Origin of the sequence: Nocardia sp. NPDC087230 (genome assembly GCF_044744725.1) — a bacterium.
GTDB lineage: Bacteria > Actinomycetota > Actinomycetes > Mycobacteriales > Mycobacteriaceae > Nocardia > Nocardia canadensis.
Genome location: NZ_JBIUYV010000005.1, coordinates 283,003 through 339,540 on the forward strand (window position 1 = coordinate 283,003; position 56,538 = coordinate 339,540).

At 69.8% G+C, this 56,538-nt stretch carries 54 protein-coding genes (2 of these 54 cut by a window edge); 19 read left to right on the plus strand and 35 right to left on the minus strand.

Translation table 11 applies throughout. From position 1 onward, the window contains the following. Both ACIO52_RS19525 and ACIO52_RS19530 read right to left on the minus strand, forming a co-directional pair. Positions 1–963, minus strand: the 5' portion of a protein-coding gene (locus tag ACIO52_RS19525; RefSeq protein ID WP_218720307.1) for an NAD(P)/FAD-dependent oxidoreductase. Its footprint begins 486 nt before the window's first position; 963 of the gene's 1,449 nt are visible here — the first part of the coding sequence; the start codon lies at positions 961–963; the stop codon falls past the left edge of the window. Beyond that, positions 960–1,760 (minus strand): alpha/beta fold hydrolase, encoded by an 801-nt coding sequence (locus ACIO52_RS19530; protein WP_218720309.1) that lies wholly within the window; start codon positions 1,758–1,760, stop codon positions 960–962. Before ACIO52_RS19530 ends, ACIO52_RS19525 begins: the two co-directional genes overlap by 4 nt. A 142-nt stretch (positions 1,761–1,902) precedes the next feature. On the opposite strand from ACIO52_RS19530, the gene ACIO52_RS19535 reads away from it, so the two are divergent. Next, positions 1,903–2,562, plus strand: a complete 660-nt coding sequence (locus ACIO52_RS19535) for a TetR/AcrR family transcriptional regulator (protein WP_218720310.1) — start codon at positions 1,903–1,905, stop codon at positions 2,560–2,562. A gap of 13 nt (positions 2,563–2,575) precedes the next feature. On the opposite strand, the gene ACIO52_RS19540 is transcribed toward ACIO52_RS19535, so the two are convergent. The 3 genes from ACIO52_RS19540 to ACIO52_RS19550 are packed head-to-tail and all read right to left on the minus strand — an operon-like array spanning position 2,576 to position 4,801. After that, entirely contained in the window at positions 2,576–3,214 is a 639-nt protein-coding gene (locus ACIO52_RS19540) for a TetR/AcrR family transcriptional regulator (protein WP_218720312.1), read from the minus strand. Positions 3,215–3,242: 28 nt separating this feature from the next. Continuing rightward, on the minus strand, positions 3,243–4,331 hold the full coding sequence (locus ACIO52_RS19545; RefSeq protein WP_218720313.1) for an NAD(P)-dependent alcohol dehydrogenase: 1,089 nt from the start codon (positions 4,329–4,331) through the stop codon (positions 3,243–3,245). After that, on the minus strand, positions 4,331–4,801 hold the full coding sequence (locus ACIO52_RS19550; protein ID WP_218720315.1) for a DUF4334 domain-containing protein: 471 nt from the start codon (positions 4,799–4,801) through the stop codon (positions 4,331–4,333). The genes ACIO52_RS19545 and ACIO52_RS19550 overlap by 1 nt, the downstream gene beginning before the upstream one ends. 94 nt (positions 4,802–4,895) lie before the next feature. Between ACIO52_RS19550 and ACIO52_RS19555 the strand changes: the two genes are divergently transcribed. The 3 genes from ACIO52_RS19555 to ACIO52_RS19565 are packed head-to-tail and all read left to right on the plus strand — an operon-like array spanning position 4,896 to position 6,713. Further along, positions 4,896–5,459, plus strand: a complete 564-nt coding sequence (locus ACIO52_RS19555; protein WP_218720317.1) for a TetR/AcrR family transcriptional regulator — start codon at positions 4,896–4,898, stop codon at positions 5,457–5,459. Positions 5,460–5,481: 22 nt separating this feature from the next. Then, positions 5,482–6,060: a VanZ family protein gene (locus ACIO52_RS19560; protein WP_218720318.1), complete on the plus strand. Its 579-nt coding sequence runs from the start codon at positions 5,482–5,484 to the stop codon at positions 6,058–6,060. A 44-nt stretch (positions 6,061–6,104) separates the two neighbouring features. Beyond that, positions 6,105–6,713 (plus strand): GDSL-type esterase/lipase family protein, encoded by a 609-nt coding sequence (locus ACIO52_RS19565; RefSeq protein ID WP_218720320.1) that lies wholly within the window; start codon positions 6,105–6,107, stop codon positions 6,711–6,713. 2 nt (positions 6,714–6,715) lie between these two features. Here the strand turns inward: ACIO52_RS19565 and ACIO52_RS19570 are convergent, their stop codons facing one another. Next, positions 6,716–7,387: a TetR/AcrR family transcriptional regulator gene (locus tag ACIO52_RS19570; protein WP_218720322.1), complete on the minus strand. Its 672-nt coding sequence runs from the start codon at positions 7,385–7,387 to the stop codon at positions 6,716–6,718. A 120-nt stretch (positions 7,388–7,507) separates the two neighbouring features. On the opposite strand from ACIO52_RS19570, the gene ACIO52_RS19575 reads away from it, so the two are divergent. Further along, positions 7,508–8,431, plus strand: coding sequence for an oxygenase MpaB family protein (locus ACIO52_RS19575; protein WP_402645550.1), 924 nt, complete (start codon positions 7,508–7,510; stop codon positions 8,429–8,431). 13 nt (positions 8,432–8,444) lie between these two features. Here the strand turns inward: ACIO52_RS19575 and ACIO52_RS19580 are convergent, their stop codons facing one another. Beyond that, a complete protein-coding gene (locus ACIO52_RS19580) occupies positions 8,445–9,083 on the minus strand; it encodes a TetR/AcrR family transcriptional regulator (protein ID WP_218720326.1) in 639 nt (212 codons plus the stop codon). Between the two features lie 199 nt (positions 9,084–9,282). On the opposite strand from ACIO52_RS19580, the gene ACIO52_RS19585 reads away from it, so the two are divergent. Beyond that, on the plus strand, positions 9,283–10,701 hold the full coding sequence (locus ACIO52_RS19585; protein ID WP_402645554.1) for an NAD(P)/FAD-dependent oxidoreductase: 1,419 nt from the start codon (positions 9,283–9,285) through the stop codon (positions 10,699–10,701). Positions 10,702–10,715: 14 nt separating this feature from the next. Here ACIO52_RS19585 and car read toward each other — a convergent pair whose 3' ends face one another. Together car and ACIO52_RS19595 are read right to left on the minus strand one after the other, a co-directional pair. Continuing rightward, the gene (gene car / locus ACIO52_RS19590) at positions 10,716–14,216 is read right to left on the minus strand and encodes a carboxylic acid reductase (RefSeq protein WP_402645557.1); all 3,501 of its coding nucleotides are present in this window, start codon (positions 14,214–14,216) and stop codon (positions 10,716–10,718) included. Then, entirely contained in the window at positions 14,213–15,739 is a 1,527-nt protein-coding gene (locus tag ACIO52_RS19595) for a carboxylesterase/lipase family protein (RefSeq protein WP_402645560.1), read from the minus strand. Before ACIO52_RS19595 ends, car begins: the two co-directional genes overlap by 4 nt. A gap of 80 nt (positions 15,740–15,819) precedes the next feature. Here ACIO52_RS19595 and ACIO52_RS19600 point away from each other — a divergent pair, with 80 nt between their 5' ends. Further along, entirely contained in the window at positions 15,820–16,593 is a 774-nt protein-coding gene (locus ACIO52_RS19600) for a uracil-DNA glycosylase (RefSeq protein ID WP_402645563.1), read from the plus strand. A 255-nt stretch (positions 16,594–16,848) separates the two neighbouring features. Here ACIO52_RS19600 and ACIO52_RS19605 read toward each other — a convergent pair whose 3' ends face one another. The 10 genes from ACIO52_RS19605 to ACIO52_RS19650 form a co-directional block, all read right to left on the minus strand. Continuing rightward, a complete protein-coding gene (locus ACIO52_RS19605) occupies positions 16,849–17,580 on the minus strand; it encodes a hypothetical protein (RefSeq protein ID WP_218720335.1) in 732 nt (243 codons plus the stop codon). A gap of 105 nt (positions 17,581–17,685) precedes the next feature. Further along, on the minus strand, positions 17,686–18,183 hold the full coding sequence (locus ACIO52_RS19610) for an SRPBCC family protein (RefSeq protein WP_402645567.1): 498 nt from the start codon (positions 18,181–18,183) through the stop codon (positions 17,686–17,688). A 39-nt stretch (positions 18,184–18,222) separates the two neighbouring features. Next, positions 18,223–18,915, minus strand: a complete 693-nt coding sequence (locus ACIO52_RS19615) for a TetR/AcrR family transcriptional regulator (RefSeq protein ID WP_402645570.1) — start codon at positions 18,913–18,915, stop codon at positions 18,223–18,225. 5 nt (positions 18,916–18,920) lie between these two features. After that, positions 18,921–21,086 carry a 3-hydroxyacyl-CoA dehydrogenase NAD-binding domain-containing protein gene (locus tag ACIO52_RS19620; RefSeq protein WP_402645573.1) on the minus strand — a complete coding sequence of 722 codons (2,166 nt, stop codon included), beginning with the start codon at positions 21,084–21,086 and terminating at the stop codon, positions 18,921–18,923. A gap of 2 nt (positions 21,087–21,088) precedes the next feature. Then, complete coding sequence (locus tag ACIO52_RS19625; protein WP_218720342.1) at positions 21,089–22,300, minus strand: acetyl-CoA C-acetyltransferase; 1,212 nt, start codon at positions 22,298–22,300, stop codon at positions 21,089–21,091. A gap of 31 nt (positions 22,301–22,331) precedes the next feature. Next, on the minus strand, positions 22,332–23,108 hold the full coding sequence (locus ACIO52_RS19630; RefSeq protein ID WP_218720344.1) for an enoyl-CoA hydratase: 777 nt from the start codon (positions 23,106–23,108) through the stop codon (positions 22,332–22,334). Continuing rightward, entirely contained in the window at positions 23,105–24,001 is an 897-nt protein-coding gene (mmsB, locus tag ACIO52_RS19635; RefSeq protein ID WP_402645577.1) for a 3-hydroxyisobutyrate dehydrogenase, read from the minus strand. The genes ACIO52_RS19630 and mmsB overlap by 4 nt, the downstream gene beginning before the upstream one ends. Further along, complete coding sequence (locus ACIO52_RS19640) at positions 23,998–25,068, minus strand: enoyl-CoA hydratase/isomerase family protein (protein ID WP_316574868.1); 1,071 nt, start codon at positions 25,066–25,068, stop codon at positions 23,998–24,000. Before ACIO52_RS19640 ends, mmsB begins: the two co-directional genes overlap by 4 nt. Beyond that, entirely contained in the window at positions 25,065–26,204 is a 1,140-nt protein-coding gene (locus ACIO52_RS19645; protein WP_218720348.1) for an acyl-CoA dehydrogenase family protein, read from the minus strand. Before ACIO52_RS19645 ends, ACIO52_RS19640 begins: the two co-directional genes overlap by 4 nt. Positions 26,205–26,210: 6 nt before the next feature. After that, the gene (locus ACIO52_RS19650) at positions 26,211–27,710 is read right to left on the minus strand and encodes a CoA-acylating methylmalonate-semialdehyde dehydrogenase (RefSeq protein WP_402645581.1); all 1,500 of its coding nucleotides are present in this window, start codon (positions 27,708–27,710) and stop codon (positions 26,211–26,213) included. Between the two features lie 187 nt (positions 27,711–27,897). Between ACIO52_RS19650 and ACIO52_RS19655 the strand changes: the two genes are divergently transcribed. The 3 genes from ACIO52_RS19655 to ACIO52_RS19665 all read left to right on the plus strand — a co-directional run bounded on the left by ACIO52_RS19655 (position 27,898) and on the right by ACIO52_RS19665 (position 32,383). Then, on the plus strand, positions 27,898–29,055 hold the full coding sequence (locus tag ACIO52_RS19655; protein WP_402645584.1) for an acyl-CoA dehydrogenase family protein: 1,158 nt from the start codon (positions 27,898–27,900) through the stop codon (positions 29,053–29,055). A 70-nt stretch (positions 29,056–29,125) separates the two neighbouring features. Beyond that, on the plus strand, positions 29,126–31,603 hold the full coding sequence (pepN, locus tag ACIO52_RS19660) for an aminopeptidase N (protein ID WP_402645587.1): 2,478 nt from the start codon (positions 29,126–29,128) through the stop codon (positions 31,601–31,603). A gap of 93 nt (positions 31,604–31,696) precedes the next feature. Then, complete coding sequence (locus ACIO52_RS19665; protein ID WP_342800263.1) at positions 31,697–32,383, plus strand: DNA alkylation repair protein; 687 nt, start codon at positions 31,697–31,699, stop codon at positions 32,381–32,383. A gap of 28 nt (positions 32,384–32,411) precedes the next feature. Here the strand turns inward: ACIO52_RS19665 and ACIO52_RS19670 are convergent, their stop codons facing one another. Further along, positions 32,412–33,260, minus strand: a complete 849-nt coding sequence (locus tag ACIO52_RS19670; RefSeq protein ID WP_402645589.1) for a TetR/AcrR family transcriptional regulator — start codon at positions 33,258–33,260, stop codon at positions 32,412–32,414. Between the two features lie 84 nt (positions 33,261–33,344). Here ACIO52_RS19670 and ACIO52_RS19675 point away from each other — a divergent pair, with 84 nt between their 5' ends. Beyond that, complete coding sequence (locus tag ACIO52_RS19675) at positions 33,345–35,012, plus strand: FAD-binding dehydrogenase (protein WP_402645592.1); 1,668 nt, start codon at positions 33,345–33,347, stop codon at positions 35,010–35,012. 62 nt (positions 35,013–35,074) lie between these two features. Here the strand turns inward: ACIO52_RS19675 and ACIO52_RS19680 are convergent, their stop codons facing one another. The 4 genes from ACIO52_RS19680 to ACIO52_RS19695 all read right to left on the minus strand — a co-directional run bounded on the left by ACIO52_RS19680 (position 35,075) and on the right by ACIO52_RS19695 (position 38,546). Beyond that, positions 35,075–35,521 (minus strand): hypothetical protein, encoded by a 447-nt coding sequence (locus ACIO52_RS19680; RefSeq protein WP_218720359.1) that lies wholly within the window; start codon positions 35,519–35,521, stop codon positions 35,075–35,077. Positions 35,522–35,708: 187 nt separating this feature from the next. After that, positions 35,709–36,335, minus strand: a complete 627-nt coding sequence (locus ACIO52_RS19685; RefSeq protein ID WP_218720361.1) for a TetR/AcrR family transcriptional regulator — start codon at positions 36,333–36,335, stop codon at positions 35,709–35,711. 10 nt (positions 36,336–36,345) lie between these two features. Further along, positions 36,346–37,491, minus strand: coding sequence for a saccharopine dehydrogenase family protein (locus ACIO52_RS19690; RefSeq protein ID WP_402645595.1), 1,146 nt, complete (start codon positions 37,489–37,491; stop codon positions 36,346–36,348). 8 nt (positions 37,492–37,499) lie between these two features. Next, complete coding sequence (locus ACIO52_RS19695) at positions 37,500–38,546, minus strand: 2,4-dienoyl-CoA reductase (RefSeq protein ID WP_402645598.1); 1,047 nt, start codon at positions 38,544–38,546, stop codon at positions 37,500–37,502. 73 nt (positions 38,547–38,619) lie between these two features. Between ACIO52_RS19695 and ACIO52_RS19700 the strand changes: the two genes are divergently transcribed. Then, positions 38,620–39,201, plus strand: coding sequence for a TetR/AcrR family transcriptional regulator (locus ACIO52_RS19700; RefSeq protein ID WP_402645601.1), 582 nt, complete (start codon positions 38,620–38,622; stop codon positions 39,199–39,201). 15 nt (positions 39,202–39,216) lie between these two features. Here the strand turns inward: ACIO52_RS19700 and ACIO52_RS19705 are convergent, their stop codons facing one another. Continuing rightward, positions 39,217–40,209, minus strand: a complete 993-nt coding sequence (locus ACIO52_RS19705; RefSeq protein WP_402645604.1) for an NAD(P)H-quinone oxidoreductase — start codon at positions 40,207–40,209, stop codon at positions 39,217–39,219. 117 nt (positions 40,210–40,326) lie between these two features. After that, the gene (locus ACIO52_RS19710) at positions 40,327–41,544 is read right to left on the minus strand and encodes a PucR family transcriptional regulator (RefSeq protein WP_402645607.1); all 1,218 of its coding nucleotides are present in this window, start codon (positions 41,542–41,544) and stop codon (positions 40,327–40,329) included. Positions 41,545–41,677: 133 nt separating this feature from the next. Between ACIO52_RS19710 and ACIO52_RS19715 the strand changes: the two genes are divergently transcribed. Further along, positions 41,678–43,012 (plus strand): YhgE/Pip domain-containing protein, encoded by a 1,335-nt coding sequence (locus ACIO52_RS19715; protein WP_402645610.1) that lies wholly within the window; start codon positions 41,678–41,680, stop codon positions 43,010–43,012. 74 nt (positions 43,013–43,086) lie between these two features. Here the strand turns inward: ACIO52_RS19715 and ACIO52_RS19720 are convergent, their stop codons facing one another. From ACIO52_RS19720 to ACIO52_RS19735, 4 genes are all read right to left on the minus strand, one after another. After that, entirely contained in the window at positions 43,087–44,685 is a 1,599-nt protein-coding gene (locus tag ACIO52_RS19720; RefSeq protein WP_402645613.1) for a succinic semialdehyde dehydrogenase, read from the minus strand. Positions 44,686–44,757: 72 nt separating this feature from the next. Then, a complete protein-coding gene (locus ACIO52_RS19725) occupies positions 44,758–45,711 on the minus strand; it encodes an alpha/beta hydrolase (RefSeq protein ID WP_402645616.1) in 954 nt (317 codons plus the stop codon). A 32-nt stretch (positions 45,712–45,743) separates the two neighbouring features. Further along, positions 45,744–46,670 carry an acetoacetate decarboxylase family protein gene (locus ACIO52_RS19730; RefSeq protein ID WP_402645619.1) on the minus strand — a complete coding sequence of 309 codons (927 nt, stop codon included), beginning with the start codon at positions 46,668–46,670 and terminating at the stop codon, positions 45,744–45,746. A 63-nt stretch (positions 46,671–46,733) separates the two neighbouring features. Then, positions 46,734–47,435, minus strand: coding sequence for a type 1 glutamine amidotransferase domain-containing protein (locus tag ACIO52_RS19735; RefSeq protein WP_402645622.1), 702 nt, complete (start codon positions 47,433–47,435; stop codon positions 46,734–46,736). Positions 47,436–47,649: 214 nt separating this feature from the next. Between ACIO52_RS19735 and ACIO52_RS19740 the strand changes: the two genes are divergently transcribed. From ACIO52_RS19740 to ACIO52_RS19755, 4 genes are all read left to right on the plus strand, one after another. Further along, the gene (locus tag ACIO52_RS19740) at positions 47,650–48,483 is read left to right on the plus strand and encodes a serine aminopeptidase domain-containing protein (RefSeq protein ID WP_402645625.1); all 834 of its coding nucleotides are present in this window, start codon (positions 47,650–47,652) and stop codon (positions 48,481–48,483) included. Between the two features lie 85 nt (positions 48,484–48,568). Continuing rightward, positions 48,569–49,240, plus strand: coding sequence for a HemK2/MTQ2 family protein methyltransferase (locus ACIO52_RS19745; protein ID WP_342800268.1), 672 nt, complete (start codon positions 48,569–48,571; stop codon positions 49,238–49,240). Further along, positions 49,227–49,439: a CDGSH iron-sulfur domain-containing protein gene (locus ACIO52_RS19750; protein ID WP_218720364.1), complete on the plus strand. Its 213-nt coding sequence runs from the start codon at positions 49,227–49,229 to the stop codon at positions 49,437–49,439. The genes ACIO52_RS19745 and ACIO52_RS19750 overlap by 14 nt, the downstream gene beginning before the upstream one ends. Continuing rightward, positions 49,436–50,470 carry an iron-containing redox enzyme family protein gene (locus ACIO52_RS19755; protein ID WP_402645629.1) on the plus strand — a complete coding sequence of 345 codons (1,035 nt, stop codon included), beginning with the start codon at positions 49,436–49,438 and terminating at the stop codon, positions 50,468–50,470. The genes ACIO52_RS19750 and ACIO52_RS19755 overlap by 4 nt, the downstream gene beginning before the upstream one ends. Here ACIO52_RS19755 and ACIO52_RS19760 read toward each other — a convergent pair. The 3 genes from ACIO52_RS19760 to ACIO52_RS19770 all read right to left on the minus strand — a co-directional run bounded on the left by ACIO52_RS19760 (position 50,428) and on the right by ACIO52_RS19770 (position 52,301). After that, entirely contained in the window at positions 50,428–50,841 is a 414-nt protein-coding gene (locus tag ACIO52_RS19760; RefSeq protein ID WP_402645631.1) for an STAS domain-containing protein, read from the minus strand. The two genes, ACIO52_RS19755 and ACIO52_RS19760, sit on opposite strands and share 43 nt — an antisense overlap. 109 nt (positions 50,842–50,950) lie before the next feature. Next, positions 50,951–51,787, minus strand: a complete 837-nt coding sequence (locus ACIO52_RS19765; RefSeq protein WP_255588271.1) for an RNA polymerase sigma factor SigF — start codon at positions 51,785–51,787, stop codon at positions 50,951–50,953. Between the two features lie 76 nt (positions 51,788–51,863). Continuing rightward, positions 51,864–52,301, minus strand: a complete 438-nt coding sequence (locus tag ACIO52_RS19770) for an anti-sigma factor (protein WP_218720369.1) — start codon at positions 52,299–52,301, stop codon at positions 51,864–51,866. A gap of 396 nt (positions 52,302–52,697) precedes the next feature. Between ACIO52_RS19770 and ACIO52_RS19775 the strand changes: the two genes are divergently transcribed. Next, positions 52,698–53,030 (plus strand): plasmid stabilization protein, encoded by a 333-nt coding sequence (locus ACIO52_RS19775; RefSeq protein WP_218720370.1) that lies wholly within the window; start codon positions 52,698–52,700, stop codon positions 53,028–53,030. 9 nt (positions 53,031–53,039) lie between these two features. On the opposite strand, the gene ACIO52_RS19780 is transcribed toward ACIO52_RS19775, so the two are convergent. Together ACIO52_RS19780 and ACIO52_RS19785 are read right to left on the minus strand one after the other, a co-directional pair. Beyond that, entirely contained in the window at positions 53,040–54,641 is a 1,602-nt protein-coding gene (locus tag ACIO52_RS19780; protein WP_308248598.1) for an FAD-binding protein, read from the minus strand. A gap of 93 nt (positions 54,642–54,734) precedes the next feature. Beyond that, entirely contained in the window at positions 54,735–55,337 is a 603-nt protein-coding gene (locus ACIO52_RS19785) for a hypothetical protein (protein WP_402645636.1), read from the minus strand. Between the two features lie 224 nt (positions 55,338–55,561). Between ACIO52_RS19785 and ACIO52_RS19790 the strand changes: the two genes are divergently transcribed. Then, positions 55,562–56,538, plus strand: partial view of an acyl-CoA carboxylase subunit beta gene (locus ACIO52_RS19790; RefSeq protein WP_218720374.1) — the 5' portion only. 568 nt of this gene lie beyond the right edge of the window; the window shows 977 of its 1,545 coding nt (coding positions 1–977); the start codon lies at positions 55,562–55,564; the stop codon falls past the right edge of the window.

The following is a 56,538-nucleotide window of genomic DNA, read 5'->3' on the forward strand; positions in this document are numbered from 1 at the left end:
GGCGGTGCACACCCCGGTCGGGGTGATCCCGGTGATCTTGTCGGTGCTCACCTCGACATTCGGCTGGGTCAGCGCGGGCAGGTAGTTGTCGGAGAACAGCATCCGCTTGCAGCCGATGGGATAGTCGGGCCACACCTGCTCGAACAGGCCCGGTTTGGCCGCGGTCTGCCTGCGCATGTGCCACTTGGAGATCGCCCGGATGGCGGCGGCCAGCGGCTTGGCGTAGACCCAGGCCAGGCTGAGCCCTTCGACCACGCTGTACCAGGTGCCGCGCTCGGCCAGCTCGGTCACCGGCAACTTCTCGAACACCCGGTGGTGCAGGGAACCGAATTCACGGTCCGGGCGCGGGACGATGTAGGGCGCGGTGCGCTGGAACAGGGTCAGCTTCGCCACGCGCGGCTGGATCTCGGGCACGAACTGGACCGCACTGGCCCCCGTGCCGATCACCGCGACGCGCTTGCCCGTCAGATCGATGTCGTGGTTCCACTCCGCGGAGTGGAAAGTGGTGCCCGCGAAGCTTTCCCGGCCCTCGATGGCGGGCAGCGCGGGACGTGAGAGCTGGCCGACCGCGGGCACGACGACATCGACCCGAACCTGTTCGCCCGAGTCCAGGCGCACGGTCCACCGACCCGTCGCGTCGTCGAACTCGGCCCCGGTGACCTCGGTGCCGAAGCGGATGTGGCGGCGCACGTCGTACTTGTCGGCGACGTCACGGATGTAGTCCAGAATCGCCGGTTGCCGCGAGAAGCGGTGCGGCCACCGCGGATTCGGCTCGAAGGAATACGAGTAGAACGGCGAGGGCACATCGCAGGCCGCGCCGGGGTAGGTGTTCTCGCGCCACACGCCGCCGACGTCGTCGGCCTTCTCGAAGACGATGATGTCGTCGAAGCCCCGTTTCTTCAACGCGATCACGGCGGCCAGGCCACCGAATCCGCTGCCGATGACCGCGATCGAAGGTTTCATGGAGCACTCCGGTTGTCGAGGATGGTCCGAACACACAGCTCAGGGGCGTCGCTGAACGGCAGGTGGCCGCAGCCGGGCAGGTCGGTGTGGCGGGCGAACGGCAGTACCGCTCGCGCGCGGGCGCTCTGGGTGCGGTGGGTGAGCACGACATCGCGGGTGCCCCAGGCGATCGTCACCGGGATCGTGGTCAGCGCGCCGGGGTCGTCACCGGTGGCCAGGACATAGGTGGCGAAATCGTCGCGGGCGGCGGCGAAGGCGGTCGCGCCCGCCAGCCCGGCCAGGTCGATTCGCGCGGCGTCGGGCCTCACCTGGGTCGGCTGCCCGAACATCACCGCCAGCAGCGCCGCCCGCCCGGCGCGGTACTCGACCGCCTTGTCCAGGGCCGGACCGGCGACGCGGGCGACCGCGCGCATGGCGGTCAGCGATCCCTGGACCCAGCGCAGGCCGGGACGCCCGTAGAAGCCGACCGGGGAGAACGCGGTGACGGCGGCGGCGACCCCGGTGCGGCCCAGCTCGAGGGCGATGCCGCCGCCCATGGAGCTGCCGACGACGTGCGGGTGCCGGATGTCGTGGTCACCGAGCCACCGCGCCAGCCAGTCGGCGTACCCGCGCGGGCCGGGCAGCACACCGGGCAGTTCCGGCGACGCACCGAATCCCGGCAGGTCGAGCGCGATCACCTCGTGCCGCTCGGCCAGGAGATCGATCACCGGCGCGAAGATCTGCCAGCGGCTGCCGAGACCGTGCACCAGCACGATCGGCGAGCCGGTGCCCCGGCGAATATGAGAGATCTGCGTCATCGCAGCCCTTCACTCAGAAGAAACAGTTACTGCGTACGGTTTCTCGATTGCACCAGGTCACTGGCGCTGCGTCAATAGGCAATCGGGGGAAGATTCGCCCGGCGTTCGCTCATACTTACCGTCAGCGCGTACGATTTGTCGGGTGACCCTGCAACAACCGCGCCGCACCCAGGCCGAACGCCGGGCCTCGACCAGGGCCCTGATCCTCGACTGCACGGCGCAATGCCTGCTCGAACGCGGCTACGCCGCGACCACCGTCAGCGCCGTCCAGGAACGCGCCGGACTGGCCCGCGGCACCGTGCAGCACCACTTCCCCACCCGCGCCGAACTGCTCATCGCGGCCACCACCCGCGTCGTGGATCTGCGGCTCGAGCAGTTCCAGCGCGAAGCCGAACTCCTGCCACCCGGACGCGACCGGCTGCAATCGGTCGTCGACCTGGCCTGGCGCGACCTGAACAGCCCCGCCTTCTTCACCGCGCTGGACCTGTGGGTCGCCGCCCGCACCGACGCCGAGCTCCGCGAACGTCTCGTGCACGAGGAGCGCCGCGTCTTCACCGAGATGCGCAGGCTCTACCTCGAGGTCGTCGGCGAACCGTACGCCGCGGACCCGCGCGCGGAGATCCTCGTCGAATTCACCATCGATCTGCTGACCGGCCTGTCGATGACGGCCATGCTCACCGGCACCCTCGGCGAACGCGAGGCGGTCGTGCGCCGCTGGAAACGCGCCTTGGCCGTGCTCATCGGCCGGCTACCCAGCGACGAACTCCTCGACGGCAGTCCCCTGCCCGCCGTCACCGACTGAGACCGCAATCGGGTCAGCCGATTCCGGCCAGCCCGTTCCAGCACAGCGCGACCGTCGTCTCCACCGCGTCCCGCTTGGGAATCGGCTTGCCCGTGTCCAGCCACTGCCGCGCCGCCAGATGACTGGCGCCGACCACACCGAACGCGCAGGTGAACGCCCGCGCGTCGTCCATCCCGGCCGCACGCAACTCCGCACTCACCAGTACCGCGCACTCACCGAAGGCGTGCCGGGCCCGCCACCGCACGCTCGGCTCGCTGGGCACCGGCGACTCGAAGATCAGCACGTGCCCGTCCGGGTCCTCGTCGACGAAGTCGAAATAGGCCAGCACCGCGCGCCGGACCTTGTCTTCCTGCCCGGTCGCCCCGGCCAGCGCGCTGCGGATCCCGCCGACCATCCGATCCAGATGATGCTGCAGCACCGCCAGATACAGATCGAGCTTGTTCGCGTACAGCGTGTACAGCACGGGCTTGCTCATGCCCGCCCGCAGGCCGATCTGATCCATGCTCGCGCCGTGATAGCCGTGTGCGACGAAGACCTCGCGGGCCGCGTTCAACGCCGCGAGCAGCCGTTCGGCGCGGGCGGCGACGGTCGTCGAATTCGGCGGGGTGTCCTCGTCTTCGGTGCCGAGGATGTCGCTGTGCAGGATCGTCATGTGCGGGACCGTTCGCCGGGTTCGTCGTTCACCATGTCAGCACCGGTTTGACCACGCGCCCGGCCCGCTGGTCGGCGAGCGCGGTGTCGATCTCGGTGTGCGGGTAGCGGCCGATGAGCCGGTCCACCGGGAACCGGCCCTCGGCGTACAGCGAGAGCAGATGCGGCAGGAACGTCGACGGCACGCTGTCGCCCTCGAGGCACCCGCGAATCGTCTTGCCGCGCAACACGATATCGCTGACATCTACCGGCGGCGTCCCCGCGCCGAGCCCGACGGCCACCACGGTCGCCCCGGTGGTCAGCGCGGCGACCGCGTCACCGAGCACCGCGGGCACACCGGTGGTGTCGATCGCGTGGGTAACGCCGCCGCCGGTGAGTTCGCGCAGTCGCGGCACCGTCGGCCCCTCGGCCGGATCCAGCGCGGCCTCGGCACCGAGCGCGAGCGCCGATTCCCGCCGCGCCGCCGAGGTTTCCACGACGACCACCCGCACGCCCGCGACCGTGCGCGCCGCGAGCAACGCCGCCATCCCGACCGCGCCGGCACCGTACACCGCCAGCCAGGCACCCGCGGTGGGCCGCAGCACGTTCAGGACCGCGCCGGCCCCCGTCTGGAAACCACAGCCGAACGGCGCGGCCACAGCCAGATCCAGCGCCGGGTCGACGACGATCGTGTTGTCCTCGGTGGTCAGGGCGTATCCGGCGAAACTCGACTGGCCGAAGAATCCGTCCAGCACCGGGGCACCGTCGAGCAGCACCCGTGGCGCGTCGTGCGCGCGGCGACCGAACTGGTTGAGCGCGACCGAACGCTGACAGTAGGCCGGGCGCCCGTCCACGCAGGCCGAGCACCGACCGCAGTGCCGGAAGGTCAGCACGACATGGTCGCCGGGCCGCACCGTCGCCACCTCGGGCCCGACCGCGGCCACGACACCGGCGCCCTCGTGCCCGAGCAGGATCGGCCGATCCGCCGCGCCCGCGCGCCGAGTCACCAGGTCGGTGTGACAGATGCCCGCCGCGGTGACGCGCACCAGGATTTCCCCGGCGCGCGGCTCGTCGACCTCGATGTCCTCGACCGAGAACGCCGCGGCCGGGTCTCGCGACAGGACCGCCGTGGTGCGCATCAGGACACCCGTTCCAGCAGGAAGTAGAAGTGTTCGCCACGGGACAGCACCAGTTCCGCCCGACCGTTCATGATGCCCATCAGTGTGTTCTCGTCGAGCCACTTGAAATGGTCGAACACCGCGCGGCCGTCGTAGACCATCGTCGCGGTCACCTCGCCGCGGAACTCGATGTTCCACAGGGTCGCCTCGCCCTGTCCCAGTTCGACATCGGAGAACAGGGTGCCGTCCTCGGCGCGACAGATCAGCGGCTTGGCGTCGTCGACCGCGAGGAAGGTCTTGCCGTACCAGCGGCTCGCGGGCAGCGCCCGGCACAGCGGGTGGCCGGTCTGGAAGGCATCGCCGCGCCACTCACCGAGGATGTCGTCGGTGCGGGCCGGGCGTAGCCGGGTCCACAGCGCGTCCAGTTCGGCGGTGGAGACGCCCTCGGTCTGCTCCCGGAGTTGCTGCCAGCGTGGCTTGTCCGCGCCCATGGTGTCCTCGTCTCGCCGATTCCAGAACCATCTGGTTCCGAACGGACCATAGTTCCGAACCAGATGGTTCGGCAAGGGGGGTAGGCTTCCGGCCATGCGTGCGGCAGGCGAGGCAACCAGAGAGCGAATACTCGCTGCCGCGAAGGCGGAGTTCGCCGAATTCGGCATCGCGGGCGCCCGGATCAACCGCATCGCCGACGCCGCCCACGCCAGCAAGGACCGCCTCTACGCCTACTTTCCCGGCAAGAACGAGCTCTACGCGGCCGTCACCGAGCGCTGGACCACCGAAACGGCCGAGGAGACCGCGCTCAGCGCCGACGACGTGCCCGCCTACGTCGGCCGCCTGTTCGACCACTTCGTCGCCCACCCCGACAACGCGCGTCTGCAGGCCTGGTCGGACCTGGAACCCGAAGGCGCCCACATCGGCCCGCTGCTGCGCCGCACCATCGACGCCAAACTCGCCGAACTGCGCCGCGGTCAGCGCGAGGGCCTGCTCACCGACGCAGTGCCGCCGGTGATCCTGCTGCGCATGCTCTCCGACCTGACCCGCACCAACGCGATGCAGGCCCGCTTCGCCGCCGAGCGGGGCGACATCGAGCAACTCTCGACCCGCCGCGCCGCGACCGTCTTCGCCGCCGCCCGCATCGTCGCCCCCTGACGGCGCCACTATCGTGGGGCCGATGGGGAGCGTGTGGACGTCGTGGGGGCATGTCCTGATCGCCTGGACGGTGGCGGTGCCGGTGTTAACGGCCGCTACCGCGCTGCTCGTCACTCGTCGGCTCCACGCGGGGCTGCCGCGTCGCCTCGCGCTGCGGCGGTCGATCGCCGAAGTCGGCATCGTCGGCGCGACGCTGCCGTGGGTGTGGATGATCCTCACGCCCGCCACCGGAACACGGGCGGTGAGCTTGATGCCGCTGCGGGACCTCCTCGACACGCTCGGCGCGGCGCCGGGCACCGCGTTCGTCCAGGTGGGCGCCAATCTGATGGTGTTCCTGCCGCTGGGTTTCCTGCTCCCGCTGCGGTTTCCGCGAATGTCGGGCGTCGCGCGGATGACAGCGGTCGGCGCGGTCGTCTCGACCGCGCTGGAGATCCTGCAGTACATCCTCGATCTGGGGCGGGTGACCTCGGTCGACGACGTCCTGCTCAACGCCGTCGGCGCCGGACTCGGCGCGTGGTCGGCGGCCGTCCACGTCGCGCGCCGGGAATCCGGGGCGTCGCGCAGTGACCGGGTGTTGGTCCGGCTCGGCTGGGCGAGCTGAGGCCGTCGCGCGCGGCGCCCACACGCGCTCGTACTGTCGTCCCGGTGAGCGCAGATCTTCGTATCTTCTTTTTCGGCGATTCCTTCGTCCAGGGGATCGGTGACCCCGAGTACCGCGGCTGGGTGGGGCGCGTCCTCGCGGCCACCGGCGTCGGCACGACCGCGTTCAATCTCGGAATCCGGCGCAACACCTCCGAGGATGTGCTGCGCCGCTGCTGGACCGAGATCGAACCGCGCGGGATGAGCGGGGCCGACCAGCGACTGGTGCTGTCCTTCGGCGCCAACGACGCGATCGAGGAGAACGGCGCGGTCCGAGTCGATCCGGCTCGCAGCCTGGACAATCTCGCCACGATCATCGACGGTGCCCGCCGGCGTGGGATCGCACCGCTGGTCGTGGGTCCGCCGCCGGTGATCGAAGCGGGCGAACCGCATCTGCGCCGCGTCACCACGCTGGCCGAACAGATGTCCGCCCTCTGCCACGCGCGCGACGTGCCGTTCATCGACATCACCGCGGCCGTGGCCGAGGACCCGGTCTGGCGCGCGGAGGTGCTGGCAGGCGACGGTGCGCATCCGGGCAGCGGCGGCTATCGCCGGCTGGCCGACCTCGTGCTCGACGGCGGCTGGCGCGAGTGGATCGCCGTGCCACGCCGCTGACGTCAGCCGGCGGGGGTCGTGCGGGGGCTGCCGGCGAATCTGATCTGCAGTAGCTGGCGGGCGATGACGTCGGTGAGATGTGCCTGGGTGGTGTCGAATTCGCCGCGCATCCACGCCGCGACCAGCTCGAGCGCGCCACTGACCACCGCGTAGGCGGCCATGTCGGAGTCGAGTTCGTCGTCGGCCGACTCCGGGACGAGCTCGCGGCCGACCGCCGCCATGGCGCGGGCGATCGAGTGCTGGGTGGACAGGCGCGCGGCCTGCAGCGCCTCGGTGCTGTGCGCGGTCAGCAGCAGGGCGTGGCGGCGCGGGTCGGCGACCAGGAAGCCCAGCGCGGCGTCGGCGGCGGCGTGGACCTGACTGTCGAGGTCGGGGCCGGCAGTGTGGGTGGCGGTGACCACGACGGCGATGCCCTCGGTCGTGAGGTCGTCGACCAACGCCGACAACAGAGCGTCGCGATCGGCGAACTGCTCGTAGAAGTAGCGGTCGTTCAGGCGGGCCCTGGTACACACCGCGCGCTTGGTGACCGCGGGCGCGCCACCCTCGGCGAGCAGATCCAGCGCCGCCTCGAACAGGGCGGCGCGGCGGCGGGACCGACGCTCGTCGGCTGCCACCCCCGCGTAGGCACGCGGCGCGGCCGTGTTCGCGGAATCCTCACCCATGCTCTTGACCATCCCACCATTCTGGTGCACTCTGACACCACACGAGTTTCTGGAGTCGCGCGACACCAGAATAGCGCCCTAAGTGTCGCCCGGGCCGGTGGTCCACGACACCGGAACAAAGGAGTTCCCCCGATGTCCTGCCCCGTGCCCCATCTCGCGACCACGGCAACGCCCGAGCAGGTCTCCGACGCTGTCGCCCGCTTCGAGCGGGTAGGCGGCTCGGTCCTGTTCAGCCTGTTCGGCGTCGGCCTGTTCGACCAGCCGATGCTGCCGCCCGTCTCCGCCGCACTCGAAGCCACCGGACGGTCCCGCAACCAGCCCTGGGCGCGCGCGGTCCGCACCGCGGCCGCCGACCAGCTGATCTACCACGGCGAGGACACCGACCGCGAGACCGAAGCACAGCGCCTGATGGTCCTGCACCGCGACGTCAAGGGGATCGGACCGGACGGGGAACGGTACTCCGCGCTCAACCCCCAATCATGGAACTGGATCCTCTACTCCACCTTCTTCGTCCAGCGCGGCGCCTACATCGCCCTCACCGGCGCCGAACCGACCCTCGCCGAGAACCAGGCCATCTGGGACCACTACCGGCACAAGACCCTCGGCCTGCACCTGCCCGGCAAGTCGCGACCGATCGAGGACTACACCGAACTCGTCACCCACTACACGCACATGGCAGCCACCGAACTCCGGTCCACGCCCGCCCTCGACGCCGCCGTCGCCTCGGTCCGCCACGCCCCGCGCCCGTACTTCCTGCCCGCGGCCACCGGCCCGCTGTGGCGGTTGAGCTCGCCCGCGCTCGGCCACCTCCTGATGGTGCTCGGCTGCGGCATCATGCATCCCGACGTCCGCGCCCGCATGCCCTACCCCTGGACCCGCCGCCACGAGCGCGAATTCCAGGCGATCACCAAAGCCCTGCGGATCGCCTTCGACCGCCTGCCCGCCTCGGTGACCGACTCCCCCATGGCCCGCAACCGGCGCAAGTACCAGAAACTCGTCACCAAGTACCGCGACGTCGGACTCACCTCCTTCGCCCCCGACGCCGCACTCCGCTGACCGACACCACCGCTCACGGCGCGTCGCCGTAGACCACCAACCAGATGGCTCGCCCGAGCGCCGTGGCCAGCTCCCCGTCATCGACCCCGATGTCACCGGAGCAGGCCACGGCCATCGTGCGCTCGACCATCGAGGTCAAGATCAACGCGGTGGCCCGCGGATCCAGCCGCGCGCTGACCCGGCCCGCCGCACGATCCGCCGCCAACCGCGCCGCCACCAACTCGGTGAACGCGGCGACCCGCGCCCGCCAGAACGCACCCACCTCGCGGTCGTAAGCGGCGACCTCGCTCAAAGCCAACAGCAGATAGCGGTGCGCGCGGACACCGTCGATCATCGCCGCGGCTGCCACCACCACACCGGCCTGCCGATCGGTGTGCTCGGCACTCCACCACCGCTCCGCCGCCGCGAACAAATCGGCGGTCGCCAACTCGCCCAGCCGGACCAACAGCCTGCTCTTGTCCGGAAAATACCGGTAGAACGTCGATCTGGCCGACCCGGACGCCGCGGCGATCCGCTGCACGGCCAGCTCGGTGAACGGCGTGCCGTCGGCCAGCAGATCCTCCACCGCGCGTAACACCCGCGGCTCGAACTCGGTCCGCCGATCGTCGGACGGTTTGCGGGCCGATCGCGGGACACGGGTCAGCGAGGGCATCGGCGGCTCCTCGACTGTTCGGCCGCGAGCGCACATGCGTCGACCATGCGCCCATTGTGCTCCTCCACTCCGCCCAGGGATCGGCAACGGGCGAGCGGGCGCGAATCCGTTGCGTCCGTGTGCTGTTGACAGTGGTCGCCGCCGACCGGATCATCGTCTCGGACACACTGTCCGAGACTCGATGACCGAGGCGGTACCCATGCTCGATTCCCCCGTCACCTCGGCCGAGTCGGCCGACGTCGTCATCGTCGGCGCGCGCTGCGCCGGCTCGGCGACCGCAGTGACGTTGGCGCGAGCCGGCCGCAGAGTCGTCGTCCTGGATTCCGCCGCCCTGCCCTCGGACACCCTGTCCACCCACCTGCTCTGGCCCGCCGGGCTGGCCGAGCTCCAGCGACTGGGCGTACTCACCGAAGTCGAGGCACTCGGCGCCCCGCGACTGACCCAGGCCTACGCCGAAGGCGCCGGATACGGCATCACCTCCACCTTCCCCACCGTCGACGGTATCGACTACGCCATGTGCGTGCGCCGCACCGGCCTCGACGGCGTCCTCGTCCGCGCCGCCGTCGCCGCGGGCGCCGACGTCCGCCAGCGCTGCCGGGTCACCTCGGTGATCTGGGCCGACAATCGCTGCGCCGGCGTCCGATACACCGACCGCTCCGGCGCCGTCGTCGAGATCCGCGCCGCCCTGGTCGTCGGCGCCGACGGCAGACACAGCACCATCGCCCGCGCCGTCGGCGCCGACGACCCGTTCCTCACCGTCCCCAGCGGACGCGACTGCTACTACGCCTACTGGCGCGACACCGACGACACCCCGCGAGACACCGCCGCGCAATGGCGCGCCGGCGCCGATCTCGGCACCGCCTTCCCCTGCGACGACGGCCTGATCCTGAGCCTGGTCCAACCACCCGCCACCCGCGAACGCTCCGGCCCCGGCGAAGCCGAACGCCGCTACACCGAAGCCGTCGAACGCATTCCCGCCCTCGCGGCCCGGCTCAACGGCTGCCACCGCGTCGGACGCGTACGCACCGCCACCGGCATCTCCTCCTACTTCCGCCGATCCACCGGCCCCGGCTGGGCACTGCCCGGCGACGCCGGGCACTTCAAAGACCCGGTGACCGCCCAGGGCATCCGCGACGCCCTGCACTACGGCCGACTACTCGCCGAAACCGTCGCCGACACCCTCGACAACCCCGCCACCCTCGACCGCGCCCTCCGCGACTGGGAACGCCGCCGCATCATCGAATGCCGCGCCATCTTCCACTGGACCAACCGGCTGGCGCGCGGAGAAGCCATGCGCCCCTTGGAGACCGAGCTCTACGGCCGCGCCACCGACGACCCCGAACTGGCCCGGATCACCACCGGCATCTTCTCCCGCACCCGGCCACCGGCGGACCTGCACACTCCCGTCCTGGCGCTGCGGCTGGTCGCCGGCGCGCTGCGCCATCAGCGCAACATACCGGCCGTCCTCGCCGACCTCGCCCGCGAAATCCGGGTGGCCGCACGCAACGCCCTGATCACCCGAACCACGCTGCGCGGCACCCCCTCCCGGTCGACACCGCCCCCGGCTCCCAGCACACCGTTGCTGACGGCGGCCCACGGCGAGTCCCGCCCCGACTGACCACGGGCCGCCGGCTACTCCTCCCCCGGCCCATCCAGCAGATCGAGGCCGACCAGATCACTGACGTACTTGCCGATCAGCGCGCGACCCAGATGCGGGATATCCCGCTCGGTGCCGATCCCCGCCGCGCGCACCGCCGCCCGGAACCCGTCCGCGGGCAGCGCCGACCCGGGCAGCGGGCGCCCAGGACGACGGTGCGCCTGCAACAACGGCAACAACGTGTGCTTGCGCTGCCCCTCCGGCAACGCGCGCAGCGCGGTCTCGAAGCGCGCGAACCAGTCCGCGTAGTCCTCGATCCGATCGATCCGATGCCCCGCCTCGATCAGCCAATCGACGAAACTGTCGAGCGAGATGCCGTCGTCGTGCGGATTGACGACGTCGTAGGTCCGATACCCCGCGACCGCCGCCGCACCCAGCGCAGTGACCGCCGCCGCGACGAAATCGGCGGGCAGCCCGTCGTAGTGCGCGCGCTGCCGCCGCCCCTGAGCGTCGGTCAGATAGAACGACACCGGCGCGAGACCGGTCACCAGCACGCTCAACAGCAGCCGGGTGAACACGTCGGGCACATTGAGCTGACCGCGATAGGTGCTGTGCGCCAGAATCATGTCCGACCGGAACACCGCCACCGGCAGCCCGAACCGATCCGACGCCTCCCGCAACAACACCTCACCCGCCCACTTGCTGTTGCCGTACCCATTGGCATAGCTCGAGTCCAGCCGCCGGACCGGACTCATCACCCGCACATCACCGTCCTCGGCGAAGGACTCCCCCTGCGCCGCCACCGCCACGGTCGACAGATAACTCACCGGCTTCCGGGTCGCCGTCAACGCCAGCCGGATCACCTCCGCCGTACCGACCACATTCGGGCCGAACAACTGCCCATACGGCAGTACATGATTCACCAGCGCCGCCGAGTGCACGATCAGCTCCGCCTCCTCGGCCAGACGCTGCCACGTCGAGGCGGACAGACCGAGATTCGGTTCACCGATATCCCCCGCCAGCACCTCGAGCGCATCGTCGGCGAGCGCGCGGAAATGCTCGCGCAGCACCGGATCGGTGTCGAACGCGGCGTCCAGGCGCGCGCGAGCGGCGGCCGCGTCACCACCGCGCACCACACAGATCACCCGGCCACCCCGCGGGGCCAGCCGTTCCAGCCAGGTCAGCAGGAGAAACCGGCCCAGGTAGCCGTTCGCGCCGGTGATCAGGACCGTAGACGGCGAGACCGCGGCGGGCGGCAGCTGCGGGGCCCGATCCAGCGTCGCCGCGTCCAGGAACTCCGCCAACCTCAGATCGGACGCCCGGATCTCGGTCGCCCCGGCACCGTGCACCGTCTCGGCATCGATCCTGCGGGCACCGAGCGCACGCTCCCGACCGACATAGTCCGCGATCCGGGCCAGATCACTGTCCGGCCCGAGCAACACGTTCACCGGCACCTCGACCTCGAGCAGTTCCCGCAGCAACGTCGAATACGACAGCGCCGCCAGCGAATCCCCACCCAGATCACCGAACCGTGCCTCGGGCCGCAACTGCGCGGCCGAGCACCCCAGCACCGCCCGCGCCGCCCCGGCCACCGTGTCGAACACCGGCAGACCGGGCGCGTCCCGGCGCAACCGCCGCAACTGCGCCTCCTGGTCGCGCGCGACATCGTCGTACAGCGCTTCCAGCCGCTCCCCGTACCGCTGCTTCAGCTTGGGCCGCAACAACTTCCCGACCCCCGACAGCAGGCCGTCGGCGATCGAGAACGGCTCGGTCTCGATCAGGAAGTCGCGCGGGATCTCGTACGGCTCCAGTTCGGCCGCCACCGCCACCCGATGCAACGACGCACTCACCGCCGCCCGCACGTCCCCGGCGGACCCGGCCAGGGCCGCCTCCGTCGGCACCACCACCGCGAGCAGATACGCCCGCTCGCTACTGCCGTACACGAAGATCTGACGCACCAGATCCGCCCCCGCGAACACCGCCTCCAGCCGCGACACCGTCACGAACTCGCCCTGCGACAGCTTCAGCACATTGTTGCGGCGATCCACATACGCCAGCCGGTCCGGCGCCAGCTCGGCGACCACATCACCGGTGCGGCAGAAACCGTCCTCGTCGAACACCTCCGCGGTGACCTCAGGGCGCCGGTAGTAGCCCGAGATCATCGTGGTCGTCTTGAGCAGCAGCTCACCCCGCGGATACGGCTTGTCGGTAGCGAAATAGCCGAGCTCCGGCACATCGACCAGCTTGTAGTCCAGCACCGGCGGGCGCATCACCTTCGTATCGAAGATGACACCGCCCCCGGTCTCGGTCGACCCGTAGCCGTCGTGCAACCGCAACCGCAACACCGACTCCACGAACTCCCGCAGATCCGGCGCGATCGGCGCGCTCCCACACAGCACTGTCATCAACCGGCCACCCAGGAACTGTTCCCGCAGTTCGGTGCGCACCTCCTCGGCCAGCGCCCCCGCGTCGACGCCCGGCCCCGACCGCCGATCCACCTCCTGCCGGAAACGCTGCAGAATCATGTCGCACACTCGCGGCACCAGGAAGATCTCCGTCGGCCGCACCAGCGCGATGTCCTCGAACAGCGTCGACATATCCGGCGCCGCCGCGAAATACGCGGTCCCGCCGCGCGCGAGCACACCGGTCAAGGTCAACCGCGCCGCGATATGGCTCATCGGCAGGAAGTTCACATTCAGCACCGCCACCGGACGGGCAGGCTGCCAGCCCGCCGCCACCAGGCGATGGGTGTACATCGCGCCCTTCGGCGTGCCCGTGCTGCCCGAGGTATAGATCAACATCGCCAGCGGATCCTCGCCCGGGGCAGGCACCGTCAGCGGCGCGGGACCGGCGCGACGACCGCGGGCGATCGCCTCATCGATCGTGTGCAGCGCCACCGTCGACCCCGCCGCGGTCAGCCGGGCGCGGGCGGCGGCCAGTGCGTCGCGGTGATCGTCGTCGTCCGCGTGATGATCGAACACCAGCAGCGAGTCCGGCGCCGTGCCCGCCAGCACCGTCTCGACCGCCGCCGCCAGATGCGCGGTGTCGACGGCGAACACCCGCGGCTCGGTCTCGTCCAGGATCGAACGCAGTTGCGTCAGACCGGCTCCCGACTGCAACGGCACCGCGACCCCACCCAGATGGATCGTCGCCAGATCCAGCACCGTATAGTCGGCACCAGTGAACCCGAGCGTCGCGACGAAATCCCCCGCCCCGACACCCGCGCCGTGCCACGCGGCGGCCAGCGCGCGAGCCCGCTCCCACACCACGCCGTAGGTCACCAGCTCGAATTCCGGCAGCAGACGGCGCGTCACGCGGCCGCCGTCGACGACCGGTTCGGTGCGACGGACACCCAGGGCTGGCCGATCCGAGTACGCGGTCATCACCGTCGAGACGATGTGTGCCAGAGGCAATCCCGGCGTCGTGACCGTCGCATGGACGTCCTCCAGCGGCGTCGCCGCCCGGATCTGCTCGTCCTCGGCGTAGAGCGCCCGGATGCGCTCCGCCAGCCGGCCCGCGTCCAGCTCGACCGTCATGCCCCGTTCCGATCGACCGGACCACCCAGCGCGGAGATCCGGACGTCGCGCCAGGCTTCCCGCCGCGCCGCCTCGGGATCGATCAGCACCCGGGGCGGATGGTCGATGATGCAGGTCGCCCTGCGCTCGGCCGTGTACGGCGACCACGCGGGCAGCGGCGCGCCGGTCCGGGCGAAAGTCAGCCAGTTGTCCTGCATATGATCCTGCACCGCGAGAAAGGCCCGCCGACCGCCCGCGGCCGTCATCGCCCGGCCGACCGGACTGTCGACCCAGCCGAACACCGGCACCAGATCCAGCGCGTGCGTCGCACCGAACCCGGCCAGGCGCACCGCCCGGGGCGCGTAGTCGAACCGGTAGGCGTAGGTCGGCGCATACCGGCTGTGACCTTCCAGTACGGCCAGGGTCGGTCGCAGGAACATGAAGTCACCGCCGATCCGCACCGCGGTCCGCGCGGCCGGGTACCCGGGGTAACTGCGGACCACTCGCTGCTCCGCACCTGGAGCGCAGCGTCCGAACGTGGACGTGAGCTGGGCGGGCGTGTGCGGCACCGACTTCATGAACCGCTGGAACAACGTCGCCTCGTCGCGATTGGTGCCGATGATCAGCGGCACGCGATGCGCACGACCCGCCGCGATCGCATCGATCGGCGCCTCCGGCAGGAACTTCCCGTCGACCACCGGGCTGTAGGGAAAACTGCCCGGACGTTCCCGCAGGGTCCGGTACAGCGCGCGATCGGCCGCCCGGCACAGCTCACTCGCCGGCGCCGTCGCCAGCACCGAGGCCGCGTCGGCGGGATCGGCGCCCAGCCGTTCCAGGCAGCTGCGCGCGAACTCGCGCGCTTCGGCAGGCTCGGATGTCCAATCCGCCGGCGCGCTCTGCGCGATCGCCTGATGGAACAAGCCCGCCGCGGCGGGTGTCGCCAGCAGCGAGATCACCGCGTGCGCACCCGCCGACTCCCCGAAGATGGTCACGTTTGCGGGGTCGCCACCGAACGCGGCGATATTGCGCCGCACCCAGTCGAGCGCGGCGACCTGATCCCGCAGACCCAGGTTCGACTCGAAAGGCCTTTCCGGCGTGGAGAACTCGCTGAAATCGACATAGCCCATCGCGCCGAGCCGGTATGTCACCGACACCACGACCACATCGCCGCGCACCGCCAACCGTGCACCCGAGTACATGCTGGCCGCGCCGATCACATACCCGCCGCCGTGGATGAACACCATCACCGGCCGCGGACTCTCCGACGGCGTCAGCGGGGCGGTCACATTCAGGGTCAGACAGTCCTCCCCCGTCGGCTGCCACGTGCGGGCCCCGGTGCGAGCACCGTTGGGGTGCTGCATGGCCGCGAACCCGTACTCGGTCGCCGAGCGCACCCCCGTCCAGGGTTGCACGGGTTGGGGGGCGCGGAACCGTAGTTCTCCGACGGGCGCGGCCGCATAGGGAAGGGCTCGCCAGCTGACAACTCGACGGCCCGCACGACCGCGCACGACTCCGTCGGCGGTCACGATCTCTGTGGACACCATGCGCCCCACAGTACGTGGTACCAGCGGTACCGCGCAGGTGGTTCGGCCGTCTGCCGAACCCCGCCGACTAGACTGGGCCGATGGCCGGCGACGCCCCGGAAACCGCACCGCTCGCGGCAGTAGATGCCCGGAGCGTCGCCGACCTCGACAGCCTGATCTGCACCTGCCGCGCCTGTCCCCGCCTCGTCGCCTGGCGCGAGGAAGTGGCCCGCGTCAAACGCGCCGCCTACCGCGACGAGGACTACTGGGCCCGCCCCGTCCCCGGCTTCGGCCCCGACGACGCCGAGATCCTCGTCGTCGGCCTGGCGCCTGCCGCCAACGGCGGCAACCGCACCGGCCGCATGTTCACCGGCGACCGCAGCGGCAACGTTCTCTTCGCCGCGCTGCACGCCGTCGGCCTGGCGACCGGTGCGCAGCCGGTCAGCGTGGACGACGGCATCGAACTCCTGAACACGCGCTTGACCGCACCCGTGCACTGCGCACCCCCGGAGAACAAGCCGACCAGCGAGGAACGCCACCGGTGCGCCCCCTTCCTCAGCAGAGAACTGGAACTGCTCGCGCCGACGGTGAAAGTCATCGTCGTCCTGGGCGCCTTCGGCTGGCAGGCGCTGTTCACCGTGCTCACCGGCGGCGGCTGGACCGTCCCCCGCCCACGACCACGCTTCGGCCACGGCGCCGAAGTCACCCTCGCCCATCCGGACGGCCGCACGATCACCATCCTCGGCTGCTACCACGTCAGCCCGCACAACACCTTCACCGGCCGACTCACCCCGGCCATGATCGAAGACGTCTTCCGCACCGCCCAGTTGATCGCCGAGTCCGGACCCACTGCTGACCAACCCCTCCTGTCCTGAGCTTCTTTTGAAAGGGTGCGTGGCATGGTCGGGCGAGATATCCGACAGGGATGACATTCATTGTTAGATGCGCATATCTACGTCTCTTAATGTTCGAAATGGGTTCAGGGAAGCAGGCCAAGACCCGGATCCGGGCGATCGTTCCCGCCCGCGCCGCCGACACTCCCCTCGCCTGCCGTCGGTGGCTCGCACTCGCTCCGCTCCCCCACCGTCTTGTCGACTCACCGGCGACCCCTCCCCCGCCCCCGCATTCGGTCAACCGCGATCGAGCACCGCATGGATCTCCGAGAGAAGCTCCAGAGTGTTCGGATCGTCCGCGCGCTCGAAGGCCGCGACAACGGCACCGAGCGCCGCACCACCGTTGAGCCAGTCGACCAGCTCGCCGTAATCCCCCGACCCCTTGTCCCAGTAGGCATTCGAGGGAACCGTGACATCACCTTTCCTCCGGCAGTGCTGCGAGACGAATTCGTGCAGCCGCTGCACCCCCGCATGGCCCGCAAGTTCACCCCACTCGATCAACCGAGCCGCGACAGTGCCCTGTGCCGACCCGAGCGCACACAGCACAGTGCCGATCGACACCTCCGGCCTGCCATCGGTGAACTGGTCCCGCCACAGCGCATCCATCACCGCGGTGATCGCTTCCGCTTCCGGCCAGCTCTGCCAGCCCGCTCGGCCCAATTTCCCGTAGACCACCTCCAGGTCCGGCATCGCCGCGTCGTGCGTATGCGAGAGCTGCAGGATTCTCCCTGCCAGGTACCGAAAGTCCGTCGCCGAGCCCACCGTCGTCAGAGCGCGGTAGGTGTAGGCGCCCAGATCCGATCCCGTCAGGTCACGGCGCCGACGACGCAGCAGGATCGCGTAGTCGCCGGAATGACGGCAGCACGGACACGCCGCGATCGACGCGGGCGCAGGTACCCGGGCGAACGCCTCGTCGAGGGCCGACAACGCGGTGGCCGGCGACTGTGCCTCGTTTTCCCCGTCGATCACCGCGACGACGTTACGTCGGGCACACGCAGTTTCGCACGAGGAATTCGAAGCCACTCCGGCTGCCGCCCCTCCGTCGGCGAGATGCGGGCAGCCGGAGCAACGAAGTCAGTGCACCTGGGCTTCGACCTTCCCGACGATGCCCCGGGCGATGGACCCCGTGAGGCGGGTCGTGATCGGGCCGGACAGGCGCAGCAGCGGGCGCAGGGCGGGGCCGCCTTCGAGAGCGAAAGTCCAGGTCAGCCTGGTACCGGTGGCGGTGGGGGTGAGCTGGATGTCCTCGGCGAAGCGGCGGAGGCCGGGAATGGAGGCCGCGTCGACGGTGAAGGTCATCCGGCGCTCGTCGTCCCAGCGGTAGAAGCGTTCGGTCAGCGCCGCGGCGCCCGCGAGGGTGACGACCCGGGTGGACCCGACACCGAAGGGCGGCGGGGAGATCCAACGCATCCCGGTGACGGCCGCCGACCACGACACCAGCGCGTCGTCGGCGGTCAGCGCGCGCCAGACGGCGCTGGGCGGCGCCGCGAGGTCGACCACGTGCACGTAGCGGTCGGTGGCCGTCGCGAGGAAGGTGTCATCGGATTCGTGCAGGGCAAAGGACGGTGACATAGCTGTTCGATCCGTTCAGTCGGTGGCGACGGTGATCGCTCACGCCGATCGCTTGTCGTAGTGGGTGTTCGCCCGGTCGAGCCTGCGCTCGTACCCGGCCAATCCGGTCCAGCACAGGGCGGCGGCGACCTCGACGGCGTCCTGTTTGGGTATCGGCCTGCCCGCGTCGAGCCAGTGGCGGGCAGCCAGATGGCTGGAGCCCACCAGGCTCCAGGCGTACATATCGGCCGGTGCGGCGCCGACCCCGACCACGCGGAGTTCGGCGGCGACGAGATCGGCGCACGCGCGCATCGCGCTGCGCACCCGCCACTCGATACTCGGTTCGCTCGGCACCGGTGACTCGAAGACCAGCACGTGGCCGCCGGGATCCTCGTCGACGAAGTCGAAGTACGCCGACACGGCCACCCGCACCCGGTCGCGCGGTGTGGTCTCGGCCGCGACCGCGGCGCGGACCCCGTCGACCATCCGGTCCAGATACTGTTGCAGCACCGCCAGATACAGGTCCAGCTTGTTCGCGAAGTGGTCGTAGAGCACCGGTTTGCTGATCCCGGCGCGCGCACCGATCTCCGCCATGCGCGCGCCGTGATAGCCGTTGGTGACGAACACGTCCCGAGCCGCGGCGACAACCGCGCGCCTGCGGTGCGCGCGTCTGCCGTCGCCGCGCACCCCGCGCGCGGAGGTCACCCCCGCGCCCGGCAGCACCGGAGGCCGGGAAGTCGTGTCCGTCGTCATGACGCTCAGCCGAGCGTTTCCCCGGCGGCGGCCTTGGTCCGCAACGACTCCGGCACCTCGAACCGATCGCCGTAGGCGGCCCGCAACTCGTCGGCACGGGCGACGAACCCGGCGAGCCCACCCGCGTACTGGTTGATGTACTGGACGACGCCGCCGGTCCACGCCGGGAACCCGATGCCGAAGATGGAGCCGATGTTCGCGTCCGGCACCGTGCGCAGCACGCCTTCGTCGAAACACCGCACGGTGTCGAGGGATTCGGCGAACAGCATCCGTTCCTGCATGTCGACGAACGGGATGCCGTGATCGTCGCGGGTGTACTTCTCGACCAGGCCCGGCCACAAACCCAGCTTCTTGCCCTCGGCGTCGTAGTCGTAGAAGCCGCGACCCTCGAGCCGGCCGGGCCGGTCGAAGTCGTCGACCATGGCGTCGACCAGCGGATACGCCCTGGACTCGGTCCAGCGCTTGCCCTCGGCGAGCAGGTTCTCCTCGAGGCTGCGCCGGATCTTCTGCGCCAGTTTCATATTGATCTCGTCGGCCAGCGCCAGCGCGCCCACCGGATAACCGGCCTGGGTGGCGGCCTGTTCCACCGACGCCGGGTGCACGCCTTCGGCGACCAGCGCGATCGCCTCGTCCATGAACTGGCCGATGACCCGGCTGGTGAAGAAGCCGCGGCTGTCGTTCACCACGATCGGGGTCTTCTTGATCGCCAGGGTGTAGTCGATGGCCCTGGCGATCGCCTCGTCGCTGGTCTGCTCGCCGACGACGATCTCGACCAGCGGCATCTTGTCCACCGGCGAGAAGAAGTGCAGACCGATGAAGTCCTGCTGCCGCTGCACGCCGGTGGCCAGATCGGTGATCGGCAGCGTGGAGGTGTTGGAGCCGAGCAGGGCGTCCGGGTTCACCAGTGTTTCGATCTCGCCGAACACCTTCTGCTTCAGGCCCGGATCCTCGAACACGGCCTCGACGACGAAGTCGCAGCCCGCGGCGTCGGCCGGGTCGGCACTCGGGTGGATGCGGCCGAGGATCCGGTCGTACTCGTCCTGGCTGATCGCGCCCTTGCGCAGCGCCTTGTCGAGCAGCTTGCGCGAGTAGTCCTTACCGCGCTCGGCCGCCTCGATCGTGATGTCTTTGAGCACGACCTGCATGCCGGCGCGGGCCTGCACATAGGCGATGCCCGCGCCCATCATGCCCGCGCCGAGCACGAGGACCTTCTCCGGCGTGCGCACGGGGAAGCCTTCGGGGCGGCTGCCGCCCTTGTTGATCGTGCCCAGGTCGAAGAACAGGGACTTGATCATGTTGGTCGAGATCTGGCCGCAGATCAGGTTGGTGCAGTAGCGCGTCTCGATCGCGAACGCGGTATCGATATCGACCTGCGCGCCCTCGACGGCCGTGGCCAGCACCGCGATCGGCGCCGGCATCGGGGCGCCCTTGAGCTGCTTGCGGACGTTGGCCGGGAACGCGGGCAGGTTGGCCGCCAGCGCCGGGCTCGACGGGGTGCCGCCGGGGAGCTTGTAGCCCTTCACATCCCACGGTTGCGCCGCCTCGGGGTTGGCCGCGATCCAGGCGCGGGCCTTGTCGAACATCTCCGCGCGGGTGGCGGCGATCTCGTGGATGATCCCGACCTGCAGGGCCTTCGCGGGCTTCATCCGCTGGCCCTGGCCGACGACGTTGAGCACCGCGTCGGTGATGCCGAGCAGTCGCACGGTCCGGGTGACGCCACCCGCGCCGGGCAGCAGCCCGAAGGTGACCTCGGGCAGGCCGAGCAGACTGCCTTTGGCGTCGAGCGCGATGCGGTGGTGGGTGGCCAGGGCGACTTCGAAGCCGCCGCCGAGCGCGGTGCCGTTGATCGCGGCGACCACCGGCTTGCCCAGCGTCTCGAGCCGGCGGAACGCGGCCTTGTAGGTGTCGAGGCCGAGGGCTATGTCGGGCGCGGTCGCCGGCGTGGCGTTCATCAGCAGGTTCAGGTCACCACCGGCGAAGAAGGTGTCCTTGCCGGAGGTGAGGATCACGCCGTCGTAGGTGTCCTTCTCGGCCTCGAGCCGGTCGACCGTGGCGGTGAGGTCACGCGCGAACGCCTCGGTCATGGTGTTGGTCGACTGGTTCGGGTCGTCGATGGTGAGCACGAGCACCCGGTCGGCGCCGAGGTCCCAGGCGATCATGGTGTCGGTCATGGTCAGATCCTCTCGATGATGGTGGCGATGCCCATGCCGCCGCCGATGCACAGCGTGATCAGCGCGCGGCGGGCTCCCCGCCGCTCGAGCTCGTCGACCATGGTTCCGGTGATCATCGCGCCGGTGGCGCCCAGCGGGTGGCCCATGGCGATGGCGCCACCGTTGACGTTGAGCTTCTCGTCCGGGATGGCCAGCTTCTTCTGATAGTTGAGCACCACCGACGCGAAGGCCTCGTTGAGCTCGAACAGGTCGATGTCGTCGACCGTGAGTCCGGCCAGGGCCAGCACCTTCTCGGTCGCCGGGACCGGGCCGGTCAGCATGATCGTCGAGTCGCTCCCGCTGACGGCCGACGCGACGACCCGGGCGCGCGGCGTGAGACCGGCTGCGGCACCGGCGGCCTCGCTGCCGATGAGCACCAGTGCCGACCCGTCGACGATGCCCGAGGAGTTGCCCGCGTGATGGACGTGATCGATCTTCTCGACCTGGTGGTACCGCTGCAGGGCGACGGCGTCGAATCCGCCCATCTCCCCCATCGCCGCGAACGACGGGGTCAGCCCGGCCAGGCTCTCGACCGTGGTGTCCGGGCGCATGAGCTCGTCGTGGTCGAGCAGGACGGCGCCGTTGATGTCCCGCACGGGCACGACGGACTTGGCGAAGTAGCCGCCGGACCAGGCAGCGGCCGCTTTCTGCTGCGACCGCACCGCGAACGCGTCGACATCCTCGCGGGTGAAGCCCTCGATGGTGGCGATCAGGTCCGCGCTGACACCCTGCGGCACGAAGTAGGTGCTGTAGTTGGTGACCGGGTCCATCGCCCACGCGCCGCCGTCGGAGCCCAGCGGAATCCGCGACATCGATTCCACGCCACCGGCGATCACCAGCTGTTCCCAGCCCGAGCGCACCTTCTGCGCCGCGGTGTTGACCGCCTCGAGACCCGAACCGCAGAATCGGTTGAGCTGCACGCCGGCGACCGTGTCGGGCAGTCCGGCCGCGAGCGCGGCCGTCTTGGCGATATCGGCGCCCTGATCGCCGACCGGGGAGACCACGCCGAGGACGATGTCATCGATCGCTGCCGGATCCAGCCCGGGGTACCGGACTTTCAGCTCCTCGATGAGCCCGACCACCAGGTCGAGCGGTTTGACGCCGTGCAGGGCGCCGTTCTTCTTGCCGCGACCGCGCGGGGTGCGGATCGCGTCGTAGATGAATGCCTCGGTCATGGTTCCTCGAAACTGTGTCGTCGTTGACAGGTCAGCGATGGGTGAACTGTGCGGTGCGCTTGTCGACGAAGGCGTTCATGCCTTCCTTCTGGTCCTCGATCGCGAACAGCGAATGGAAGACGCGGCGCTCGAAGCGGATACCCTCGGCGAGGGTGGTCTCGAAGGACCGGTTCACCGCCTCCTTGGCGATCATGGTGACCGGCAGCGACTTGGCCGCGATGGTCTCGGCGACCTCCGCGGCGACCCCGAGCAGGTCGTCGGCGGGCACGATGCGTGACACGAGTCCGGCCCGTTCGGCCTCCTCGGCGCCCATGTTCCGACCGGTCAACACCAGGTCCATCGCCTTGGCCTTGCCGACCGCCCTGGTGAGGCGCTGCGAACCACCGATGCCGGGGATCACGCCCAGCTTGATCTCGGGCTGCCCGAACTGCGCGGTGTCGGCGGCGATCAAAATGTCGCAGAGCATGGCCAGCTCGCAGCCGCCGCCGAGGGCGTACCCCGCAACCGCGGCGACGGTGGGCTTGCGGAACTGGGCCAGCCGGTCCCAGCGGGCGAAGAAGTCGTCCATGAACATGTCCATGTAGGACTTGGGCTGCATCTCCTTGATGTCGGCGCCCGCGGCGAACGCCTTGGCCGAGCCGGTGATCACCACCGCGCCGATCTCGTCGTCGCGTTCGAGCTCGTCCAGGGCGGCGACGATGTCGTCGAGGACTTGGGTGTTGAGCGCGTTGAGGGCCTTGGGCCGGTTCAGGGTGATCCAGCCGACCCGGTTCTTGCGCTCGAGCAGGATCGTCTCGTACGTGGTCATTCGGTGCCCTCCCCGGAACGCTCCCGGATGTCGGTGACGATCGCCGAGAAGTCCCGGCGCGCGTCGGTCTGGTTGAACCGCTCGTAGATGGCGGCGGCGAGCTCGCCGAGTTGTCCGTCGATACCGTTGGCGCGCAGAGCGTTCGCGGCCAGGGTGAGGTCCTTCGACATCAGCGCGGTCGCGAAACCGGGCTGATAGTCGTTGTTGGCCGGGCTCGCGGGAACCGGGCCGGGGACCGGGCAGTAGCTGGTCAGCGCCCAGCTCTGGCCCGACGCCGTGGAGACCACGTCGAAGAACGACTGATGGCTCAGGCCGAGCCGTTCACCGAGCACCAGCGCCTCGGACAGCCCGATCATCGAGATGCCGAGCAGCATGTTGTTGCAGATCTTCGCGGCTTGGCCGACACCGGCGTCACCGCAGTGCACGACCTTGCCGCCCATCACGTCGAGAACCTCGCGCGCCTCGGCGAAGTCGGCGGCCGCACCGCCCACCATGAAGGTCAGCGTGCCCGCCGTCGCGCCGGCCACACCACCGGAGACCGGGGCGTCCAACGGCCGGTGACCGGCCGCCACCGCCTGCGCGGCAGCGGCTTTCGCGTCGGCGACGTCGATGGTCGAACAGTCGATGAACAGCGTGCCCGGCGCCGCGGCCGCCAGTAGTTCCGCGTACACGTCGAGCACGAGCTTGCCGTTGGGCAGCATGGTGATCACCAGGTCCCGGTCGACGGCCGCGTCGGCGGCGCGCTCGACCACGGTCGCGCCGTCGGCGCGCGCCTGGTCCTGCGCGGCGGGCACCGGATCGAAGGCGAGCACGTCGTGTCCGGCGCGCACCAGGTTCGCCGCCATCGGCGCGCCCATGTGGCCGAGTCCGAGAAAACCGATCTTCTTGCTCATCGCCGTGCCTCCTGCGTGGTCGCGCCGAGTTCCTTGTCGCCCAGTTCGGCGAAGTACGCCGCGACCTGCGCGTCGTCGACCTCGGCCAGGGTCGCGGGCAGCCACCGCGGGTTGCGGTCCTTGTCGATGACCTGGGCGCGGATCCCCTCGACCAGGTCGTGCGAGCGCAGCGAGGCGATCGAGACCCGGTACTCCTGATCGAGCACCGCCTCGAGGCTCGGCAGATCCCGCGCCGCTCGCAGCGAGCGCAGCGTGACCTTCAGCGAGACCGGCGATTTGGCCAGCATCTCCTCGGCGGCCTTGGTCGCCTCGGGTGAGTCGGCGGTCTGCAGGCGGGCCGCGATCTCCTCGACGGTGTCGGCGCTGTAGCAGGCGTCGATCCAGCTCCGCTGGGCGAGCAGCTCCGACGACGGCGCCGGTTCGGCGAACTTCTCGATCGCGGCGTCGACATCGGTCGTGCGCAACGCGTCGAGCAGCGCCGGGAGGGCGCCGGACGGGACGTAGTGGTCGGCGAAGCCGGCCGCGATCGCATCGCCCGCGCTCATCCGCGCGGTGGTCAGCGCGACATGCGTGCCGATCTCGCCCGGTGCTCGCGAGAGCAGGTAGGTACCGCCGACATCGGGGACGAAACCGATCCCGACCTCGGGCATGCCGATTCGGGACCGCTCGGTGACGATACGGTGGCTGCCGTGGCCGGACAGGCCGACACCGCCACCCATCACGATGCCGTCCATGATCACCACGTACGGCTTGGCATAGCGGCCGATCAGCGCGTTGAGGTGGTATTCGTCGCGCCAGAACACCCCGGTCGGCGAATCGGCATTCGCCGCACCGCCTTGCGCGTCGGCGTGGATGGCGACGATGTCGCCGCCCGCGCACAGACCGCGCTCACCGGCGCCGGTGACGACGACCGCGCGCACCGCGTCGTCGTCGGCCCATGCCCGCAGGGCGTCCGTGATGGCCAGTGCCATCGGATGATTCAGCGCGTTGATGGCCTTGGGCCGGTTCAGGGTGATGAGGCCGAGGCCGTCGGCGACGGCGATCAGCACTTCGGGTTCGTCGGTCATGCCGCTCCTGTCAGGGTGCGGGCGACGACCACCCGCATGATCTCGTTGGTGCCCTCGAGGATCTGATGCACCCGCAGGTCGCGGACGATCTTCTCCAGGCCGTATTCGTGCAGGTAGCCGTAGCCGCCGTGCAACTGCAGCGCCTTGTTGGCGACCTCGAAGCCGGCGTCGGTGGCGAAACGCTTGGCCATCGCGCACAGTTCGACCTTGTCCGGCGCCCCGGCGTCGAGCGCGGCCGCGGCCCGCCACAGCAGAGTCCGTGCCGCTTCGAGCTCGGTGCGCATGTCGGCCAGGTCGAACTGCAGGGCCTCGTTGCGCGCCAGCGGCTTGCCGAAGGCGTGCCGTTCGGCGAGGTAGGGCACGGTCTTGTCGAGCGCCGCCTGCGCGCCGCCGATCGAGCAGGCGGCGATATTGAGCCTGCCGCCGTTGAGCCCGTTCATCGCGATCGCGAAGCCGTCGCCCTCGGCGCCGAGCCGGTTGGCCACCGGCACGCGGGCGTCCTCCAGGATCACCTGGCGGGTCGGCTGGGCGTTCCAGCCCATCTTGCGCTCGTTCGGCCCCACTGTCAGGCCGGGGGTGTCGGCCGGGACGATCAGCGCCGAGATGCCGCGCGCGCCCGCGCCGCCGGTACGCACCATCATCACGTACACGTCGTTGGCGCCGGCACCCGAGATGAACTGCTTGGCACCGTTGAGGACGTAGTCGTCGCCGTCGCGCACGGCTCTGGTGCTCAGGGCCGCCGCGTCGGATCCGACCCCTGGTTCGGTGAGGGCGTAGCTGCCGAGCAGCTCCATCGACGCCATACCCGGCACCCAGCGGTGCCGCTGTTCGTCGGTGCCGTAGGCGTCGATCATCCAGGTCGCCATGTTGTGGATCGAGATGTAGGCCGCCACCGCGGGGCACCCGGTGGCCAGTTCCTCGAAGATCCGCACGGCGTCGAGCCTGCGCAGGTGCGAACCACCGACGTCCTCGCGCACATAGATGCCGCCCAGGCCGACCGGGCCCGCTTTGCGGAGCACGTCGACCGGGAAGTGTTTGCGCTCATCCCATTCCAGCGCGTTCGGCGCGAGGAACTCGTCGGCGAACTGCCGCGCGGTCTCGCCGATCGCGCGTTCGTCGTCGTTGAGAGTGAACACGGCCGCTCAGTCCATCGTCGGGATGACGAAGGCGTTGGACTCCTTCAGCCCCGCGGGCCAGCGCTGGGTCACCGTCTTGGTCTTGGTGTAGAAGCGGATCGAGTCCGGGCCGTGCTGGTTGAGATCGCCGAAGCCCGACCGCTTCCAGCCACCGAAGGTGTAGTAGGCGATCGGCACCGGGATCGGCACGTTGATGCCGACCATGCCGACCTGCACGCGCGCGGCGAAGTCGCGGGCGGTGTCGCCGTCGCGGGTGAAGATGGCCACGCCGTTGCCGTACTCGTGCTCGTTGGCCAGGCGCAGACCCTCCTCGTAGTCCTCGGCGCGGACCACGGTCACCACGGGACCGAAGATCTCCTCCCGGTAGATCCGCATGTCGGCGGTGACCCTGTCGAACAGGCTCGCGCCGACGAAGTAGCCGTCCTCGGCGCCTTCGACGACCAGGCCGCGGCCGTCGACGACCAGCTCGGCGCCCTCGTCGACACCGATCTGGACGTAATTGTTCACCCGGTCCACGCCGTCGCGCCCCACCAGCGGGCCGAAGTCGGCGCCCGGGTCGTCGGAGCGGCCGACGTTGAGCTTGTGCACCCGCTCGGTCAGCTTCGCGACCAGCCGATCGGCGGTCTCCTCCCCCACCGGCACGGCCACCGAGATCGCCATGCAGCGCTCGCCCGCCGAGCCGTAACCCGCGCCGATCAGCTGGTCGGCGACATCGTCGAGGTCGGCGTCGGGCATGACGATCGCGTGGTTCTTGGCGCCGCCGAAGCACTGGGCACGCTTGCCGTTGGCGGTCGCGGTCTCGTAGATGTACTGCGCGATCGGGGTCGAGCCGACGAAGCCGACGGCCTTGATCCGCGGATCGTGCAGGATCGTGTCGACGGCTTCCTTGCCGCCGTTGACCACGTTGAACACCCCCGGCGGCAGACCCGCCTCGAGGAACAGCTCGGCCAGGCGCAGCGGCACCGACGGGTCGCGCTCGGAGGGTTTGAGCACGAAGGCGTTGCCACAGGCCAGCGCCGGACCGGCCTTCCACAGCGGAATCATGGCCGGGAAGTTGAACGGGGTGATGCCGGCGACGACGCCGAGCGGCTGCCGCATCGAGTACACGTCGATGCCGGTGCCCGCGCTCTCGGTGTACTCACCCTTGAGCAGGTGCGGGATGCCGATGGCGAACTCGATGACCTCGAGGCCACGCTGGATGTCGCCCTTGGCGTCGGCGATGGTCTTGCCGTGCTCGGACGACAGCAGGGCCGCCAGGCTGTCGATCTCGTCGTTGACCAGGGTCAGGAACTTCATCAGCACCCTGGCGCGCTTCTGCGGGTTGAACGCCGCCCACCCGGGCTGCGCGGCGGCCGCGTTGGCGATCACCGCCTCGACCTCGGCGGTGTTCGCCAGCGGAACCGTGGCCTGCACCTGCCCGGTGTTCGGATCGAACACCTCACCGAACGCGCCCGAGGCGCCCTTGACGTGCTGTCCGTCGATGAAGTGGGTGAGTTCGCGAACCATGCCAGTCCTTGTCGTGGGTCGGTGCGCCGGGGCGCAGGTGAAAGGAGCTCCAATAGTTGGATGTCCAATCAATTGATACCATGGCAGCACTATTGGCGGTTTGTCAACATCTGATCGTTCTATTGACAGAACGCCAACAACTGCTCACTCTGGTGCGCAGCCCATCGACATCAGGGAGAGGAACCCGATGACCACCGCCGAAACCGACCGCGGCACCGACGCCGAGTCGGAGCTGCAAGGCCTGTCCGAACTGGCCCGCACCTTCTTCGCGAACACCGTCGCGCCGCATCGTGAGGAGTTCGCCGCGCAGGGCTTCCCGAGCCGGGAGGTCTACCGGCAGGCCGGCGAACTCGGGCTGCTGTGCATGTCGATTCCCGAGGAATACGGCGGCGGCGGTGGCACTTTCGCCCACGAGGCCGTGCTGTTCACCGAGCAGGTCAAGGGCGGCGATTCCGCCATGCAGCTCGGCGTGCACACCGGCATCGTGCCGCACTACATCCTCGCCTACGCCTCGGAGGAGAACAAGAAGCGCTGGCTGCCCAAGCTCGCCTCCGGCGAGTGGATCGGCGCCATCGCCATGACCGAGCCCGGCACCGGCTCCGACCTGCAGAACATCGCCACCAAGGCGGTCAAGGACGGCGACGACTACGTCATCACCGGCGCCAAGACGTTCATCTCCAACGGCCGCAACTGCGACCTGCTGATCATCGCCGTCAAGACCGACCCGACCCAGGGCGCCAAGGGCGTGTCCCTGGTGGTCGCCGAGGTCGCCGACGATACCCCCGGCTTCGAGCGCGGCAGGCTGCTCAAAAAGATCGGCCAGAAGGGCCAGGACACCACCGAGCTGTTCTTCGACGGGCTGCGCGTGCCGCAGGCCAACCTGCTCGGCGCCGAGGGCGAGGGCTTCATCCAGCTCATGCAGCAGCTGCCCCAGGAGCGGCTGATCTGCGGCGTCGCGGCCGCCGCGGCGATCGAGGCCGCCGTCGCCGAGACGCTGGCCTATGTCAAGCAGCGCAACGCTTTCGGCAAGCCGCTGTTCGCCATGCAGAACACCCGCTTCGAGCTGGCCGAGTGCGCGACGATCGCCGAGGTGGTGCGCACCTTCGTCGACGCCGCGGTCGAGAAGCACTTGCGCGGCGCGCTGGACGTCAAGACCGCCGCGATGGTCAAGTACTGGACCACCGATCAGCAAACCCAGGTGATCGACCGTTGCGTCCAGCTCCACGGTGGCTACGGCTACATGGAGGAGTACCCGATCGCCCGGATGTGGGCCGACGGCCGCATCTCGCGCATCTACGCCGGCGCCAACGAGGTCATGAAAGACCTCATCGCCCGCTTCCTCTGACACCCGGAGCTGATCGAGCCCGTGACACCGACCGGCGGCGTCACGGGCCTCGGGCTGGCAGGATCGACGCGTGACTACCGCGAACCTGACCCGTTCCGAGACCGCCGCGCGATCGGCCGCGGTCACCGTCCGCGACTACCGCGTCGACCTCGACCTGTCCGGCGCCACCGACCACGCCGGGGACACCTTCGCCACCACGACCACCGTCGAGTTCGACGCGACCGTGGACGCAACCTGGCTCGACTTCCTCGGCGCCTCAGTCGAATCGGTGACGGTGAACGGGCAGGACGCAGCCGTCGACTACGACGGCGCCCGGCTCGTGATCGGCCATCTCGCCGAGACGAATACGGTCGTCGTGCGCGCCACGGGCCGGTACAGCCGCTCCGGAGAGGGCCTGCACCGATTCCTGGACCCGGCCGACGGCGCGACCTACCTCTACACCCAGTACGAGCCCGCCGACGCGCGTCGCGTGTTCGCGTGCTTCGAACAGCCGGACATGAAGGCGCCCTTCACCTTCGTGGTGACAGCGCCCCCCGGCTGGGAAGTGGTGTCGAACCGGCCGATCGCCGCGACCGAGGACGGCGAGTCCTGGCAACGGGTCGAGTTCTCCCCCACCCTGCCGATCTCCACCTACATCACCGCGATCGCGGCCGGTCCGTATCACCGCGTCCAATCCTCGTGGACGCGAGACGAACTCACGATCCCGCTCGGCGTCCTCTGCCGCGCCTCCCTGGCAGGCCACCTCGACGCCGACACGATCCTCGAGGTGACCGAGCAGGGCCTGGACTTCTTCGCCGAACACTTCGGCTACCCGTACCCCTGGGGCAAGTACGACCAGATCTTCGTGCCCGAATACAACCTCGGCGCCATGGAGAACCCCGGCCTGGTCACCTTCACCGAGGCCTACGTCTTCCGCGGCGCGGCCACCGCCGCCCAGTACGAGGGCCGGGCCAACACGATCCTGCACGAGATGGCGCACATGTGGTTCGGCGATCTCGTGACGATGGTGTGGTGGGACGACCTGTGGCTCAAGGAGTCCTTCGCCGACTACATGGGCGCGCTCGCCAGTGCCGAGGCCACCGAGTGGACCGACGCCTGGGTGGCCTTCGCCAATCGCCGGAAAGCGTGGGCGTATTCGCAGGACCAGCTCCCGACGACGCACCCGATCGTCGCCGATATCGGCGACCTCGAGGCCGCCAAACTCAACTTCGACGGCATCACCTACGCCAAGGGCGCCAGCGTACTCAAGCAGCTGGTCGCCTATGTCGGCCGCGAGGAGTTCTTCACCGGCGTGCGCCGGTACTTCCGCACGCACGCGTTCGGCAATACGACGTTGGCCGAGCTGCTGACCGAACTGTCCGCGGATTCGGGTCGCGATCTGGCCGGCTGGGCCCGGGCCTGGCTGCAGACGACCGGGATGTCGACGCTGACGCTCGACGGCGGCGAGATCGTGCAGACCGATCCGCGTCCGCATCGGCTCGACATCGGACTCTACGACTTCGACGTCGCCGGCGATCTGGTGCGCCGCGATCGGGTGGAGCTCGACATCGTCGCCGACCGGACGCCGCTCACCCTCGATCCCGCGCCGCTGCGCCTGCTCAACGAAGGCGATCTCACCTACGCCAAGGTCCGTCTCGACGCCGAATCGCTGGCCACCGTGGAACGGTCACTGGACCGGGTCACCGACCCGCTGGCCCGCGGATTGATCTGGTCGGCACTGTGGAACGCCGCGCGCGACGGCGAGCTCGAGGTCGAGCGGTATCTGCGGATGGCCCGCGATTTCGCGCCCGCCGAGTCGAACACCGCACTGCTCGCCGCGGTGCTGGCGAACGCGTCCTTCGCCATCGGCCACTACCTGCCCGCGGCGGACCGCGACCGATGGCGCGGTGACTGGCTCGAATCCTGCTGGGCCACCCTGCATTCGGCGGCACCGGGTTCCGGTGACCAGCTGGCCTGGGCGCGGGCCACCGCCACCGCCGCCACCGTCGACGGGCGCCGGGCCGCCGACATCCGGGGCATCCTCCTCGGGGCGACGCCCGCACCGGACGGTCTGGCCCTCGATCCCGACCTGCGCTGGCTGCTGTGGACCGCACTCGCCACCACGGGCGACGCCACCGAGGCCGACCTGGACACCGAACTCGCGAGCGACGGCACCGCCTCGGGCCGGACCGCGCACCGCCGGGCCCTGGCCGCCCGCCCGGAACCGGAGGTGAAGGCCGCCGACTGGGCCGCGGCGCTCGGCGACACCACGCTGACCAACGATCACCTCGACGCCGTCATCGACGGGTTCCGCGCGGGGCAGCGCCGTGATCTCATCGCCCGCTACGACGCCGAGTACTTCGCGGTGCTGCGGGAGGTCTGGGAGCAGCGCAGCATCGAGATCGCGCGGCGCATCGTCCTCGGCCTGTTCCCCGCCACCGACTCTCTCGACCAGGTCGACGCCTGGCTGGCCGCGAACGCCGACGCGCCGGGTGCGTTGCGCCGTTTGGTGGTCGAACAACGCGACCATCTCGCGCGCGATCTGCGAGTGCGCGCGGGCGGCCGGTAGCTCACGGTCCCGACCTCGCATACCGAGGTCGGGACCGCCGCCGCCCGACGTACGCTGGGTGCGCGGACGGACCGACCAGCGGAGGAGACAGGTGTGACGACGAGTTCGGCGCCCCGGACCACGGTGGACGAGGTGCTGGCCGAGCTGGCCACCTTGGCCGACCCGAAGATCCTCGCGGTCAACGAACGGCACGGCGACGATCATGCGGTCAACCTGACCAAGCTGCGCGCGGTGGCGAAGGCGCTCAAAACCCGGCACGAGCTAGCCGGTGACCTCTGGGCGACCGGCGACACCGCGGCCCGGCTCGTCGCGATCCTGATCAGCCGCCCCAAGGCCTACACCGCGGCCGAGCTCGACGCCATGCTGCGCGACGCCCGCGTCCCGAAGGTGCGCGATTGGCTCGTCAACTACATCGTGAAGAAGAATCCTCACGTCGAGGAACTGCGCACCCGCTGGTTCGCGGACCCCGACCCTGTCGTCGCCGCCGCGGGCTGGGCGCTGACCAGCGACCGCGTCGCGAAAACCCCCGACGGACTCGACCTCCCGCACCTGCTCGACCTCATCGAGCAGCAGATGAAGGACGCCCCGGACCGCCTCCAGTGGGCCATGAACGAATGTCTGGCGACCATCGGCATCCACCACCCCGACCTGCGCCCCCGCGCCATCACCATCGGCGAAACCCTCCGCGTCCTCGAGGACTACCCCACCCCGCCCCACTGCACCTCCCCCTACGCCCCGATCTGGATCACCGAAATGGTCCGCCGCCGCGCCCAGACCTAGTCGCGGGCAAACCCCACCAGAACTGGAATCACCCTGGTTCACTTAAGGCGTGATCCATCGCCACCTCAGCGCCACCCTGATCCTCACCGCCGCCGTCGTGACCGCCCTCGGCGCCCCGGCCGCCGCCCAGACGCCCTCCTCGGGCAGCGCCACCGGCTCGAGCGACGTACTGAACTCCGTCACCTGCCTGATCCTGAAGCCCACCTGGCCCTACGCCAACTGCCCCTGATCGTCGCAACCCGCCGGTCACCTCACCCGGCGGAGTCCCGGCCGTTCCGCCGAGACGAATGATCAAGCGGGACAGCCAGTCCCGGGCGGCGGGCTGGTCGTTGTCGAGCAGGAGCTGGACGGTGACGCCGTCGTAGGCGGCGACGACCGAGTGGGCGAGTTCGGCGATCGAGCCGAGTTCCGGGGGCACGGTGAATCCGCTCGCCGCGAGTTTGTCGGCGATGGCCGCGCGCAGCTGGGCGCGGTGGGTGATCAGCCGGGCGGCGATCTCAGGACGGCGGGCGGCATGGGTGAGGAAATCGGTCTTCACCAGGAGCCAGTCGCGGTCGAGGAGCAGGGTGGCCGCGAGGCGGTCGACGAACCCGCGCACGTCGGCGGGATCGTCGACCGCGGCCAGCGCGGCGCGCACCTGCTCGGTGATCAAGGTGGCGCGCTGGTCGTAGAGGACGAAGAACAGCTCCTCGAGGCTGTCGAACTGGGAGTAGAACGCACCCCGGGTGTATCCCGCCGCGCCGCACACGTCCTCGATGCGGACCAGCCCGAAACCCTTCTCGGCGAACACGGCGAACGCGGCCTCGAGCAGGCGTGCCCTGGTCTCGGCCCGGCGCCGGGTCACGCGGGGTGGCTTGGCCGTCTCGGTCGTGTTCACGGGTTGACGATACCTCTCCTCATCCGATGCATTAGCGTATCGGATACAGCAATGAAGCTTTTGTGGAGAGTGGAGGTAGTCCGGATGGATGCCGATGTCATCGTGGTCGGTGCGGGCCTGGCCGGTCTGGTCGCGACCCACGAGCTCACGCGCCGGGGCAAGCGCGTCCTGGTGGTCGACCAGGAGAACGCGGCCAACCTCGGCGGGCAGGCATTCTGGTCCTTCGGCGGGATCTTCCTGGTCGACAGTCCCGAGCAGCGCCGATTGGGCATCCGGGACTCGCTGGAGCTGGCCTGGAACGACTGGTCCGGCAGCGCCGGATTCGACCGGCTCGACGACGAGGACAGCTGGGCCGCCCGCTGGGCCCGCGCCTACGTCGAGTTCGCCGCGGGCGAGAAGCGTTCGTACCTCACCGATCTCGGTATCGGATTCGTGCCGTCGGTCGGCTGGGCCGAGCGCGGCGATCTGCGCGCCGACGGCCACGGCAACTCGGTCCCCCGCTTCCACGTGGCCTGGGGCACCGGCACCGGCGTGGTCGGGCCGTTCACCGAGTCCGCGCTGCGCGCCGCGGACCAGGGACTGGTGACCTTCCGGCATCGGCACCGCGTCGACGATCTGGTGTGCACCGACGGCGCGGTCACCGGCGTGCGCGGGGCGGTCCTGGCCGACGACGACGCCGACCGCGGCGCACCGTCCAACCGCGACGTGATCGGCGAGTTCGAATTCCGCGCCGCCGCGGTCGTGCTCGCCACGGGCGGCATCGGCGGCAACCACGAGACCGTCCGGCGACACTGGCCCACGCGCCTCGGCGCGCCGCCGGCGACCATGATCACGGGCGTGCCCGCCTATGTCGACGGGCGCATGCTCGACATCGCCGCCGACGCCGGTGTCCGGCTGGTCAACCGGGATCGCATGTGGCACTACACCGAAGGCATCCGCAACTGGAACCCGATCTGGCCCGAGCACGCGATCCGGATCCTGCCCGGTCCGTCGTCGTTGTGGTTCGACGCGCTGGGCCGGCGCCTGCCCGCTCCCTACCTGCCCGGCTACGACACCCTGGGCACGCTGCGCTACCTGCGCACCACCCCCGATCTGGCCGCGCACGACCATTCCTGGTTCGTCACCACGCAGCGGATCGTCGCCAAGGAGTTCGCGCTGTCGGGGTCGGAGCAGAATCCCGACATCACCGCGAAGAACCGGGTCGGCATGATCCGGGAGCGCGTCTTCAGCAAGGGTGCGCCCGCGCCGGTGGAGGCGTTCAAGGAGCACGGCGCGGACTGGGTGGTCGCCGACACTCTCGACGAGCTGGTCGCGAAGATGAACACGCTCACCGCGCAGCCCCTGCTCGACCCGAACCAACTCCGGGAGCAGATCGTCGCCCGGGATCTGCAGGTCGACAACGCCTTCAGCAAAGACGCCCAGATCCAAGGCATCCACAACTCGCGCCGCTACCTCGGCGACCGGATCACCCGCACCACCGCACCGCACCGCATCCTCGATCCGGCGGCCGGGCCGCTGATCGGCGTGAAACTCCATGTCCTGACGCGCAAGTCGCTCGGCGGCATCCAGACCGACCTCCACTCGCGGGCACTCGGCGCCGACGGCACCCCGATCCCTGGCCTGTTCGCGGCGGGTGAGGCCGCGGGCTTCGGCGGTGGCGGCGTGCACGGCTACAACGCCCTCGAGGGCACCTTCCTCGGCGGGTGCATCTTCTCCGGGCGGTCGGCGGGCCGGGCGGCCGCCGACGCCTGACAGCGAAACAGGCACGGCGCCTCCGAATTCCGGAGGCGCCGTGCCGCTACCGCGTCGGCCGATCAGGCGTCGCGCACCGCCGTGACGATCGCGACCACCGCCGCCGACAGCGCGGCGATCACGACTCCGGCGAGGACGACCGCCGCGCCGAAGATCGCGAACTGCGCCCAGCCCACCATGAGGGCGGCCACACCCAGGATCACCACGGCCGCGTCGACGACCACCGCGGCCAGCACGAGATCATCGCGGTCCAGCAGGCGCGGGGTCAGCGCGACGGTGGCCAGGCCCAGCAGGACCGATACCAGCCCGGCCGCGACGAAGACCGGAACGGCCATTCCGGTGCCGACGTCGGCTCCCAGGATCAGCGCGGCGAAGAGGACGATGCCGTACAGGACGCGAATCGCGCCCACTCCGCGCAGCGTCCACGAGGGCACATCGACGGGGGCTCCCCCGGTGGTGGAGGTCTGGGTCGCGTACGCCATGCGCACGGTTGCCACCTGGCTGGTCATATCCGCTCCTTCGACATTTTCACACCTGCGTGCAATTGCACGCTATTGTGAAAATACGCCCGGTGCACAAGCGTGTGCAAGCGGTCGTGGGGGGACTCACAGACCCCCGGCTGCGTGCCCGACAGCACACCCGGATCTCCTCGCGGACAGCGTGTTTCGAGGTGCGATCGCTGCCGCGAGACCGCGGTCAGTGCCGCGCGGCGATGTGCGCGATCTCGGCGGCCGCGCGGCGATCGACGCCCGTCGCGAGCAGGCACGCCAGGGCCGCGTCCCGCGCGGCGTCCGCATCGACCCACTCACCGTCGCTGTGCGCGTTCAGCAAGGCGAGCACCAGCGCCGTGAGTACCCTGGACACCGCCGCGGGCGGAAGGTGGTCGGCGAAGGTTCCGTCGGCTTGACCAGCGGCTATCAAGGTGACCAGGCGGGCGCGAACGGGCGCGAGCCGGTCGGTCATCCGCGCCCGCGACCCGGCTTCCTCCAGGCGGAGCAGCAGCTGGAACCCGTCACCGACGGCCCACAGCGCGACCGCCATATCGGCGATCGCCCTGGCGGGCGGTTGCGCGGTGTCGATACTGTCCAGCGCCCGATCGACCTGCTCGAAGGCTTCGTCGAGCATGCCGTCGATCAACGCTTCCCTGGTGGGGAAATGACCGTAGAGGGTGCGCCGGACCATGCCCGCGGCGGCGGCGATGTCTTCCATGCTCGCCAGCGGATTACGCAACAACTCGTCCCCGGCCACAGCGATGATCCGTCGCCGGTTGGCCAGTGCGCGCGGCCCGAGGCCTGCGGTGGTCGAGTGCGTCGTCGCAGTCACGTACGTCCTTTCACCCACCACCCTCCCACACCTGCGCAAAGGTGTGCAAAAGCCGCCGCGGGCTCACCGGTCGCAGCCCGATTTCGGCACACCCGGCCACGAACCGACCGAGCCCGAAAGCCTCGACGGGGCCGACGACCCCGGCGGTGCGCGGCGGCGTCGTCGCCAGCCGTTCGGCGGCCCAGGCCATCAGTTCACCGGTCAGGCTGTACGCGCTGGGGCCTTCGACGTGCACTTCGGCCAGCGGGCCGGGCGCACCGGAGGCGACGGCGACCACGTGCGTGCGGGTGCGGGCGCGTTCGACGGCGTCGGGACCGCCGGGCGGCCCGATCATCGGCCGGGTGAGGGCGTCGACGATCCGGCGACCGTGCGGAATTCGTATCATCACCGCCGTCGCCGCCGAGAGGACGACAAGGGGGCGGCTGAGCCTCGGGAACCAGCCGTTGTAGACGGTGACATCGTCCAGGGCGGGAAAGCCGGTGGGCAGGAACAGGACTTCGGTACCGGAGACGAGCGTGGCGTTCTTGCGCTTGCCACCGATGTCGAAACCGCGGACCCGGGATCCCGTGCGCTCCTCCACGAGTCGGCCCGCGCGCCGCCGCGCGGACGGCAGCGTCAGACCGTCGCGCAGCGTGGTGCGGGTGCCGTGGCTGAGCCCGCGCCGGAGCGAACCCGTCGCGAAGTACCCGATATCGACCGAGCGCAGCTCCGGTCCGGCCGTGCGGGCGGCGAGCGTGCCCGCGAGAATCCCGCAGACATAGTCGTAGCCGAACGCGGGCAGCATCAGCGCGCCGGTTTCGCGGGCCCGCTCGTGCACCTGCCGTCGCAGGTCCACGACGAATCCGACCTCGCCGGTGGAGTCGATGTAGTGCGCGCCGGCATCGGCGGCCGCGCGCGCGACGCCGTGGCCGAACCGCTCGAACGGGCCGACGGTGCTGATGAGCACGTCACCGCGGCGCACCAGGCGCGCGACGCTGTCCGCCTCGGTGACGTCGACGACGACAGTGGCGAGGCCGCCCGCGCGTTCGGCGATCGCGGCGAGGGCAGCGCCGTCACGTCCGGCGAGTACCGGTTCGAGGCCGCGGCGCAGCAGCGCGTCCAGGACGAGGCCGCCGGTGTAGCCGGTGACGCCGAGCAGGACGATCCGTCCGGTCATCGAGTTCCTCATCGGAACGCCGCCGCGATCGCCTGCCGCCGCTGCTTCGACGACAGCCACTGCGCGTAGCGGCGCAGGGCGCGCGACTGAACGCGCTGGTCGGCGAGCATCGCCAGGGTCGGGCTGATGTCGAGAGCCGGTGCGGAACCGGTAGCCATGCGGCGCATCTGGTAGCGGACCATCGCCATCTCGGTGGCCGAGGCGAGTGCCTTGTCGGTCCAGGTGACCGGCTTCATGGTCCGCGGCGCCTCGCGGCCCTCCCGCCAGCGGTGGGGCAGGTCGGGGGTGACGGCGAGAGCCGTCGCCATGCCGATCACCTCGACATTGTTGGCCAGGACGCGGTTCGCCGTCTCCTGACGGGAGATGCCGCCGGTCAGCATGAGCGGTAGCGCGCTGGTCCTGGCCAGGTCCGCCGCCAGTTCCAGGAAGTAGGCCTCGCGGGCGGCGGTGCGGCCGTCGGCCGGCCGGCCGGACATGGCCGGGCTCTCGTAGCTGCCACCGGACACCTCGACGAGGTCGACCCCGACCGAGGCGAGCATGCCGATCACCGTGTGGGCGTCGGCGGCGTCGAAACCGCCGCGCTGGAAGTCCGCGGAATTCAGCTTCACCGCCACCACGAAGGACGGCGCCACCACCGCGCGAATGCCACGCACGATCTCGAGCAGCAACCGGGCCCGGTTCTCGAGCGAGCCGCCCCACTGGTCGGTGCGATTGTTGACCAGCGGCGAGAGGAACTGCGACAGCAGATATCCGTGCGCGGCATGGACTTCCACGCCGTCGAAACCCGCCTGCTCGGCGCGCTGGGCCGTGGTGACGAAACGCGCGATGGTGTCCTCGATCTGCGCGGCGCTCATGGCCACCGGTCGACCGAATCGCTTGGAATGGCGGCCGAGATCTACCCCGATATCCGAGGGACCCCACACGACGCCGGGCATCCGCGCCTGCACCTGCCTGCCCGGGTGGCTGATCTGCATCCACATCGCCGCGCCCGCGGCCTTGCCCGCCCGCGTCGGGACTCGACATCGATGGCTCCTTTCGGGCACGCATATTGACACTGCTTACATTCGCGTGCGAGCGCCAACGGTAGGGGTAGATGTAAGCAATGTCAACACTTGCTAAATTGATCCCATGGCACAGTCGAACACCTCGTACCACCACGGCGATCTCCCCAGCGCGCTGGTGCGCGCCGCCGTGGAACTCCTCGAGGAGGACGGCGCGGCGGATCTGTCCCTCCGCGCGGCCGCCCGCCGGGCCGGGGTGTCCACGGCCGCGCCGTACCGCCACTTCGCCGATCGCGACGCACTGCTGTCGGCGGTAGCGGCCGTGGGCTACCGCGATCTGAGCGAACAGCTGGTGGCCGCCGGCCCGGCACCGAGCACGGCCGAGGACATGGCCGCGATCGCGGTCGCGTATGTCCGCTTCGCGCTGGCCCGGCCCGCACTGTTCCGGGTGATGTTCTCCGATCCCTGCGACCCGACCAGCCCGGAACGCGTGGCCGCCACGACCGCCATCCACGAGTACGTCAGAGCGATCGTGCGCCAGGTGTTCCCCGACGCCGACGAGGAATCCCTCGCGACCGCACTGTGGGCCCTGGTCCACGGCCTGGCGTTCCTCTACCTACACGGGAAGTTCGACGCCGAGACGCTCGAACAGCGCGTCCGCGCAACCGTTTTCGCGGTACTCGAACTCCCGGGCCCCGCCTCCGCCTGACCGGATCCGGCGGCGTCAGGGCTCGCGAATAGTGAGCAGTACCTTGCCTACGGTCTCGCCGGAGTCCAGCAGTGGATGCGCCCGGGCCGCGTCGACGACGGGCACCTCGGCGGAAACCACCGGGGCGACAGCACCTTCGGCGATCAGCGGCCACAGCTTCGCCCGCACGTCGGCGATGATCTCAGCTTTGGAGCCCGGCCCGACTTCGGGGCGACGGCGCAGGTTGGTCACATGGACCGATGCCCGCTTGAACAGCATCAAGCCGAGGTTCAATTCGGCGACGGCGCCGTCCTGCAGACCGATGATCGTGAGGTCGCCGCCTTCGGCGAGCGCTTCCACGTTCCGCGCCAGATAGCCGGCTCCCATGATGTCGAGAATGACGTCGGCACCGCCGTACTCCTCGGTCATCACCGTCACGAAATCGTCGTCGCGGTAGTTGATCAGGGTGTTCGCGCCGAGTTCCCGGCAGCGATCCAGCTTGAACGACGACCCCGCGGTCACGGCCACCCGCGCGCCGAGTGCGCGCCCGACCTGGATCGCGTGTGTGCCGATCCCGCTACCCCCACCGTGGATCAGCAGCGTCTGCCCCGCGCGCAGACCACCGGCCATCACGATGTTCGACCACACCGTGGCCGCGGCTTCGGGGAGGGCCGCGGCGGCGGTCAGGCTCACTCCGTCCGGGACCGGCAGCAGCTGGGTCGCCGGGACGTTGACGCGCTCGGCATAGCCACCACCCGCCAGCAGGGCGCACACCCGGTCACCGGGCTCCCACCCTTCCACGCCCGCGCCGATCGCGGCGATGACGCCGGAGACTTCGAGGCCGAGAATGTCACTGGCCCCCGGCGGCGGCGGATAGAAGCCCTGCCGCTGCATGATGTCGGCGCGATTCACGCCCGCGGCGACGACATCCACCGCCACTTCCCCCGGGCCGGGGGCGGGCAGGTCGTCGACCTGCGCCCACGTCATGACCTCCGGACCGCCGTAGCCGTCTAGCGTCACCGCGAACATCTGGGTTCCTTTCGGTCGACATCAATGTACACACTGCTAACATTACTCACCGGCGGGCTCGCGTCAACCTTCGAGACCGGCGTCACCGCGACCGCCACCCCGCGGCGCCGCGGCGGGCTACCCACCCCAGTGGTGCACCTCCAAGGCCGCCGCCACGGCGACCAGGTTGTCCGCCAAAGGTTTCGGCAACAACTCGTCGGCGCGGGCCAGCCGCCGGATGATCGTGTTGCGGTGAGTGAACAGACGCTGCGCGGTCCGCGAGGTGTTGCACAGTTCCTGGAGGTAGACGCGCACCGTCGTCACGGTTTCGGGGTCGGCGTGCCGTAGCTCGCCCAGGGTGTCGCGCACGAATTCGCCCGCGGGCGCGGGGTCGCGGGTCAGCAGGGCGACCAGCGCGATGTCGTCGAACCGGGCGACCTGCCGGGGCGAGGCCAGCCGGGCCAGCATCTGCTGGGCGCTCGACGCTTCGAGATGACTGCGCCGGAAGCCGTCGACGCCCCGTCCCGGCCTGCCGATCGCGATCCGGATCGCCGGTGAGGACGACACCGCCGACGCCAAGGCCGCCGCGTCGATATCGGCATCGGTGGGTAACCACACCCACAGCGCGTTCGCCCCCGCGATCACGGTCAGCCTGCGCAGCGCGCCGCCCTGTTCGACCAGGGCTTCGGCCGCGGCATCGAGATGGTCGGCGGCTTCCCCGGACGCGTCCCAGACGATCGCCGCGGTGTGCGGACCGGTGAGCCGATAGCCGAGTTGGGCCTCGGCGCGGGACTGCGTGATGGCCGCGCCTTCCAGCACCAGCGTGACCGCGGCCAGCCGTTCGGGGTGCGTCCCGCTGGTGAGCGAGCGCCGCTCGGCGTCCATGTGTTCACCGACCGCCTCGGCGATGTCGTCGACGTAGGTGCTGATCGACTGCACCGACAGATCCAGTAGTTCCTGCAGGTCGGCCGAATCGGCGGCCAGTTCGAAGCACAGCCGCATCCAGCGGCGCCAGGCCAGACTCTGCCCGGTCCGATAGGCGTTGAGGATCGACTTGTCCAGGCCGCGGCGCGCCATGTCCCTGGCACTGACGAGCAACTCCGGCGGCACCTCGGCCGCGACGCGTCGGCCGGGATGCGCCATGTTCGCGCTCGCCCACTGCCGCAGTACCGCGATGTTGCCCCGGCGCACCGCGGCGGCGAGCGCCGGATCCTCGGCGATCGGACGCATTCGGGCGCCACGCAGGGTCTCGGCGTGGTCGCCGAACCACGTGGCACCCGCCGCGAAGGCGCGCTCCGCGGCCCGCCGCCAGACGTCGGCGACCTCGGGCGACGGCATCGGCCACGTCGTGTTCATGTGAACACTATGCACCGTTCCGACCACATTTCTGAGGCATTCCGACCTCGCTCGGGCGGGTTGTGCGGAGGATCGTTGACCCCGGTCGCCCACCGGGTGATCGACCCGCAGACCTCGATCAGGAGTACCAACAATGAGCGTCGATTCAGCCGCCCCACCCACGGATCCGGCGGTGAGCCGATCCCGATCGCTGCGTTTCCGCTGGCTCATGCCGGTCGTCGTGGTGACGGTGTTCACCTCACTGCTCGGCCTGATGTATCTGGCCTACGTCGCGAAACCGGATCAGAACCTGCACGGCTACCCGATCGCGGTGGTCGACAGCGATGTCGGCGACACGATCGAGACACCGGGGCAGCGGACCACCGTCGACTACGGCGCGCAGGTCCTCGAGGCCGTCATCGCGAACACCCCGGCCGAGCAGTTCGACCTCCGGGTGCTCGGTATCGACGAGGCGCAGCAGCAGATGCAGGACGGCAAGGTCTACGGCCTCCTGATCATTCCGAGCGATTTCAGCAAGCGACTCGGTACGCTCGGGGTGGGCTCGGTGGTGCCCGGCGACCTCGAGCGGCCCACCATCACCATGCAGACCAACCCGCGCCTCGGACCGTTCAGCACCTCGGTGTCCACCCGCTTCGCCGAGCACACGATCGACGCCGTCAACGCGACGCTCGGGCGACAGCTGACCGATCGGGTGCAGCAACAGCTCGGTGACACCACCCCGCTCAGCGCCGCGACCAGGTTGACACTGGCCGAGCCGGTCCAGCCGGTCATCGAGGCCTATCACGGGATGCCCGAGGGATCCGGGCAGGGATTGACCGCGTTCTTCTACGCGCTGACCATACTGATCGGTGGCATGACCGGCGCGATGACCATCCACGCGGTCCTCGACTCGATGCTCGGCTTCGCGCCGACCGAGTACGGCCCGTTCTTCAGCCACTCCCCCACCGCGCCGATCTCGCGGCTGCGCACGCTGGCGATCAAGTGGGCGACGATGGGCGTCACCGCGGCGCTGAGTTCCGGCGCGCTCCTCGGCATCGGCACCGCGCTGGGCGTCCATGTCGATCGGCCGTTCGCGCTGCTGCTGTACAGCACATTCGCGATGACCGCGGTCGGCGTCACCGCGCTGACGATCATGGCGGCCGTCGGCTCGGTCGGCATCCTGGTCAATCTGATCCTCTTCGTCATCCTCGGCATGCCGTCGGCCGGCGGCACCATCCCGGTCGAGGCGACGCCCCGATTCTTCGGCGCGCTGGCCGAATTCGAGCCGCTGCGCCAGGTCTACCTCGCGGTCCGCTCACTGATGTACTTCGACGGCCACGCGGTCGCGGGCCTCGAGCGCGGATTCTGGATGACCGCCCTCGGATCGACGATCGGCCTGATCGCCGGCGTCCTGGTCACGTCCTTCTACGACCGGAAAGGCCTCACCCGGACCTCGCGCGTGCGCCCGACGGTCCCGGCGCTCGCCTGACCGATCCTCGACAGCGCCAACGCCTTCGGCCCGAGCGGACTCCGCCGCTCGGGCCGAAGGCCGCGCGTCGGGGCTCAGCGCACGCCGACCCGCTTCATCCCTTTCAGCAGGGTCGTCAGCGTGGTGGCCCACGCGCTCTGCGACAGACCCGCCGGTGCGTCGAAGCCCAGGAGTCGTTGGTGGGCAACGGTTTGCGCTTCGGTGTACTTCAACATCCCTTCAGCGCCGTGGCGACGGCCGAGACCGGAGTCACCCATGCCACCCATCGGGGCATCCACACTGCCCCACGCGGCGGCGTAGGCGTCGTTGACATTGACCGTGCCCGCGTGCACCCGGGCCGCGACCGCACGACCCTTGGCACCAGCACGGGTCCAGACACTGGCATTGAGGCCGTAGGCGGTGGCGTTGGCCCGCTCGATCGCCTCCTCGACGTCGGCGAAGGAGTAGATCGAAACGACGGGACCGAAGGTCTCGTTGTCGTAGAGCGTCATGTCGGGGGTGACGCCGGTGAGGATGGTCGGCTCATAGAACAGCGGCCCCAGATCGGGCCTGGCACGGCCACCGGCCAGCACCGTGGCACCCTTGGCGACCGCGTCCTCGACGTGCGCGGTCACGGTATCGAGCTGCGACTGGTTGGTCAGGCACCCGACATCGGTGCTGTAGTCGTAGGCCGCGCCCAGGGTCAGCGCCTCGGTCCGGGCGACGAACGCGGCCACGAATTCGTCGCGGATCGACTCGGCCACATACATCCGCTCGATGGACACGCACAGCTGCCCGGTCGAGGAGAAGCAGGCGGACACGGCGCCCGCGGCGGTGCGCGCGATGTCGGCGTCGTCGAGCACGATCATCGGGTTCTTGCCGCCGAGTTCCAGCGAGGCGCCGATCAGGCGTTCGCCGGCATCGCGGGCGATCGTGCGGCCACTGGCGGTGGAACCGGTGAACATCAGGTAGTCCGCGTTGTCCATCAGCGGCGTGCCGATGGAACCGCCACGCCCGACGACCATCTGCCACACCCCCTGCGGCAGCCCGGCTTCGCGCAGCAGGTCCAGTGCCCACAGCGCGGTCAGCGCGGTCTGGGTGTCGGGCTTCTGGACCACGGCGTTACCGGCCAGCAGCGCCGGAATGGCATCGCCCGCACCCATACTCAGCGGATAGTTCCACGGTGAGATGATCGCGACGACGCCCTTGGGATGACGAAGTTCGGTGGTGTGGGTGAGTACCGGGATCGCACCCCGGCGCCGTTTCGGGCCGAGCAGCTTCGCCGCGCTGCGGGCGTAATACCTGGTGGCGATCGCGATGTCGGTGACTTCCAGGAAAGCGTCACGCCGGGTCTTACCGTTCTCGGCCTGCATCAGGTCCAGGACCTCACGCTGACGTTCGAGCAGCAGATCATGGAACCGCAGCAAGATCGCCTTCCGTTCGGCGATCGGGGTGGCGGCCCACTCGGCCTGGGCAGCACGGGCGCGCACGAAGGCCGACTCCACGTCCGCGGCCGTGGAGACCGGCAGGGTCGCCAGCGGCGCCCCGGTGAAGGGAACGGTGGTGGTGACCTGCGCGGCGTCGGGCGCGGCCGCGATGTGCCCGGTCAGCCGCCGAATCACGGCCGGAGTCAGCGACGAAGGAAGACCCGCGCCACGATGGGCGGTGGGTACGGGTGCGTGGTCGAGGGACATGTGGGGCTCCATGGTGTCGACGCCACGACCTGCCGAGTTCGGCGCGTGCCCGAACTCGGCAGGCGGACGGAATCAGTGCAGTGCCGCGCGCAGAGTGTCCTGCGCCAGCTTGATGGCGGCGTTCGCCGCCCGCGTCGAGCGCATGGCGTTGATCATCACGAAGTCGTGGATGATCCCACCGAAACGCACCTGGGTGACCGGCACCCCGGCCGCGCGCAGCTTGGCCGCGTACGCTTCACCCTCGTCTCGCAGGACATCGGCTTCACCGGTGATCACCAATGCCGGTGGCAGACCGCGCAACTGGTCGACCGAGGCGCGCAGGGGGGAGGCGTAGATCTCGGCGCGCTGAGCGTCGTTGTCGGTGTACTGGTCCCAGAACCACCGCATCCCCTCGCGGGCGAGGAAGTAGTGCTCGGCGAACTGGTGATAGGACGCGGTGTCGAAATCGGCGTTGGTCACCGGATAGAACAGCACCTGCTGGGTGATGTGGACATCACCGCGTTCCTTGGCCATCAGCGTGAGGACGGCGGTCATGTTGCCGCCCACCGAATCACCCACCGCCGCGAAACGGGAAGCGTCCAAGCCCTTCTCGGCACCGTGCGCGACCACCCACTGAGCGGCGGCGTAGTTCTGCTCGATGGCGGTCGGATACTTCGCCTCGGGCGACAGGTCGTATTCCGGGAACACCACCGCGGCCTCGGCACCGACCGCGAGCTCGCGGACCAGCCGGTCGTGGGTGTGCGCGTTGCCGAAAACCCAGCCGGCGCCGTGGATGTAGAACACGACCGGAAGAGTGCCGGTCGTGCCCGCGGGTTTGACGATGCGGACCCGCACCGATCCCGTCGGCCCGCCCTCGACGGTGATCCATTCCTCATCGATCGCGGGTTTGCCCTCCTCGCTCGCCTGGACCTCGTCGACCGTCTTGCGACCTTCGGCGGGCGGCAGCTGGAACAGGAACGGTGGGGTGTCGGTGGCTTTCGCGAACTCCGCCGCCTCGGGCTCGAGAACCGGTTCGATCTCCGTCATCGTGCTCTCCTTCTGGTCGGGTGTTCGGACTATCAGCTGTCGCCGGAACGGCTCCGGAGGGAGGTCGGCACCGGCATGTGCAGGGCCAGTTGGCCTTTCGTCGTCACGTCGAGACGGACGGTCTTGATCGGTGCGAGCGAGCGCAGATCCTCGGACAGGCGTCCACGACCCAACCGCAGGTCGACGCCCCGCGGGAAGCTCGCGCTGCCCGTCGCGAGCAGGTTGATCTGACTCAGGGTCGAGAACCACGCGCCGTCCATGGCGGTGTAGGAGGTCAGCGACGAAACCCGGTCGCCGCTGCGGTATCTCTGCTGCGCGGGCGTGGGAACCGAGAGCGACAGATCGGTATCGCCGTTGTCGTCGGCGACCCGCGCGGTGGTACGAGTGGCATCGATATCGACCTCGACCTGGGTGACCCACTTCGGGAACCCGTAGCCGTCGTGCCCACGCACCTGGGCGATCTCGGTGCTCACCGGGAGCGCGAACACATAGGAATGGAGATGATCGCTGTCGAGGCCGGTCACGAGATCGGCGACGCCGAGCCGGCCGTGGCGCGCGGGCCGGACGGCGACGCCGACCCCGACCTCGGTGTAGAAGTCGATGTCGCACACGTCGTAGCGGAAGAACATCGCCGAGACCAGGCCGACGCCGGGCGCGACCTCCAGCGGCGCCAACTCGCGCGGTAGCCGGGCACGGATCGCCTTGGAGCGGGCGAGCATGGTGACCCGCGCGCTGGACATGCGGTAATAGAAGTTCGGGGTGTAGGTCTGCCCGATACGTGAATCGACCCGGGTCTTGGGAAGCCGCCGGAAGTAGTCGACGCCGCTCACCCTGGGATCGCGGGCGACCTCGTCGAGATCGGTCTGCATCCGATAGCGGTCGTAGAGGCCGCCTTCCGGCACGGTGACCACCCGGCCACCGAGTTCCACTTCGACTGTGCCCTGACGAGTCGCTGACATCGGCGTAGCTCCCTTGCTCGCGGTACTAGATGTAAGCGACGTTAACTTCGAATGTAAGCACTGTCAACGAGACAGGTCGGCGATCAGCCGATCCGCCAGCTCCGCCGACGATCCGGGGTTCTGCCCGGTATACAGATTGCCGTCGACGACGATGTAGGGCCGCAACGGAATCCGGCCCTTGGAATAGTCGACACCCAGCTCCTTCAGCCGGTCCTCGAGCAGCCACGGCGCCTTGCGCGCGAACCGGTTCAGCAGTTCCTCACGGTTGGACAGCCCGGTCATCCGGCGGCCGGCGAACGGCGAGACGCCGTCGGGCCCGGTCGCCGCCGTGATCGCGGCGGGCGCGTGACAGAGCAGGGCGAGCGGTCGACCGGATGCCAAGCGATCGGCGAGCAACGCACCGGAGGTCGCGTCGTAGGCCAGATCTTCCATCGGGCCGTGCCCACCGGGATAGAAGACGAGATCGAAGTCGCTCGCGTCGACGGTGTCGAGGGCGACCGGGGTCGCGAGCTCGTTCTGAATGCTGTCCAGATAGCGCTCGACCTCCCGCCGCTTCCACGGCATGCCACCCGCGATGCCCAGGCTCAACCGATCGAGGGTCGGCGCCTTTCCCCCCGGCGTCGCAAGGGTGATCTCCCAGCCGGCCCGGCTGAACGCCCGGTGCGGGACCGCGACTTCCTCCGCCCAATAGCCGGACGGATGCACAGTGCCATCGTTGAGCGTCCAGCGGTCGGCGGCGGTGATCACCATCAGAACCTTCGTCACAATTCCTCCTGATGCGGTCGTACGGAGACGGATGCGGCATCAGGCAGTCGGGGCCGGGGCGATCGCATGGCGGGCGGCGTCTCGCGCCTCTGGATCGTCGACGAAGAGCAGACCCACTGCCGAATGTTTTCGGCGCTTACATTAGTCTTCGTGCTGTCCGGCGTCAACGACGCCGTGGCCGCCGGAACGAGCCGATCCCCCGAGGAGAATCCCCATGACCAGGCCGAACGAGCGGAACGCAGGCGACGCCGACCCGGCTACGCCGCAGCCACCGATCATTGTGATCGCCCCGGCCATGGCGATCGGCTCTCGCTTCTACGCCCCGGTCGTCGCGGCGTTCGCCGAGCACGGCTGGAGCGCGCGAGCGCTGCCCCGGCGAGGATTCGAGCGGGGCGAGCCGCCCGCCGCGCGCGGGCACGACTGGTCGTATCAGGACGAGATCGACGTCATCGATCGGGCGGTGGCGGTCGCGCGCGCCGAAGCACCGGACCGACCGGTCCTCGTGCTCGGGCACAGCCTCGGCGCGCAGCTCGCCGCCGGTCTCGCGTTCACCCGGTCCGGCCCCGACGGTCTGGTCACCGTCGGCGGCTGTCTGCCGCACTACCGTCATTACCCACGGTTCGGGCTGGACATCGCCGTGATGGCGGCACTGGTACCGCCGCTGACCTCCGCGGTCGGCTACCTTCCGAAACCGGCCTTCGGCGCCCCCGGTCCCCGCACGATGATGCGGGAATGGGCCCGGATGGTGCTGACCGGCCGTACGCCGTTTCCGACACAGGGCACCATCGACACCGCGTCCCTGGTGATCTCGCTCGAAGGCGACACGCTGGCGCCGCACCGAGGTGTCGACGCGTTCGCCCGGGAGTTGTTCGCGCCCGATCGCGTCACCCGGTGGGACTATCGCACCGCCGAGGTTCCGGCCGGGGCGAGCAACGACCACATCCGCTGGGTGCGGACTCCGGGCCCGGTCGTCGACCGGGTCGTCGCCTGGTGGCAGGAGACCGCGGCGGCGACTGCTTCCGGGCCGACCGTGCGCGCCGCGACCTGAGGACACCCGGCGCTGATTGCGTCAGCACTTTCTGGGCAATCGCCGGACATGACCCGAATTCGCCGACCCGTCGCGGAGCGCTGACGTGCTGGTTGTGCGCGCTCCGCGCGTGTACCGCCCGCAGGCCGACACCTGGTTGCTGTGCCGAGCGCTGCGCGAGCTGTCACCGGTGGGCGGTGGACGCGTGCTGGACGTCTGCGCCGGCACCGGCGTGCTGAGCCTGGCCGCCGCCGCGGCGGGGGCGCACAGTGTCACAGCGGTCGACCTGTCCTGGCCCGCGCTGATGTCGACCTGGCTGAACTGTCGCCTCCGTGGCGTCACGGTGCAACTGCTGCACGGCGATTTCACCGCCGCACTGCGGCTGGCGCGATTCGACCTCGTGCTGGCCAACCCGCCGTATGTCCCCTCCCCGGCGCACACCGCCCGCGGCGCCGCGCTCGCCTGGGACGCGGGACCCGACGGCAGGAATGTGCTCGACCGGTTGTGCGCGACGCTGCCCGATCTGCTCACCGAACGCGGCGTCGGGTTGATCGTGCACTCGGCGATGAGCGATACCGACCGCAGTCTGGCGCAGCTGCGCGATCGCGGTGTCGATGCCAGGGTGGTCACCTCCGACACCATCTCGTTCGGGCCGGTCCTGCGCTCGCGCACCGGTTGGCTGGCCGCGCAGGGCCATCTCGCGCCCGGACAGCGTCACGAGGAATTGGTGGTGATCCGTGTCGACCGAACATCGTGTCCCGTCGGTGACCACTCCTGAACCGAGGCGCGTCGTCCTCGTCGACAGCGGCCCCGCGTTGATCGACGGTCCGGTCGATCTGGTCACCCCCGACGGCAGCGTGCTGCACTGCGATCGGTTCCGGGTCGCGCTGTGCCTGTGCAAGCGCTCCTCGATCTACCCGCTGTGCGACACCAGCCATCGCCTGCGCCGTCGGCGCGAACAGGCGGACTCGGCGTGAGGACCGTCGACGTCGCGCCCCACCGCCAGTTGCCCGCACCGCGCGGTGACCTTTCCGCCGGGGTCGTCGAATTGCTGACACTCCCACCGGGTTCCACCGCGCCGACCGGCGCCGGGCACGACCCCTACGGCGACGATCTGCTGCTGGCCCTGCACACCTGCTACGAACTGCACTATCACGGCTTCGCCGGCGTCGACGACAGCTGGGAGTGGGATCCGGGCCTGCTGCGCTTGCGCGCGACCCTGGAGGCGGACCTGCTCGCGGCCCTGCGCGCCGATGTTCCCGGCGGCGCCGATGTCACCGGCGAACTCGACCGCCTCCTGGAACCGTCACCCGAGGGCGTCGGCATCGCCGGATTCCTCGCCGAGCAGGGCACCGCTGATCACCTACGCGAGTACTTCGTCCACCGCTCGATCTACCACCACATCGAAGCCGACCCCTACGCCTGGGTGATCCCGCGGCTGCGCGGGACGGCGAAGGCGGCGCTGGTCGCGGTGGAGTTCGACGAGTTCGGCGGCGGCCGAGGCGAGCGCGTCCACGCGCGGCTCTACGCCGACCTGCTCGCCGGCGCCGGGCTCGATCCCCGCTATCTGCACTACCTGGATGTGGTGCCCGCGCCGATGCTGGCATTGGTCGACATGATGTCGCTGTTCGGACTGCATCGTGGCCTGCGGGCCGCCTCGATCGGGCATTTCGCGACCGCCGAGATCACCTCGTCGCCGGCCTCGCGCCGCTTCGCCGAGCTCGCCCGCACCCTGCTGCCGGACCCCGCGTGCGCGCACTTCTACGCCGAGCATGTCGAAGCCGACGCCGTGCACGAGCAGGTGATGCGCCACGACGTCATCGGCGCGCTGCTCGATGCCGAACCCGACGCCGCCGCCGTCGTCGTGTTCGGCATCCAGGCGACCTCGCTGCTCGAGGACCGCTTCGCCGACCACGTGCTGAGCTGCTGGGCGGCGGAGCGGACATCGCTGATCGCGGGGCGGGATCAGTCGATCGGCGGCCTGACCGCGTCGTCGACGCAGGTGTAGTAGCGAAACAGCTGGCGGACACCGACCAGTTCCAGTGCGCGCTCGGCCGCCGCGCCGCCGGTGACCAGGCGCAGTTCGATCCCGTGCCGCCAGGCGTCGGCTTTGATCTCGGCGAGCGAGGCGGCGACGCGAATGCTCAGGAATTCGGTCTCGCGCAGATCGAGGACCATCACCCGGGTTCCGGAACTTCGCGTGCGATCCAGCAGTGCCCGCAGGTGGGGTCGATGGGCGGCATCGAGCTCAGGACCGGCGAACAGGACCCAGCAGCCGGGCCGACCGGCACGTCGCAATCGCCGCGCCACCCACCCACGCGACGATCCGAGGTACCAGCGCAACCGGCTCGCATGCCGACGACCAGCGACGACAGCCATGGGGCCTCCCGCTCGAGAGGGCGTTACGGTCCGCCGCGGGGCTCCGCGACGGACCGGGGTGGCTGGACGTCTCAACCTGGATTGATTCTGGCACGCGCGTGCACCGCTGTCACTGCGCGGGCATCGGCTCCTCGCCGAGGGCCTGCTCGCGCAGCGACCCCAAGGTGCGCGCGAGGATTCGCGAGACCTGCATCTGGGAGACCCCCAGGCGCCGCGCGATCTCGCTCTGCGTCAGATTCTCGTAGAACCGCATCACCAGCACGCGGCGCTCCTCGCTCGGCAGCGCGGCGATCAGCGGGCGGACCGCGATCGCGTCCTCGGTCAGCTGATAGCACGGCTCGTCGGCACCGAGGGTGTCGGTGATCGGCTGGGCGGAGTTGTCGCGATCGTCCTGGGTGAACCCGTCGATCGAGTTGGTCTGGTACCCGTTGCTCGCGACGAGCGCCCTGGTGACCTCGACGAGGTCGACATCGAGTTCGGCGGCGAGCTCCTGGGCGTTGGGGACGCGGCCCAGGCGCTGGGACAGGTCCTCGGTGGCCGGGCCGATCAGCTGCTGGATCTCCTTGAGCCTGCGCGGGACGTGCACGGCCCAGGTGCGGTCCCGGAAATGCCTGCGGACCTCCCCCATGATCGTGGGGATCGCGAAGGACAGGAAGGTATAGCCGCGGGTGACGTCGAACCGGTCCACAGCCAGCAGGAGTCCGACCCGAGCGGTCTGCTCCAGATCGTCGAACTGCTCCCCGCGGCCGGTGAATTTCCGGGCGATGTGATCGGCCAGCGGCAGACACAGGCGGATGACTTCGGCCCGGACGGCCGCGTAGTTCTCGTCACCGGGCGGCAGTGCTCGCATCTTCTCGAACCAGGGTTCGATGTTGTCGTAGCTGTCACCACGCGAATGGGATCGCTGGGCGGTCGAGTGTTCGGCTGTGGGGGCTTCCAATGTCATCGCCAGTTGCCTCGCTTCCGGGCGGTGTTCTCGGATATCTCCGGTATACCCCTTCCGGCGGGAAACTATGCGTGGATCAGGACGCCGCTGGTCCGCGCACCCGGCGGATCCAGCCGAATTCGACGGCGGTCGGGTAGCCGTTGCCGCGCGGATCGAAGTCTTCGTAGTGGGTGCTCAGCGCGTCGGTCAGGGTGGCGACGACGTGCCAGCCGAAGGCGTTCTCGTCGATCGCCACCGGGGTGCGGGCGTGGGTGGCGATGCGGGCACCGAGCGCGCCGTCGCCGCCGGTCAGCGTGCATTCGATGACGGCCGCCGGCGCGGCGACCAACACCAGGGCGGTGACCACCTCGTCCACCGCCAGCAGCAGATCGGTGATCTCGTCGAGGGCGAAACCCTCGACGAGCAGAACGGTCTCGGCCAGCGCGTGCGCCATGGTCAATTGATCGAGTTCGGCCTGGACCTGGAATCCGACCGTTCTCGATCGCGGCGTCGTCTCACGATCTTCGTCTCGCACGCGCCGCCTCCCTCGCACACCTCCACCGAATGGTCGCAGACTACCCCGCGTCCGCTGTCCTTCTCGCACAGGACAATCCGGGCATCACTTCGGGTCGTTCCCGGTCGACTCCGGTTCGTCGGGCCGCTTCGGGGACCGTCTTCGGTTCAGCAGAACTACCGCGACGACGACAACGAGCGCAATGATCAGCAGGACCTCCATACGGCGCGCGTACCCACCACCGCCGACCTCAATCGCGATGGATCACGCGAAGTACTTCGCCGGGGTCACGAAGGCATCGATGTCCCGAGCACGGATTCCCGCGCGGGAATCCGTGGCCACGCGCTGTTTCCCCCTCCCGACGCCGGGTACGGCCACGATGAACGAGATCGGACCTCACCGCAGGAGGGAGCGGTCATGCCGCAGCAAGCGTGGAGCGACAAGCGCGAACGCCAGTACCAGCACATCAAGCAATCCCAGCGCGACCGTGGCGTCGGCGAGGACAGGGCAGAGGAGGTCGCCGCCCGCACCGTCAACAAGGAGCGCGCCCGCGCGGGGGAATCGAAGACGTCGAGCAGACTGTCCCGGACGGATATGTCCTCCGGGCGACGCGGTGGTCAGCGTGCGCACCGGAAGGGACCGCGCGGGCTCACCCGCGATCAGCTCTACGAGGAAGCCCGGAACCGCAATATCGAGGGCCGCTCGAAGATGAACAAGAAGCAGCTGGCCCACGCGCTGGGCCGGGACTGACCCCTCGCGTCAGCTCCCCCGCAGGGCCACGCTGTGCACGCCCGCGCGGCGACCGGAGAAAACGCAGTCGGCCAGCGACAGTCCGCTGACATAGGAGTTCGAACAGATGCCGACCGCGGCGCGTCCCGCCGCGAACAGACCCGGCACGATTCCGCCCGCCTCGGCCCGGACCGCGCCGGTGTCCTCGTCGACCAGCAGGCCGCCGAGGGTGAGCATCGGCATCGGGTAGGTCAGCCGGGCGCTGAACGAGATGTCGAGCAGGGTGAAGGGTCCGGTGCGGAGCGGGCGGCGGATGTCGTCGGGCTTCCCGAGGGGATCGGGCAGATCGTGGTCGATAGCGCGGTTGTGGGCGTCCACCGTCTCGCGCAGCGCGGCCGCGTCGACGCCCGCGCGGGTGGCCGCCTCTTCGACGGTCCGGCCGCGGGCGCGCCCCATCCGCAGCAATCGCTCGGTCTGCATGCGCTGGAACCACACCGACTGCGGTCCGATCTGGGCGCGCGCCTCGGCTTCGAGTTCCGCGTCGACCAGCAGCCATGCCCGGTGGCCGGGACTCGTGGCCACGGCCGCGCCGAGCGCGGCGCCGTAGCGGGATTCGTCGATCATGCGCTGACCCAGCGCATTCACGGCGATCGCGCCGAACAGGGCGCTGGGTGGGGCGATGAAGCGCCAGGTCGACAGCGCGTCCATCTTGCCGCTGGCGGCGCCGATCGCCTGGGCCATGGTGATGCCGCTGCCGTCGTCGCCCGCGGTGCCCAGCGGCAGGCCCTGCGACCACGGGTAGTCGGGGGCGTGCTGGGCGACCATCGCGCCGTTGGCGATGAATCCGCCCGTGGTGAGCACGACGCCGGACTTCGCCTGGATCCGCACCGGCGTGCCGTGTTTGCGTTCGATCCGGGCCAGCAGCGCTTCCATCGCGTTGCGCAGACCCGGGTGGTACACGCCGGGTTTCGCCGAGATCCGGGCCAGGGCGGCGAAGCGGCGGCGCACGGCCGCGGGCGCACCGTCGAGGGTGACCGCCTCGATGCCGGTCACCTGGCCGTCCTCGACGACGAGCCGGGTCGCCCGGGTTCCGGTCCGGACGCGCACACCGTGCCTGGCCGCCGAGGCGGCCAGCGGCCCGAACAACGCCTTGCCCGACACACCGGGACCGTGAGCGCGGTGACCACGCTGACGTGGTTTCGCGAGATCCCGGTATCCGCCGGAGTTCTCGCTGCCGGAGTAGTACAGGTAGTAGTCGTCGGACGGGTAGGAGGTCTTGAAGGGACACAGCGACGCCTGGAAGGGCACGCCGTGCCCGGTCAGCCAGTCGATCATCGCCGGCGATTGCTCGCAGAAGCGGCGCAGGGTCGCGGCGCTCACCGCGTCCCCGACCTCGGCTTCCAGGTAGGCGAGCATGGTGTCGACGTCGTCATCGATGCCGGCGTCGCGTTGCACCCAGGTCCCGCCACCGGCGTAGACGATGCCGCCGGACAGCGCCGTCGCCCCACCGCCGAGATACCGGTCGATCGCCAGTACGTCGGCGCCCGCTTCCCGCGCGGTCAGCGCCGCGGCCACCCCCGCCCCGCCGTACCCGACGACCACGACATCGGCCGCACAGTCCCAAGCCCGCACCAGTCCACCTTCCGAGCCGACGCCGACCCCGTCGTCACCGTCCGACCCAACTATAACGTGTTCTAGAAATCTGGCCGGGTGGGTTCCCCGCACCTATCCGTGGACGCGCACCCGCCCGCCGGTCAGTCGCGCGGCGACATGGTCGATCGCCGCCACCGGCTGATCGAGAATGCGCACGGCGGTCCGCAATCCCCGCGTGCCGGCGACCTTCTTGCGCAGCATGCGCTGCACATCGGGGTGGTCGAGCCCGCGCACTCCCACGGTCTGCGGCCCCACTCCCGGGAACAGATCGACCACGAGCAGGTCGTGACCCAGCCGACGGTGCAGGCGCAATCCCTGGACGGTGTCCCACGGCAAGAAGACCGAATCCGCCGCGGCGTCGATGCTCAATCGCAGTCCGGCGGGTGAGAGCCGCATCGATGTCGATGGCACCCCCTGGGCCTGCCAAGTCGTCCGCATCTCGCGCAGGCGACGCAGTCTGCGCACCCCGTCGACACCGAAGATCAGCACGACGGGCAACTCCATCAGACCGATCGGCCCCGCCAGCCAAACCAGCAGTGCGGTCATGCCCGCGACGAACACCGCGACCGCCACCTCCACCCAGGCCGACACCGCGGACAGCGTCAGCATCGATGCGCGCGACCGTTGGACAGCGGCGACATCCACCCCGACGACGAACTCCCCCACCGTTTCCATCTCCGGCACGCTACCCGTCTCGACGGCGCAATGTCCTTGCACGGAGTGCATGAGTGCAGACACTGCCACGAAGGCCACGGCGGCTCGCGTACCCAACGGTCGGAGGGCATTTCGTGGTCGATCACAAACCCGGACACCACCGGTGCGTGGTGGGCACCGGTACTGTGACTAGCGCCCACCGGACGCGGTGCCGGCGTTCCACTGCGACAACCTGGATGTAATCGATGAGTGCTACTGCCGAAAAGCTTGCCGACCTGCGAGAGAAGCTGGAGCTCGCGCAGGAACCGGCCGGAGAGGCGGGAGCCGCCAAGAGAGCGCGCAAGGGCATACCTTCGGCCCGCGACCGCATCAACATGCTCATGGACCCGGGCACCTTCGTCGAGATCGGCGCCCTCGTGCGCAACCCCACCGACAAGAACGCCCTCTACGGTGACGGCGTGGTGACCGGACACGGTCTGGTCGACGGCAGGCCGGTGGCGGTGTTCTCGCACGACCAGACCGTCTACGGCGGCACCATCGGCGAGATGTTCGGCCGCAAGGTCGCCGCCATCATGGGCCTCGCGGGCAAGATGGGCTGTCCCCTCGTCGGCATCAACGACTCCGGCGGCGCGCGCGTGCAGGAGGCGGTGTCCTCGCTGCGCTGGTACGGCGAGCTGGCGACCATGATGGAACCGCTGTCGGGCGCGGTGCCGATGGTCTCGCTCATCCTGGGCAACTGTGCCGCGGGCGCGGTGTATCAGCCGATCTGCACCGATGTCGTGGTCGCGACCGAGAGCGCGCACATGTTCGTCACCGGTCCCAAGATCATCGAGGACGCCATCGGCGAGAAGGTCGACATGGAGGAGCTGGGCGGTGTCTACAACCAGGCCGCCTACGGCAATATCCACCACATCGCCAAGGACGAACCCGCCGCGTTCGAGTGGGTGCGCAACTACCTGAGCTACCTGCCGTCGAGCTCCACCGAGCTCCCGCCGATCGTCAATCCCGGCCTCGAGCCGGACATCACCGAGTCCGACCTCATGCTGGACAAGCTGGTCCCCGACTCCGACAACATGGTCTACGACATGCACGATGTGCTGCTGCGGATCTTCGACGACGGCGAGTTCCACGAGATCGGCGCGGCCGCCACCGAGAACATCATCACCGGATTCGCCCGCGTCGACGGCAGGCCCGTCGGTGTGGTCGCCAACCAGCCGACCGT

Coding starts and splice junctions, on each gene's coding strand:
- ACIO52_RS19530 (WP_218720309.1), bottom strand. CDS start 1,760: ATGACGCAGATCTCTCATATTCGCCGGGGCACCGGCTCGCCGATCGTG.
- ACIO52_RS19540 (WP_218720312.1), bottom strand. CDS start 3,214: ATGACGATCCTGCACAGCGACATCCTCGGCACCGAAGACGAGGACACC.
- ACIO52_RS19545 (WP_218720313.1), bottom strand. CDS start 4,331: ATGCGCACCACGGCGGTCCTGTCGCGAGACCCGGCCGCGGCGTTCTCG.
- ACIO52_RS19550 (WP_218720315.1), bottom strand. CDS start 4,801: ATGGGCGCGGACAAGCCACGCTGGCAGCAACTCCGGGAGCAGACCGAG.
- ACIO52_RS19555 (WP_218720317.1), top strand. CDS start 4,896: ATGCGTGCGGCAGGCGAGGCAACCAGAGAGCGAATACTCGCTGCCGCG.
- ACIO52_RS19560 (WP_218720318.1), top strand. CDS start 5,482: ATGGGGAGCGTGTGGACGTCGTGGGGGCATGTCCTGATCGCCTGGACG.
- ACIO52_RS19570 (WP_218720322.1), bottom strand. CDS start 7,387: ATGGTCAAGAGCATGGGTGAGGATTCCGCGAACACGGCCGCGCCGCGT.
- ACIO52_RS19575 (WP_402645550.1), top strand. CDS start 7,508: ATGTCCTGCCCCGTGCCCCATCTCGCGACCACGGCAACGCCCGAGCAG.
- ACIO52_RS19580 (WP_218720326.1), bottom strand. CDS start 9,083: ATGCCCTCGCTGACCCGTGTCCCGCGATCGGCCCGCAAACCGTCCGAC.
- ACIO52_RS19585 (WP_402645554.1), top strand. CDS start 9,283: ATGCTCGATTCCCCCGTCACCTCGGCCGAGTCGGCCGACGTCGTCATC.
- car (WP_402645557.1), bottom strand. CDS start 14,216: ATGACGGTCGAGCTGGACGCGGGCCGGCTGGCGGAGCGCATCCGGGCG.
- ACIO52_RS19595 (WP_402645560.1), bottom strand. CDS start 15,739: ATGGTGTCCACAGAGATCGTGACCGCCGACGGAGTCGTGCGCGGTCGT.
- ACIO52_RS19600 (WP_402645563.1), top strand. CDS start 15,820: ATGGCCGGCGACGCCCCGGAAACCGCACCGCTCGCGGCAGTAGATGCC.
- ACIO52_RS19610 (WP_402645567.1), bottom strand. CDS start 18,183: ATGTCACCGTCCTTTGCCCTGCACGAATCCGATGACACCTTCCTCGCG.
- ACIO52_RS19615 (WP_402645570.1), bottom strand. CDS start 18,915: ATGACGACGGACACGACTTCCCGGCCTCCGGTGCTGCCGGGCGCGGGG.
- ACIO52_RS19620 (WP_402645573.1), bottom strand. CDS start 21,086: ATGACCGACACCATGATCGCCTGGGACCTCGGCGCCGACCGGGTGCTC.
- ACIO52_RS19625 (WP_218720342.1), bottom strand. CDS start 22,300: ATGACCGAGGCATTCATCTACGACGCGATCCGCACCCCGCGCGGTCGC.
- ACIO52_RS19630 (WP_218720344.1), bottom strand. CDS start 23,108: ATGACCACGTACGAGACGATCCTGCTCGAGCGCAAGAACCGGGTCGGC.
- mmsB (WP_402645577.1), bottom strand. CDS start 24,001: ATGAGCAAGAAGATCGGTTTTCTCGGACTCGGCCACATGGGCGCGCCG.
- ACIO52_RS19640 (WP_316574868.1), bottom strand. CDS start 25,068: ATGACCGACGAACCCGAAGTGCTGATCGCCGTCGCCGACGGCCTCGGC.
- ACIO52_RS19650 (WP_402645581.1), bottom strand. CDS start 27,710: ATGGTTCGCGAACTCACCCACTTCATCGACGGACAGCACGTCAAGGGC.
- ACIO52_RS19655 (WP_402645584.1), top strand. CDS start 27,898: ATGACCACCGCCGAAACCGACCGCGGCACCGACGCCGAGTCGGAGCTG.
- ACIO52_RS19675 (WP_402645592.1), top strand. CDS start 33,345: ATGGATGCCGATGTCATCGTGGTCGGTGCGGGCCTGGCCGGTCTGGTC.
- ACIO52_RS19680 (WP_218720359.1), bottom strand. CDS start 35,521: ATGACCAGCCAGGTGGCAACCGTGCGCATGGCGTACGCGACCCAGACC.
- ACIO52_RS19690 (WP_402645595.1), bottom strand. CDS start 37,491: ATGACCGGACGGATCGTCCTGCTCGGCGTCACCGGCTACACCGGCGGC.
- ACIO52_RS19700 (WP_402645601.1), top strand. CDS start 38,620: ATGGCACAGTCGAACACCTCGTACCACCACGGCGATCTCCCCAGCGCG.
- ACIO52_RS19705 (WP_402645604.1), bottom strand. CDS start 40,209: ATGTTCGCGGTGACGCTAGACGGCTACGGCGGTCCGGAGGTCATGACG.
- ACIO52_RS19710 (WP_402645607.1), bottom strand. CDS start 41,544: ATGAACACGACGTGGCCGATGCCGTCGCCCGAGGTCGCCGACGTCTGG.
- ACIO52_RS19715 (WP_402645610.1), top strand. CDS start 41,678: ATGAGCGTCGATTCAGCCGCCCCACCCACGGATCCGGCGGTGAGCCGA.
- ACIO52_RS19720 (WP_402645613.1), bottom strand. CDS start 44,685: ATGTCCCTCGACCACGCACCCGTACCCACCGCCCATCGTGGCGCGGGT.
- ACIO52_RS19725 (WP_402645616.1), bottom strand. CDS start 45,711: ATGACGGAGATCGAACCGGTTCTCGAGCCCGAGGCGGCGGAGTTCGCG.
- ACIO52_RS19730 (WP_402645619.1), bottom strand. CDS start 46,670: ATGTCAGCGACTCGTCAGGGCACAGTCGAAGTGGAACTCGGTGGCCGG.
- ACIO52_RS19740 (WP_402645625.1), top strand. CDS start 47,650: ATGACCAGGCCGAACGAGCGGAACGCAGGCGACGCCGACCCGGCTACG.
- ACIO52_RS19760 (WP_402645631.1), bottom strand. CDS start 50,841: ATGGCTGTCGTCGCTGGTCGTCGGCATGCGAGCCGGTTGCGCTGGTAC.
- ACIO52_RS19765 (WP_255588271.1), bottom strand. CDS start 51,787: ATGACATTGGAAGCCCCCACAGCCGAACACTCGACCGCCCAGCGATCC.
- ACIO52_RS19775 (WP_218720370.1), top strand. CDS start 52,698: ATGCCGCAGCAAGCGTGGAGCGACAAGCGCGAACGCCAGTACCAGCAC.
- ACIO52_RS19785 (WP_402645636.1), bottom strand. CDS start 55,337: ATGGAAACGGTGGGGGAGTTCGTCGTCGGGGTGGATGTCGCCGCTGTC.